Genomic DNA, 54,656 nt, shown 5'->3' on the forward strand with positions numbered 1-54,656 from the left:
GACAGGAGGCCCGCGACGCGACCGGCCCCGGCCGGCAGCGGCGGCTGCGCATCGGCAGCGTCGGCAGCCGGGCGGTCGCGGCCTGGCTGCGCCGGGTGCACGACCGGCTGCCCGACACCGACACCACCATCCACGTCGACGTCTCGGCCAGCGCGCTGCTGCGGATGGTCGCCGCCGACCAGCTGGACGTGGCCTTCGTGCACGAGAGCGAGGGCTTCCCGCTGCGGGTGCCGCCGGACGCCGAGCAGCGGGTGCTGATGGCCCGCGAGCCGCAGTACGTCGAGCTGGCCGCCGGGCACCCGGCCGCCGCCCGCCCGGTCGTCCGCCTCGCCGAACTCGCCGAGGACACCTGGATGGTCGACCCGACCGCCGACCACGAGTACGCGGCGATGCGCCGGGTGTTCAGCGAAGCCGGGCTCAACCCCCGGGTGCTGCAGGTACGGGACAACGCCACCGCCGCCGAGCTGGTCGCCTCGGGCGAGGCCGTCCGCCCCTGCCAGCCGACCGCCCCGCCCGGGCCCGGCACGGTCGTCCGCCCGGTGCACGGGGACCCGCTGGCCGTCCGGCTGCTGTTCACCTGGCGCCCGCGCGCGCTCAGCCCACCCGCACTGGACGCGTTGTACGGCGAACTGCGCGCCGCCTACCTGGATCTGGCCAAGGTCAACCCGGCCTACCTCGCCTGGCTGGCACGACACGAACCGGTCCTGCTGGGGCGGTCCTAGGCAACGCCCCGGACCTCTGGGGCGGTCCTGGGCAATGCCCCGAATCCCTGGGGCAGCCCTAGGCAGCGCCCCGGACCCGTCCCTCCCGACTGTGGATCAGCACGCCCACCGTCACCATCAGCGCGCAGACCAGGCCCGCCGCCAGCACCCCGGAGCCGCCGAGCGCGGTGCAGGCCAGCACCAGCGCGGCCCCGACCGGCGCCACCGCCTGGGCGACGATGCCGCGCTTGGTGTGCCGGGAGTGCAGGAACCAGACCGTGACCAGGTAGACCGCGGTCGGTACGGTGACCGTCGCAGTGGCGGCGGTCTCGGAGATCTCCGCCTTGTGCACGGCCGACTCCACCGCCACCTCCAGCCCGGCGCCGATCGCCGCCGCCGAACCGAACACCAGGTAGTGCCCGTACCCCCAGGCGAAGGCCTGCCGGTTGGAGCGCAGGTGCTCGTGGACCGGCCGGGCGAAGTAGATCCACCAGGCGGCGAAGCAGATCAGCAGACCGCCGATCGCCACCGGCACCAGCCGGCCCAGCTCCTCGTGCTCGTCCACCGCCGACTGCACCGCGACGGTCGCCGCCGCCACCGTCTCGCCGAGCACGATCAGGGTGAACAGCCCGTACCGCTCGGAGATGTGGTGCGGGTGCCAGGAGGTCTGCATCCGCAGCTCCGCGATCACCGGCACGGCCAACTCGCACAGCACACCGACCGGGATGACGTACGGGCGCGCACCGTGCGGCAGGAACAGCAGCACCGTCCAGCCGACCTGGCAGATCGCGATCCCCACCGCGTACCGCACCGCGACCCGGCGCGCCTCGCCCTGCTCGCCGGCTGCGGCGCGCAGCCACTGGGTCACCATCGCGAGACGCATCACCACGTACCCGGTGATCGCCAGCACCAGGTCCTGGGTGGCGAACAGCCGCGGCACCCCGGCCGCGAGGATCAGGACCCCGGCGATCTGCACCAGCGTGGTGACCCGGTACGGCACGTCGTCGCAGTCGTACGCGGAGGCGAACCAGGTGAAGTTCATCCAGGCCCACCAAATCGCAAAAAAAGCCAGCGCGTAGCCGCGCAGCCCCTCGCCGTAGTGCCCGGCCGCGAGGGAGTGGGCCAGTTCGCGCCCGGCCTGGCCGACCGCGACCACGAAGCAGAGGTCGAAGAAGAGTTCCAGCGGGGTGGCGACCCGGTGCGGCTCGTCGCGGTCGCGCGGGATCATCCGGCGCACCGGCGGCGGGTCGACGTGGTGCGCGCGGGGCACCGCGGCGGCGGGTTCGCTGGCCATCGAAGCTGCTCCGGGGGCGGGAGGGGCGGGTCGTCCCGCGCATCCTGGCAGCGCCCCGGGCCCGGCGCACGCACCGGCGCGGACCGTACGCCAGGCAGGGCGCCGGGCGGTGCGAAGGGCACGGCGCAGGGCGGCGCGAAGGGCAGGGCCCAGGGCAGGGCGCCGGTACGGCAGCCTGGGGCGCCCCCCGGGCGCGGTGACCCCGAATGTCCCTTTTTTCCTTTCCGTCAGCCCCAGTTGACGCTCCGGTGCGCGAACCGGGTGACAGCGCGGCGGGTTTCCGGGCGCGCCCCGCGCGCTGCGCCGTGCGGGACCGGAGCGCCGCTAGATTCATCCCCGGTCGGAAAAGCGCGGGCCCTGCGGGGCTCCATGACACGGGCGGTCTGCGGGCAACGCGGAAGGTCAAGGCCGGTGGCGGGACAGCGGGGGCGGCAGAACCGACCTTCCCGTGTCCGCACCACCGGCCTCGTGATCACCGCGCTGCTCGCCAGCGCCTGCCGTGCGGCCCGCCTCGCCGTGTCCGCGACGGCTACTTCTCCCAGCCGACCTTGCTGTAGTCCTCCCCCGCCAGCCCGAAGGCACCGTAGTTGGCGAGGCCCTTGCGCACCGCCAACACGACCGGCCGCTGGTAGAGCTCGACGGTGTGGCCGAGCTCCCAGATCTTCGCGTCCGCCTGGTTGTAGAGCTTCGCGGCCTCCGCCGGGTCGACCGTCCCGGCCGCCTTCTTCAGTAGGTCGTCGATCTCCGGGGTGCCCAGGCGTGAGGGGTTCTCGAAGCTGTTGTCGCCCACCGGCAGGCGGAAGTTCGACAGACTCTTGGACAGCGGGAACGAGTCGGTGTTGCGCCAGCTCGCGATCTCGAACTTGCCCGGGTTCACGTACTTGGTGAAGAAGTCGTTGGACGGCACCTTGTCCAGGGCGACCTTGACCCCGGCCGCCTGCCACATCGCGGCCGCCGCGGTGGCCAGGTCGAGCTGGGCCTGCGGGGTGGCGTCGTTGATCACCCAGTGCAGCTCCAGCGGCTGCCCGTCCTTGGTGCGCGGCTGGCCGCTGCCGGCCTCCTTCCAACCGGCGTCGTCCAGCAGCTTCTTGGCGGCGGCCTGGTCGAACTTGGCCCACTCGCCTGAGTTGTCCTGGTAGCCGCTCTGGTTGGGCATGAAGACGTGGTTGCCGAGCGGCTTGAACTCGACCGGCACCCCGTTGTTGGCGATCTTGATCAGCGCCGAACGGTCGAGCGCCTTGCCGAGCGCCTGGCGGACCCGCTGGTCCGCCAGCGCGCCGCCCCCGCCGAAGGAGATGTGCACCTCGTCCCACGGGCTGGCCGCGCGGATCACGGTGTCCTTGGCGTCCTTGAGCTGCCCGTACGCGGTGGCGGTGCCGGCGGTGGCCAGGTCTATCTCGTTGTTGAGGTAGGCCTGGGTGGTCGCGGACTGGGACATCACCCGGAAGGTCAGCCGGTCCAGCTTGGGCTTGGTGCCCCACCAGGCCGGGTCCGGGACGAGGGTGAGGGTCTGCGCGGTCTTGTCCGCGACGCCGACCTTGAGGGAGCCCGCGGTGATCGGGATCTTCTCCACCCAGCCCTTGTTGAAGTCGTCCGGGGTGGAGATCCCGGCGGCCGGGATCAGCGGGCGGAACAGGTTCTGCCAGTCCGCGTACGGCTCGGAGAAGGTCACCTTCACCTCGCTCGGGTCGGCGCCCTGCTCGACGGCCGAGATCCGCTCGTACCCGGACGAGTCGGAGATGTTGTACGCGGCGTCCTTGCCGTTGCTGGCCTGCCAGTCCGCCTTGAAGTCCTGGTAACCGAGCGGCTTGCCGTCGGACCACTTGGCCTTGGGGTTGAGCTTGTAGGTGATCACCTGCGGCGAGGTCGAGGTGACCTTCGCCTCCACCAGGTAGTCGAGGTTGGGCTGGAAGGTGCCCGAGGCGTCCGTGTTGAAGAGCGACGGCTCCAGCGTGCGCATGATCGAGATCGCGTCGCCGTAGGTGCCGTCCACCTGGAACGGGTTCCACTGGGTGATCCACTGGTAGAGCGGGAGCCGCACCTCGCCGCCGTCCTTGACCTGGTCCAGCGGCTTGGCGTTGATGTCCTGGGAGTCCTGTCTCGGCGGCTCGCTCTTGGCCACGCCGTCGCCCGAACCGCTCCCGCCCGAGGTGCACGCGGTGACCGCCAGCGCGACGGCGACGGCGAGCGCGGCCGTCCTGCCGAGACGGCGGGCCGTAGTGGAAGCGTCCATGAGGTCCCCCTGGGTGAGTTCTGCGATGCGGGAGTTGTGCCGCGCGAGGTGTGACAAGGCTTGAGCATGGGCACTCAAACCGGCACCGAGCCAGAGGAACGTAACAGCGGATCAGATCCGCCACCAGGGGGAGGAGCGAACGCCTGATCCAAACGTCACAGGCGGCAATACCACCGCAACACCACCGCCGTCCCCGGGTGTTTCACTCTGACCTGCACGTTCCCAACTCACCTGCCACTCCTGCCACCTGACGCCCGGACCGGGCCCCGACCGAAGGCCACCATCCGATGCCCACCAGACGCGTCGGCCCCGCCCCCACCCCGGGCGGCCGTTGATGCTCAGCTACCTGGCGAAGCGGCTGAGCTACTACGCGGTGCTGCTGATCGCCGCCGTCTTCCTGGCCTACGCGATCTCCGCGACAGCCCTGCAGCCGCGCACCTACTTCGAGGCCAAGCTGCCTCGCCCGTCCGCCGAATCGGTCGAACGCCAGCTCACCGCGCTCAACCTGAACGACCACACCCCGGTGGTCGAGCGCTTCGGCCACTGGGCCGGCGGGCTGCTCCACGGCGATCTCGGCCGGACCATCCACGACACCCCGGTCACCGACGACTTCGGCCGGCGGGTCTGGGTCTCCCTGCGGCTGCTGCTGATCGGCAGCCTGCTCGGCATCGTCCTCGGCATCGCCGTCGGGGCGTGGAGCGCCGTCCGCCAGTACCGGATCTCCGACCGGCTGCTGACCGTGCTGTCCTTCGTGCTGCTCTCCACGCCGGTCTTCCTGGTCGCGCTGTTCCTCAAGAACGGCGCCATCGCCGCCAAGGACGCGGCCGGCCACGAGGTGATCCCGTTCACCGGCTACGAGACCCCCGGACTGGCCGGCGGCCTCGGCACCCACCTCGCCGACTGGGCGCTGCACCTGCTGCTGCCGACCATCTCGCTGGCCCTCGGCGGCCTCGCCACCTACAGCCGCTACCAGCGCGGCACCATGCTCGACGTGCTCGGCTCCGACTACCTGCGCACCGCCGAGGCCAAGGGCCTCACCCGCGGCCGGGCGCTGCTGAAGCACGGGCTGCGCACCGCCGTGATCCCGATGTCGACCATGTTCGCCTACAGCTTCCTGGGCATCTTCACCGGCGCGATCTTCACCGAGACGATCTTCGGTTGGCACGGCATGGGCGAGTGGCTGATCCAGTCGATCAACGAACAGGACGTCAACTCGGTGGTGGCGATCAACCTGTTCACCGCGGTCGTCGTCCTCGCCTCCGGCTTCCTCGCCGACACCCTGCACGCCGCCCTCGATCCGCGCGTGCGGTCCTGACCGGAGGAGACCCGAGATGACCACCCTCTCCGTCGAACCGGCCGAGCCCACCGAACCCACAGGGCCCACGGCCCTCACGGCACCCGCGGCTTCGGTCGGCGCGCCCCGGGCGAGCGGCCGCGGACGGCTCGTCCTGGCCCGGCTGCTCGCCGCCCGCGGGGCCCTCGCCGGGGCCGTCATCGTGCTGCTGCTGTTCGCGCTCGCCTTCGGCGGGCCGTACCTCACGCCCTGGCACTACGCCACCCCCGACTTCTCCGCGCTGCACCAACCCCCCTCCGCCGACCACTGGTTCGGCACCAACGGGGTCGGTCAGGACGTGTTCGCGCAGACCGTCCGCGGGTTGCAGAAGTCGCTGATCATCGGCCTGCTGGTGGCGCTCTTCTCCACCGTGCTGGCGTCCGTGGTCGGCGCCTGCGCCGGCTACTTCGGCGGCTGGGCGGACCGGGCGCTGATGTTCGTGGTGGACCTGCTGCTGGTCTTCCCCGCCTTCCTGGTCATCACCGTCGTCTCGTCCCGGCTGAACAGTGCCGGCTGGATCGCCTTCGTCCTGCTGCTCGCGCTGTTCAACTGGATGATCACCGCCCGGGTGGTCCGCTCGATGACCATCTCCCTGCGCGAGCGCGAATTCGTCCGCGCCGCACGGTTCATGGGCGTGCGACCGCTGCGGATCATCAGCCGGCACATCCTGCCGAACGTCGCCTCCTTCCTCATCATCGACGCCACCATCGCGGTCGGCGGCGCCGTGATGAGCGAGACCGCGCTCTCCTACTTCGGCTTCGGGGTCAAGGCGCCGGACGTCTCGCTCGGCACCCTGCTCGCCGCCGGGACCAGCGAGGCCCCGGTGTTCCCCTGGCTGTTCTACTTCGCCGCCGGGCTGCTGGTGCTGTTCGTTCTCGCCGTCAACCTGATCGGGGACGGGCTGCGCGACGCCCTCGACCCCACCTCCGGCACCGCGCCCCGCCGCTCTCCCCTTTCCCGCCGTTCCGGCCGTTCCGGCCGTTCCGCCGACAGCCGTCGTTCCGTCAGCAGCCTTCGTTCCCGTAGGAAGCACCCGTGACCACCACCGTCGAAACCCCGCTGCTCGCCGTCCGGGACCTGCGGGTCGACTTCGCCGGGCCGCACGGCCCGGTCCCCGCCGTCCGCGGGGTGGACCTCACCCTGCGGCGCGGCGAGACCCTCGGCATCGTCGGCGAGTCCGGCTCGGGCAAGTCCGTCACCGCCCTCTCCGTGCTCGGGCTGCTGCCCGGGACGGCCCAGGTCAGCGGATCGGTGCGGCTGGACGGACGGGAGCTGGTCGGGCTGCCGGGCAGGGAGCTCGCGGCGATCCGCGGCCGCCGGGTCGCCATGGTCTTCCAGGACCCGCTCTCCGCCTTCACCCCGGTCTACCGGATCGGCGACCAGATCGCCGAGGCGGTCCGCATCCACCAGCGGGTGGACAAGGCCACCGCGCGGCGCCGGGCCGCCGAACTCCTCGACCTGGTCGGCATCCCGGCGCCCGACCGGGCCCTGGACAGCTTCCCGCACGAGTTCTCCGGCGGCATGCGCCAGCGCGCGATGATCGCCATGGCCGTCGCCAACGAGCCCGACATCCTGCTCGCCGACGAGCCCACCACCGCACTCGACGTCACCATCCAGGCCCAGGTGCTGGACGTGCTGCGCACCGCCCGCCGGGAGACCGGCGCCGCGCTCGTCCTGGTCAGCCACGACCTCGGGGTGATCGCCGGAACGGCCGACCGGGTCGCGGTGATGTACGCGGGGCGGGTGGTCGAGACGGCCGCCGTGGACGAGCTGTTCGCGGCCCCGCACCACCCGTACTCGCTCGGGCTGATCGGCGCGCTGCCCCGGCTCGACGGGCGCGGCGGTCCGCTGGTGCCGATCCCCGGCGCCCCGGCGCCGATGGCCGAGCTGCCGCCGGGCTGCCCGTTCACGGCGCGCTGCCCGCTGGCGGAGGAGGAGTGCTCGACAGCGGAACCCGTCCTGGAGGCCGTCCCCGGGCCGGCTTCGGAGGGTGCGGACGAACACCTGTCGGCGTGCGTGCGGTCGGCGGAGCTCGCCGAGCGGCGGCCCGCGCCGTCCGAGGTCTACCCCGTGCCGGAGCTGCCCGCCGCCTCCGCTCCCGGTGACCGCGCCGACCTGGCGCCGGTACTGGCGGTGAGCGGCCTCGGCAAAACGTTTCCGCTACGCAAGGGCACGGTGTTCAAGCGCAAGGTCGGCGAGGTGTACGCGGTGGACGGCGTCGACCTCGACCTGCGCGAGGGCGAGACCCTCGGCCTGGTCGGGGAGTCCGGCTCCGGCAAGTCCACCACCCTGTTCGAACTGCTGCGGCTCGGCGCCCCGGAGACCGGCCGGATCGAACTGCTCGGCCATGACACCGCGAAGCTGACCCGGGCCGAAGTCCACCGGCTCCGCGCCGAACTGCAGATCGTCTTCCAGGACCCGATGGCCAGCCTCGACCCCCGGATGCCGATCGGCGACATCGTCGCGGAACCCCTGCTCGCCCAGCACACCCCCCGCGCGGAGATCGCCCGCCGGGTGCCCGAACTGCTCCGCCAGGTCGGCCTCGACCCCGACCACGCCGTCCGCTACCCGCACCAGTTCTCCGGCGGGCAGCGCCAGCGCGTCTCGATCGCCCGGGCGCTCGCCGTCCGCCCCAAACTGCTGGTGCTGGACGAACCGGTCTCCGCACTGGACGTCTCCATCCAGGCCGGGGTGCTCAACCTGCTGCAGGCGCTCAAGGCGGAGCTCGGGCTCTCCTACCTGTTCGTCTCGCACGACCTCTCGGTGATCCGGCACCTCGCCGACCGGGTCAGCGTGATGTACCTCGGCCGGACGGTCGAGCAGGGCGAGGTCTCCGCCGTCTTCGACCGCCCCCGTCACCCGTACACCCGCGCCCTGCTCTCCGCCGTCCCGCTCCCCGACCCCGCCGCCGAGCGCGCCCGCGACCGCATCCTGCTCGCCGGCGACCCGCCCTCCCCCACCGAGCGCCGCACCGGCTGCCCCTTCCGCACCCGCTGCCCGCGCTACGCCGGGCTCACGGCCCCGGCGGACCGGGCCCGCTGCGAGCAGGAACGGCCGGCGCTGACCGGCAGCGCGCCGGGGGCGGACCACCAGGCGGCCTGCCACCACCCGGAGCCGCCACCTGCGGATCATCACAAAGAGTGATCACTCGAATACGATTCGGCGGATCGGCCCGGCGCCGTGTAATGTCTTCGACGTCAGCACGCGCCGCTAGCTCAGTTGGTTAGAGCAGCTGACTCTTAATCAGCGGGTCCGGGGTTCGAGTCCCTGGCGGCGCACATGGCAAGGTCTCAGGCCGTCCACTCCGGTGGGCGGCCTGAGGCGTTTCCGGAGCGGGTGGACCTTCCCACCATGACCGGGACGGCCCGGTTGGAACGCCGACTGCACCGGGGCCCGAGGGCGAGCCGATCCGCCCGGGGCCTCAGCTCGTGTCGAGTACGGCCGAGGCCACCGCGTCCGGGCGGTCGAACATCACCAGGTGCCCGGCCGGAGCCGTAGTGCGGAAGTCGGCGCCGAGCAGCGCCGCGAGTTCCCGCTGCTCGGCCAGCCAGGCCTCGGTGCGGCGGGTCCGGCAGCCGTCGTCGGCGGCCAGCACGGTGACAGGCAGCTCCTCGGGCAGCGGCCGGGTGCGCCGCAGCCCGTCCAGCTCGGCCGCCACGTCGAGGTAGCGCGCGTTCTCCCGCAGCAGCGCGCGCAGGGCCCGGCCGGTGCCGTAGCAGTGCCGGACCAGCGGTGCCGGGGCGAGGTCCTCGCGGCGGACGGTGGACAGCCGGGCCGCCATCCGGCGGGCGGTCGGGCCCAGCAGGTACGGCACGGCGAGGGCGGTGGCGGCGCCGGCCGCCGCCCGGGCCGCCAGGTCGCGCGCGCCGGGCGCCGGGTACGGCCGGGCCGCCGGTTCAACGCTGCCGTCGACCAGGACCAGCCCGGCGGTCCGCTCCGGGTGCAGCCGGGCGAAGGCCTCGACGTGGAAACCGGCGAGCGAGTGGCCGACGACGGTGCAGGGCTCGCGCAGCCCGAGGCCATCCAGCACCGCCCGGATCCGCCCGGCCTCGCCGGCCGCCGTCGGGGCGGGCCGCCCGGTGGCGGGCTCGGCGGCGCTCAGCCCGTAACCGGGCCGGTCGAAGCGGACCACGGTGCGGTACGTGGTGAGGAAGGGGACGACGAGGTCCCAGTCGAACCAGCTGCTGCCGAGGCCGCCGCTGAGCAGGCAGACCGGGCCGCTGCCCTCAATGCGGACGTGCAGCGGGACACCGTCGATCCGCAGGAAGCACGCCCGGGTGCCGGGGTCGTCGGGCCGGCGGGGGTCGCCGGGGGTGTGCGGGCCTCCGGGGGTGTGGGGGCCTCCGGGGGTGCCGGGCTCGCCGGGTGCGGTCATGTCGGCCTCCGTTCCGGGAGCGGCCCGGCCTGGTGACGCTGCTCCCCTGGCCCGTCCCGCCGGGTGGACCGGGCGGACGTGGTGAACCGGGCGACGCCCACCGCCAGAACGGCCAGCCAGAGCGCGACCAGCAACACCTGTAGCCGCTGGCCGGCCCCGAGCGCCCAGGTGCCGCGCCCGGCCTGGAAGGCGGCGATCGCGGCGAGGCTCCAGCCGGTGGCGAGCAGTTCGGCGCCCAGCAGCCAGGGTCCGAGCCGGCGCACCGGCGGCCACCAGCCGTAACGGCGGGCGGCGACGGTGAGCGCGACCAGCGCGGTGAGCGCCCCGAGCATCGCGAGGCTGCTGGTGACGGCGTGCGCGGTGTGGGTCGCGGGGACGAGCCCGGCGGTCTCGCGGGCCGCGCACATCTCGTCGCTGGTGGGGGTGCAGCTGAGCGGCAGCCGGGAGTCGGCGGCGGTCGCGGCGCCGAACAGGGCCAGGGCGGACCAGCCGACGAGCGCCCAGCGGCCGCGCCGGGAATCCCCGGCCCGCCCGGTGGCAGGGCCGCCGGTGAGGCCGCTCACGAGGGCGGTGCCGGCGGCGGCGAGCAGGCAGAGCCCGGCGGCCAGGTCGGTGGCCCGGAACAGGCCGCCCAGCGGCTGGTCCTCGGCGGCGAGTTCGCTGACGTACGCCTGCACCGGGTCGAGGCCGGTACTCGGCATGACCTCCAGCACCCAGGCGGTGTACGCCACGGCGCTGAGCAGCAGGGCGGCGACCGTGGTCCGCGCGGTGCGCTGTCCTGGCTGGGGGCTGGGCACGGTTCCACCCTAACCAGCGGCGAACTCCAGCCCAACCGGACGGAAAGGGACGGATCGGTCGCCGGTCGACCGGGGCGGTTCGAGGCACCCCTCGAGACCGTGTATTGTTTTCCAGGTCAGCAGGCGCCGCTAGCTCAGTTGGTTAGAGCAGCTGACTCTTAATCAGCGGGTCCGGGGTTCGAGTCCCTGGCGGCGCACAGACATTGGGGAGCCTCTCGCACTGCGAGGGGCTCCCCGATTTTTTGGCCTTCGACGTCCGATTTGTGTGTGATGTCGGTCTCGATCGCCGATCCGACGGAGCCATCGGGCCCGTCCCGCTCGTCCAGGGCAGTAGAACCGGAATCGGGACAAAGGTCCCCACCGCCGATGCCCCCACCCGCCGATGCCCCACGCCCGTGCAGGCTGCTTCGGTCCGCCCGCAGGAAAGGCCGCGCTTTGTCCCGAAACGCCCAGAGCGGCCGTCGCACGCCGTCGATCAGTCTCCGGCCGGTCAAGCGGTTCAAGCGCCCCACCGGCGCGGCCGGTCTCGCCGGCGTGTCCGGTGTCGCCGGCGGGTCCGGCGGGTCCGGCGGGTCCGGCGGCAGGAAGCCGCGCCGTCCGAAGCGCACCGGCTGGCGTCGGCTGGTACCCACCTGGCGGATGACCCTGCTCGGCTTCGCCTCGGCGCTGCTGCTCGGCATCGGCCTGTTCGTGCTGGGGATCACGCTGGTGAAGGTCCCGGACGCGCACGCCGCCGCGACCGCGCAGAGCAACACCTGGCTCTACTCGGACGGTTCGGTGATCACCCGCACCGGCCAGACCAACCGGCAGAACGTCACCCTGGACAAGGTCTCCCCCGCCGCCCAGCACGCCGCGCTGGCCGCCGAGGACCGCAACTTCTACAACGAGGGCGCGGTCAACATCCAGGGCCTGGTCCGGGCCGCGGTCAACACCGCCCAGGGCCAGGGCACCCAGGGCGGTTCCACCATCACCCAGCAGTACGTGAAGAACACGTACCTGAGCCAGAAGCAGTCGGTCACCCGCAAGGTGAAGGAACTCTTCATCGCCATCAAGGTGGACGCCACCGAGAGCAAGGACGACATCCTCTCCGGTTACCTGAACACCTCGTACTACGGCCGCGGCGCCTACGGCATCCAGGCCGCCGCCCAGGCCTACTTCGGCGTCGACGCCTCCGCGCTCTCCCCTGCGCAGGGCGCCTACCTGGCCACCCTGCTGAACGCGCCGAGCGCCTACGACGTGGCCACCGCCACCGAGGCGGGCAAGCAGAACGCCGTCAACCGCTGGAACTACGTGCTCGACGGCATGGTCAAGGAGGGCTGGCTCCCCGGCGAGGAGCGGGCCAAGACCACCTTCCCGGACGTCCGGGACCCGCAGCCGAACCCGGGCCTGTCCGGCCAGGCCGGCTACCTGGTGAACGCGGCCACCCAGTACCTGACCTCGAACGGGGCCATCAGCGAGACCGAGCTGGCCAAGGGCGGCTACACGATCAAGCTGAGCATCGACCCCGGCCGCCAGCAGGCCATGCAGGACTCCGTCCAGGCGCAGCTGCGCGACACCCTGAACCCGGACAAGCGGAAGAAGGACGCGGCCGCCCAGGCCGGCGCCGTCTCGGTGGACCCGAAGACCGGTGCCATCGTCGCCCTGTACGGCGGCGTCGACTACGTGAAGCACTACGTGGACAACGCGACCCGGCGCGACTACCAGGCCGGTTCGACCTTCAAGGCGATCGCCTTGGCCGCCGCCTTCGAGAACGGCGCCAAGACCCAGGACGGCCGCACCGTCACCCCGCACACGGTCTACGACGGCACCAGCGGCCGGAAGGTCCGCGGCGGCAAGGGCACCCCGTACGCGCCGCCGAACGAGGGTGACAAGAGCTACGGCCAGATCACCCTGCAGCAGGCCACCGACTGGTCGGTCAACTCGGCGTTCGCGCAGCTCGCGCAGGACACCGGGCTGCAGAAGGTCCGGGACACCGGCATCGCGCTGGGCCTGCCCGGCACCACCCCGGGCCTCGACCCGGTCCCCTCCATCCCGCTGGGCGCGGCCACCCCGAGCGTGCTCGACATGGCCGGCGTGTACGCCACGCTGGACAACGGCGGCAAGCAGATCACCCCGTGGCTGGTGCAGTCGGTGGACCGCGACGGCGAGGCCGTGTCGCTGCCCGCGCACAAGACCACCCAGGCGGTCAGCGCGGACACCGCCAACCAGGTCACCTCGATGCTCCAGGGCGTGGTGAACGACCCGGGCGGCACCGGCTGGCGGGCCAAGTCGCTCGGCCGCCCGGTGGCGGGCAAGACCGGCACCACCGACGACCAGAAGTCCGTCTGGTTCGTCGGCTACACCCCCGAGCTGGTCACCTCGGTCGCACTGTTCGGCCAGGACCCGGTCACCGGCGCCCAGGTCAGCCTGAGCGGCGTCGGCGGGATCGACGGCGCGGCGGGCGGCCAGTACCCGGCGCAGATCTGGACCGGCTACATGAAGGCCGCGCTCAAGGGCCAGCCGGTCAGCGACTTCCCGACCCCCGCCGACGGCGGCGACTCCTCGGGCGCCACCGACCTGCCGACCAGCCCGAGCACGCCGAGCGGCACCCCGTCGACGGGCGCCCCCACCGGCGGTCCGAGCAGCGGCGCCACCACCCCGCCCGGCGACGGGTCGGGCTCCGGCCCGACGTCGCCGTCGGACGGCACCGGCGGCGGGGCCACCACGGCACCGACGGCTCCCGCGACCACCCAGCCGACCACCCAACCCACCTCCCGGCCGACCGGGCGACCCACCACGCGGCCGACTCCGACCACCCAGCCGACCACGGACCCGACCTCGCAGCCGACCACCCAGCCCACGGGCGCGGCGGGCGCTCTCACGGGGGCCGGGGCGGGGACCTTGTCGCAGTCCGGGGGCTGACCTGCGGGGAGGCCGTTGACCAGCCGATCGGCGCGGTTGGTCGGCTGGGTTGGTCGGCCCGGTGATTGCGCCACTGCGCACAGTTCAGTGCAGGACCAAATGCCGAAATGGCGCCTTACCGAAGTATCGGTATGACTGTCACAATGCGGCGGTGCACAGATCAACGGCCCCGTCCACCCTCCCTTCGGGCAGAACCCTCGGCCTCAGCCTCGCGCTGATCTCCGCCTTCGCCTTCGGCGGCTCCGGTACGGCGGCCAAGCCGCTGATCGAGGCCGGTCTCTCCCCGCTGCACGTGGTGTGGCTGCGGGTCACCGGCGCCGCCGTGGCCCTCCTCCCGATCGCCTACCGGCACCGCGACGCCGTACTGCGCCGCCCCGGCCTGCTGCTCGGCTTCGGCCTGCTCGCCGTGGCGGGCGTCCAGGCCTGCTACTTCGCGGCGATCTCCCGCATCCCGGTCGGCGTCGCCCTGCTCATCGAGTACCTCGGGCCGCCGCTGCTGATCGGCTACGTCAAGTTCGTCCAGCGCAAGCCGATCAGCCGGGGCGCGGCCATCGGCGCCGGCGTCGCAGTGGCCGGCCTGGCCTGCGTGGTCGAGGTCTGGAACGGCCTGAGCTTCGACGCCCTGGGCGTGCTGTTCGCCCTCGGCGCGGCCTGCTGCCAGGTCGGCTACTTCGTGCTCGCCGACGCCGGCCGCCACGGCGAGCGCCCGGTCGACCCGCTGGCCGTCAGCGCGTACGGGCTGCTCATCGGCGCCGTCCTGCTCACCGCCGTCACCCGGCCCTGGCAGGCCGACTGGAGCCCGCTCGGCGGCGACGTGGTGATGAACGGGCACACCCTGCCCGCGTTCGTCCCCGCCGTGTGGATGGTCCTGATCGCGACCGTGCTCGCCTACCTGACCGGCGTGATCTCCGTCGGGTACCTCTCGCCGCCGGTCGCCGGAGTGGTGGCCAACCTGGAGGCCGTGGTCGCCACCGTGCTGGCCTGGGTACTGCTCGGCGAACACCTGGGGCTGCCGCAGATCGCGGGCGGTCTGCTGGTGCTGGCCGGGGCCTTCGCGGCTCAGGCGAGCACGTCGGGAGCGGAGGAGAAGGTCGGGGTCGCGGTGGACGCGGATCCCGTCCGCGACGGCTCCGACGGGCTTCGCGACGGGTCCGACGGGGCCCGCGACGGCCACGGCGCCCGGGAGCGGGTGGCCGCCGAGCGCGCGGTCAGCGGCCGGTCCAGCCGAACCAGTCGAGGTGATTGATCGGCCACACGACGCCCGCCACCGGGCCGACCACGTTGCTCACCGGCACGGCGCCGCCACCGGGGCCGCGCTGGTGGTAGCGGGAGTCGGCCGAGTCGCTGCGGTGGTCGCCCTCGACCCAGACGTAGCCCGCGGGCACCTTCACCGGACCGAAGTCCAGGCCCGCGCAGGAGTCGTCGCCGGCGTGCAGGTACGGCTCGTCCACCTTCCGCCCGTCGACGCTCAGGGTGGTGCCCTCGCACTGCACGGTCTGGCCGCCGGTCGCGATGACCCGCTTGACCAGGTAGTTGTCGTCCTTCGGCGGCACGAGCCCGACGAAGCTGAGCGCCGAGCTCACCGTCTTGGTGAACGGGTTCGGGTCGGTGGGCTGCGGCGGCAGCCAGCCACCCGGGTCCTTGAAGACCACCGGCTGCCCCGGCTCCGGCTCCCAGCCGGTCAACGGCGCCAGCTTGTTCACGCCGACCCGGTCACCGATCCGCAGGGTGTTCTCCATCGAGCCTGACGGGATGGAGAACACCTGGAACAGGCAGGTCTTGATCAGCAGCGCGACCGCCAGGCCGACCACGACCATCGCCGGCAGCTCGATCCACCACGGCCGGGGACGGCGACCCGACCGGCCTGTACGGCCTGTACGGCCCGTCCCGTTCGGGCGGGTGGCTCGGCGCCCACCCGAACCGCGGGCCCGACGGCGGGCCTCGGCGCGACCGCCGGGTGCCTGGTGAGCGTGCGGGGCGTACGGGGCGTCCTGGGCGTGCGGGGCGTGCGGGGCGTGCTGGGTGGCGGAATCGTCGGGAGCTCCGCTGGGCGTTGCGGGCAGGTTCACCGCCATCGTCGCTGCTCCACCTCTCCGGCTGGGGAAACCTGCACGCTACGCCAACCATGGAGCCTGGCGAAATCGGGCATTTAGCCGTCACCGACATCGCCGGGTGCCCGTGCCGCGTTCCGAAAGTGCCCCAGGAGTGCGACCGGGAAGGCTCCGAGATCGCTCCGGAACCGTATCCAGGGGCCCTCCGGACTGGGCTCCCCTTCCCTCCGGCTCCCCCTCAGGCGCGCGGCTCCCCCTTCAGGCGCGGGCGATGGCCTCGTGGTGCCGGATGACCTCGGCGATGATGAAATTCAGGAACTTCTCAGCGAAGACCGGGTCGAGCTTCGCCCCGGCGGCCAGTTCGCGGAGCCGCTTGATCTGGTCCCGCTCGCGCGCCGGGTCGGCCGGCGGCAGCTTGTGCTCGGCCTTGAGCCGGCCGACCCGCTGGGTCGCCTTGAACCGCTCGGCCAGCATGTGGACCACCGCGGCGTCGATGTTGTCGATGCTCTCGCGCAGGCTGGTCAGCTCAGCCCGTACGGCGTCGTCGATCCCCTCGGACAGGCCGGCGTCGGGGGTCGTGGAGTGGTCCGTCATCGGGGCGGCTCCCGGTGTCTGCTGGGTGGGCGCCCGACCGTACGCCGGCCGGGCTCGGGCCCGGGCAAATCTAACAGGGCCCCGCTCGGGCCCCGCACCGTTGAGCTGATCCGTCCACGATCCGGACAGCCGGCGGTGCCCACGGGACCCCGTCGGCACCCGGCGCCACCAGGGCCGTCGGGCGTCGTCCGGCGCGGCGTGACACGCCGGGCCGGGCAGCGGGTTGCCCGTAGGCTGGTGCGTGCATGACCGGAAGCGACCGTTGAGCAGTCCCCCAGTAATGGAGGTACCGATCGTGGCAACCACCCGCACCGCTCGTACGGCCTGGGAGGGCAACCTCCTCCAGGGAAAGGGCCAGACGACCTTCGTCTCGTCCGGGATCGGCACGTATCCGGTGTCCTGGCCGGCCCGCGCCGAGCAGGCCAACGGGAAGACCAGCCCTGAGGAGCTCATCGCCGCCGCCCACTCGGCCTGCTTCTCGATGGCCCTCTCGAACGGCCTGTCCGGCGCCGGCACCCCGCCCACCACGCTGGACACCCAGGCCGATGTCACCTTCCAGCCGGGCGAGGGCATCACCGGCATCCACCTGACCGTCACCGGCGACGTGCCCGGCCTGGACGAGGCGGGCTTCGTCAAGGCCGCCGAGGACGCCAAGGCCAACTGCCCGGTCAGCCAGGCCCTGACCGGCACCACCATCACCCTCACGGCGAAGCTGGCCTGACGCCCCGACATCTCTCCACCGCCTCCTCCGCTTCGTCTGCGCCTGCCCCACCCCGGCGCGCAACCGGCGCCCAGGGGCGCGGCTTCGGCGCACGCGCCCCTGGCGCACATCATGAGATGTGCACCGGGGGCGTCCGCACGTACCGACACCCATAATCACAAAGCGGGCGAATCACCCTGGCGGCGGTCACGGCGCGTTGCCGTCGCGGCCTATGATCGGCCGAAGCGCCCTGTCCTTCACGCGGGTCCCCACGCGACAGCGCCCCACGGCGGGCGCACCGCAGCGGACCGACTCCGAGGACCACGACAGGGCGCGGAGCCGGCCGCCGGAGTCCCGACTGACCGGCCGAACCATCGTCAAGCGTCAGCAGCGGACGGGAGCATGCCGTGCCGGGCCAGAACGAGGGGGCCGACGCGCACCACCCGGGCGTGCGGCACGAGGGATCACCACACCACCACCTCGCCGCGCCGGTCCTCGACCCGGCCGCCGGACCGGTCTCCGGTTCCGCCGCTGGGCTGGTCGCCGGTTCCACTACCGCCCTCGGCGCCTGCGGGACGCTGGAGGAGCCCGAGGTGCTGCTCTGCCCCACCTGCTCGGCACCGCTCACCGACGGCACACACCGGGGCGCCACCGGCGGGACCGACCGGTTGCTGGCCGCGCTACGGGCCAGCGAGTCCCGGTTCCGGGCCGCCTTCTGCGACGCGGTCATCGGGATGGCCCTGATCGATCCCGAGGACCGGATCATCGAGGTCAACCCCGCCTTCGCCGCCCTGATCGGACGGAGCGTCGGCGAACTGGTCCGCACCCACCTGCACGAGATCATCGACCCGGAGGGCATGCCGGCCCGGCTGTTCCCCGAGCTCGTCGACGGTGAGCGGGAACGGTTCCGCGTGGAGAAGCAGCTCAAGCACCGTGAGGGCCACGAGGTCTGGAGCAAGGTCACCGTCTCGCTGATCCGGGACGGCGCCGGGCAGCCGCTCTACACCCTCGCACTGGTGGAGGACATCACCGAGCAGCGCCGGCTCGGCGACCGTCTGGAGTACCAGGCCCAGCACGACCCGCTGACCCGGCTGCCCAACCGGGCCTACTTCTTCGAACGGCTCGACGCCGCCTGCCTCACGGTGACCGAGGAGCCCACGCGTGGCGCAGCCGCCGACGGGAGCCGCCGGGTCGGTGTCTGCTACCTGGACCTAGACGGCTTCGCGGCGATCAACGAGGCCCTCGGCCACCACATCGGAGACCAGCTGCTGATCGCCGTCGCCGCCCGGCTGCGGCGCGGGCTCGACGGGCACGACACCCACCTGGTGGCCCGGATGGGCGGCGACGAGTTCGCCGTCCTGGTCACCGACAGCCTGGGCAGCGAGCAGCTGACCGAGCTGGCCGCCCGGATCCTGGAGGTGCTGGAACGTCCCTTCGACATCGCCGGGCACCGGCTGGTGATCACCGCCAGCGTCGGCGTGGTCGAGCGCTCCGTGCACGAGACCACCCCGACCGACCTGGTCAAGGACGCCGACGCCACCCTCTACTGGTCCAAGGCCGACGGCCGCGCCCGCTGGACCCTCTACGACCCGGACCGCGGCGCCCACCAGCTCACCCGCCAGCTGCTCGCGACCGCGCTGCGGCCGGCCCTGGAGCGCGGCGAGTTCACCATCGAGTACCAGCCGCTGGTCGGCCTGGCCGACGGCGCCGTGCACGGGGCCGAGGCCCTGGTCCGCTGGCGCCACCCCCGCTACGGGACGCTCTCGCCCGACCGGTTCATCCCGCTCGCCGAGGAGTCCGGCGCGATCGTGCCGCTCGGGAAGTGGGTGCTGGAGGAGTCCTGCCGCCAGGCCCGGCAGTGGCTCACCGAATTCCCGGACACCGAGACCTTCGTGAGCGTCAACCTGGCCGCCCGCCAGATCTGGGACTCCGACGTCGTCGCCGACGTCGCCCGAGCCCTCGAACACACCGGCCTGCCGGCCCGGCTGCTCCAGCTGGAGATCACCGAGAGTGCCCTGCTCGGCCCCGGCGGGCGCCCGCTGCAGGCCCTGCAGGCGCTCGCGGACATGGGGGTGCGGATCGCGATCGACGACTTCGGCACGGGCTACTCCAACCTGGCCTACCTCTCCCGGCTGCCGGTCCACGTGCTGAAACTGGACGGCACCTTCATCGAGGGCTTCCGCGACCCCGCCCCCGCGGACCGCCCCGGCCTCCCCGAGCTCGGTACCCGCCGCAGCGACGCCGACGAGCAGATCGTCGGCGCGATGGTGCAACTGGCCCACGCCCTCGGCCTGACCGTCACCGCCGAGGGCATCGAGAGCGCCGCCCAGGCCGAGCGGCTGCGGCTGACCGGCTGCGACACCGCCCAGGGCTGGTACTTCGCCCGACCGGGCGAGGCCGCGCTGGTCGCGGCCATACTCCGCGAGGGCCGCCCCGCCCTGGACGGGCGGTAGCGGCCGCCGCCGGACGCCTGGCCTCGGTCGGGCCGTACGCCTCCGCGATCAGGCCGTGGCCGTGGCAGTGGCCGTCAGGCCGTACGCCTCGGCGATCAGGCCGTAGGAGCGGAGGCGGGCCTCGTGGCCGTGGATGTGCGAGGTGACCATCAGCTCGTCCACCCCGGTCCGCTTGCGCAGGGCCTCCAGTCCGTCGGCGACCCGGCCCGGGTCGCCGAGCACGACGTTGTCGAGCCAGCTGTCGATGAAGTCCGCCTCAGCCGGGCTGTACGGGTACTGCTCGGCCTCCTCCGGGGTGGGGATCGGGCCCGGATTGCCGCGCCGCAGCCGGAGCATGCCGAGCGCGGCGGAGCGGGCGAGGCGGCGGGCCGAGGGCTCCTCGTCGGCGGCGACGGCGCTCACACCGATCAGCGAGTACGGCTCGGCGAGGACGGCGGAGGGGCGGAAGGACGAGCGGTAGAGGTCCAGGGCCGGGAGGGTGTTGGCGCTGCTGAAGTGGTGGGCGAAGGCGAACGGGAGGCCGAGGCGGCCCGCGAGTTGGGCGCTGAAGCCGGAGGAGCCGAGCAGCCAGACCGGCGGGCGGCCCTCGCCCTTGGGCACCGCGGTCAGCCGGGCGTACGGGTGCCCGGCGGGGAAGTCGCCGTCGAGGAAGTGGGTCAGCTCGGCGAGCTGCTGCGGGAAGTCGTCCGCGCCTTCGGCGTTGCCGCGGCGCAGCGCGCGGGCGGTGGCCGGGTCGGTGCCGGGGGCGCGGCCGAGCCCGAGGTCGATGCGTCCGGGGTGCAGGGCTTCCAGCAGGCCGAACTGCTCGGCGATGGCCAGCGGGGCGTGGTTGGGGAGCATCACGCCGCCCGAACCGAGCCGGAGCGTCGTGGTGTTGGCCCCGAGGTGGGCGATCAGGACGGCCGGGGTCGAGCTGGCCACCCCGGGCATGCCGTGGTGCTCGGCCACCCAGAACCGGTGGTAGCCCCACTGCTCGGCCTTGCGGGCCAGGGCGGTGGTGGCCGTCAGGGCCTCGGCCGGCGTGTAGCCGACGCCGACGGTGGCCAGGTCGAGGATCGAGAGCGGAGCGGGCGCCGCGCCGCGGGCGGTGCCCCGGATCGCCGCGCCGGCCGCCGGCTCGGTCCCGTGCTCCTGCTGGTCCTCGGTGGTCATGCCGTCCGCCCTCCTGGCTGTCCTTGAGCCGGCCTTCGTGTGGCGATCGCACGGGTCCGGGTGGGCCCGGCGGTCGCTGCTGCCGACCCGGGTCAACCACGACCGGGGGCTCGCTGTTCCCGGGTGCCGGGTGTCGTTCGGTTCCGGTCCGGACGCGTTTCGGCCATTCCGCTCAGGGCTACCGACCGACCGTTCGACTGACGGAAAGCCATCGGACGGACACGGCTGGCGACTTCACGCCAGCGCCGGAAGTCGCCAGCGCCGGGGCTCGCGACGGCGGCCGGCGTCCGGCAGTCTGGTGATCAGGAGCGGATCGCCGAGCGGGGTCCGCACTCCACCAGCAAGATCGTCGGGCTGGACCAGCTCCGAACGATCACTGCGAGCCCCCGGCGCGGCACCCCGCCCCGGGGGCTCGTTCGATGTGCGGCAGCCTTCCTCCACAGGGGACGCCCCCCTGTGCCACCGGCCCGCGCGTGCGGCCCGGCAGCGCGACCGGCGGCCGGAACCCGCGGTCGTGATCTGCGGCATACCGGGGTGCTTCATGGCATGAAAAATCGAGGCGCTAGCGTTGACCCCTACAGCCACCTGCTCGCTCGGGCGGCGTGGAGGGAGTAAGGGCCTTGAACTTCGTGGCGGCGATCGGATCCTCGTGGATCTGCGCCCTGGCTCTGTTCGCCGTGCTCGGCGACGCCCTCCTCCCCTTCATTCCCAGCGGGACGCTGGTCATCCTGGCCGTGCTCAAGACGGCGCAGATCAACGGGGCCCCGCTGCTGCTCGGCCTGGGCGTGGCAGTGGCCTCCTTCCTGGGCGACGTCCTCCTGCTTCACCTGGCGCGGCGCGGCGCCCCGATGCTGCACCGCCGGCTGGCCCGGCGCCCCAAACTCGCGGCCAGCGTGACCCGGGTCCAGGAGGCCCTGATCGAACGCCCGCACGGCGCCGCCGCCGCCGCGATGGTGGTGATCGCGCGGTTCGTCCCGGCCGGACGGACCGTCCTCGACGTGGCCATCGGCCACTCCCCCGCCCATCCGCACCGCTTCCTGCACTGGTCGGCGCTGGCGGCGCTGATCTGGGCGGCCTACATCGTGACGCTGGGCTGGCTGAACAGCCACTGGTTCAACACCGCCTGGCTGAGCCTCGTGGTCTCCTGCGCGGCGGCCACTGCGATCAGCACCGCGATCGCGCGGATGGTGCGCCGCAACCGGCGGCTTGCCGCGCTCTGACCGGCGCACCCCCGGACGGCCGCCTTCGCCGGACCCCTGCCTTCGGGCCGCTCCGCCCATCAAGGGGCAAAAGTTTTCCCAAAAGGGCGATCAACCGGGCCGAACGCTGACGAACCCCCACTGAACCCGGGCAGACCGGCGGTAGCGTAATGCGCGGGCCGCGAGGAGTGCGAAGCGTCACAGGACGGCAACAGACGCCGAATCCGTGCAGCCCAGCCGCACGCGCCCGACGTGTTGAGAGTCGTCGGAGCTCGGCGACCTTGGAGGCCGTCGCAGCAACATGGCATGCTAACGGCGGAATACTCATCAAATTGCCCGATTTGACCGGTGTGGCCGCGGACCGCCCTCACCACCGGCATCGGCACCCAGGGGAGACCATGACCAGCATCTCGCGCAGGACGGTGCTCAGTGCAACCGCTGCGACCGCAGCCCTCGGCGCGGTCTCGGCCTGCTCCAGCAGCGGATCCGGTTCGGGCCAAGGCTCCACCTCTCCCGGCTCCGGCGGCACGGGTGCCACCCAGGGCGGCAGCACCGGCGGCCCGGCCCCCGTGGTGCCCAAGGGCACCCCGATCGGCGACGGCTCCAACGCCGACACCGGCCCCCAGCCGAACCAGCCCAAGCCCGAGAAGCTCAAGCCGGGCGAGCGGCCGCCGCAGTTCGTGGTGTTCTCCTGGGACGGCGCGGGCGGCACCGACGACGGCCAGTTCCCCCGCTTCCTGAAGCTGGCGGAGCAGTACAAGGCCACGATGACCTTCTTCCTCTCCGGGATCTACGCCCTGCCCAAGGGCAAGGCCGAGCTGTACCACCCGCCGAAGCACTCGGTCGGAGCCTCCGACATCCCGTACCTGTCGGACGGCGCGGTCAAGAGCACACTCAAGCTCATCAGCCAGGCCTGGCTCGCCGGACACGAGATCGGCACCCACTTCAACGGGCACTTCTGCTCCAGCCGCCCGGACAAGAACGGGGTCAACATGTGGACCCCGGAGGACTGGCAGAGCGAGATCGACCAGGCCATCGGCTTCGTCACCCAGTGGCGGACCAACACCGGGTTCACCGACGTCGACCCGCTCCCCTTCGACTACAAGAAGGAGCTCATCGGCGGCCGCACCCCGTGCCTGGAGGGGCAGAAGGCGCTGCTGCCGACCATCGCCAAGCTCGGCTGGAAGTACGACGCCAGCTCCTCGGGCGGTCTTCAGATATGGCCGCAGAAGGTTCAGGACGGCAAGGTGTGGGACTTCCCGCTGCAGTCCATCCCGTTCCCCGGGCACACCTTCCAGGTCCTGTCGATGGACTACAACATCCTGGCCAACCAGTCCAGCGGCAGCACCAAGGGCGACCCGGCCAAGTACAACGACTGGCGCACCCAGGCCGCAAACTCCTACCTCGCGGGCTTCGAGCGCGCGTACAACAGCAACCGCGCGCCGTTCTTCGTCGGCAACCACTTCGAGCAGTGGAACGGCGGCATCTACATGGACGCCGTCGAGCAGGCGCTCAAGGAGATCGCGGGCAAGCCGGACGTCCGGCTGGTCTCCTTCAAGCAGCTCGTCGAGTGGCTGGAGGTGCAGGACCAGTCCACGCTGCGCAAGCTGCGCTCGCTCAACGTCGGGCAGGCGCCGGCGGGCGGCTGGGAGAGCTTCCTCGGCACGGCCGGCTGACGCACCGAGGGGCGGAGGCCCGCTCCCGGCCGGGAAGGGTAGGGCCGGGAGCGGTAGGGCCGGGGGCGGTAGAGCCAGAGGCGGTACGGCCGGCGGGTGTTCGAACCCCGCCGGCCTTCGCCGTTCCCGGGCCGGGCCGGACGGGCCGGGCCGGCCGGCTACCCCGCGGCGGGGGCGTCCGCGAGCAGGCTGCGGACGATGCGGTCGGCACCGGCCTCGCCCCGGAGGATCGCGTAGTGGTTGGTGCCAGAACCCTCGCGCCCGAGCCAACGACCCGATCGCTCTTCGGGGTTGGTCCGGTCGTTCTCATGCCGAATTCGCTGCAATAGCATCAATGCCCGCCACATTGGCCGGGAACCGTGGCATCTTCATGCTTGTGCGGTGAGCATCGCTCGGATTGGTTGCGATCACCGTGACGCTCGGGGAGAGTTGAGGAAGTCAAGGTCCCACGCGCCCGGAGGGGAAACCGGATAGCGCATCGGGATCCGGCATTCGAGACCGCCGTACGGGCGCGCGACCGAACCGGGCGCACAGGTCGCACACACTGGATGCGTAGGACGACAGCCCCGGAAACTGCCTGGAAACCGCAGTTCAACAGGGGTTTTCCACCCGGACGGCGCCCAGGTCGGGACAACGCAAAGCCGAGCAATGCCCAGCAGAGCCGAGCAGCGAAGCAAGGCGCGGAACTCCGGGGGGAGCAGCCATGACCACGCCGTTCACACGGCGAAAGAACGCCGGAACGGCCCGCGGGCGAGGTACCGGGAGGCTCGACGAGGCCGCCGCCCTGAGCGAGTTACCGATACCCGAAGCCCCGTACGACTACGGCCACTTCAGCCGTCTCGCCGGCCCGGCGCACGACCCGGACGAGGACGACGACGACCTCGGCGGCGGGGTCTACTGCCCCGAGCCTTCCGGCCACCACCACGGACCCGGGGCCCAGCCCGAGCCCCTCACCGAACCCGAACCCCCCGCCGCCCCCTACCGCGTCCGGTACCGCAGCCTGCTGCGCCGCGAGCCGCACCGGATCCGGGCCGTCCTGCTGCTGACGGCCGCCCCCGTGGTGGAGGCGGTGCTGCTGATCTGGCTGCTGCTGCCGGAGCACTGGCCGGAGCGGCTGGACGAGACGAACCCCCTGGTGCTGCTCGGCGACAAGCTGATGATCGGGATCATTGCCGTGGTCGAGGTGTTCCGGCTGGTCAACGTGGGCTCCAACACCCACGCGACCCTGGTCGCCCGCGATCCGATCCCCGTGACGCCGGAGCCGGGCACCCGGGTCGCGTTCCTCACCACCTGTGTGCCGGGCAAGGAGCCGCCGGAGATGGTCCGGACCACGCTGGCCGCGGCCCGCGCCGTGCGGCACGACGGGCCGTACGAGATCTGGCTGTTGGACGAGGGAAACGATCCTGCAATGCGGGCGCTCTGCGCCGAGCTGGGCGTCCGCCACTTCACCCGCGCCGGGCGGCCGCACTGGAACCGTTCCAAGGGCCGGTTCCGGGCCAGGAGCAAGCACGGCAACTACAACGCCTGGCTCCAGGCGCACGGCGACGACTATGACTTCTGGGTGTCCGTCGACACCGACCACGTTCCGCTGCCGGACTTCTGCGAGCGCATGCTCGGCTACTTCCGCGACCCCGACGTGGCATTCGTGGTCGGGCCCCAGGTGTACGGGAACTACCGCAGCTCCGGCTCGGCCGTCACCACATTCTCCGAGAGCCAGCAGTACCTCTTCCACGCGCTCATCCAGCGCGCCGGAAACCGTTACGGCGCGCCCATGTTCGTCGGCACCAACAACGCCGTCAGAATCCGCGCGCTCCAGTCGATCGGCGGGTTGTACGACTCCATCACGGAGGACATGGCGACCGGCCTGGAGTTCCACCGGAGCCGGAACCCGGAGAGCGGAGAACGCTGGAAGTCCGTGTACACCCCGGACGTGCTCGCGGTCGGCGAAGGCCCGTCCTCCTGGACCGACTTCTTCTCCCAGCAACTGCGCTGGAGCCGGGGCACCTACGAGACCCTGCTCACCCAGTACTGGCGGGTGTTCTGGCAGCTCTCGCCGGGCCGGCTGCTCAACTACTCGCTGATGGTGGGCTTCTACCCGATGGCCGCGCTCACCTGGCTGCTCGGCGGTCTGTCCGGCGTGCTCTACCTGGGCTTCGGCGCCTCGGGCGTCCACGTCTCCTCCGAGATCTGGATGATGCTCTACAGCGACGCCGCCGCGCTCCAACTCCTGCTCTACACCTGGAACCGCAAGCACAACGTGAGCCCGCACGAGCCGGCCGGCTCCTCCGGGGTCGCCGGAATGGTGATGTCGGCACTCTGCGGCCCGATCTACGCGGCCTCGCTGCTGCAGGCGCTGGTGCGCCGCCGCAGCCGCTTCGAGGTGACACCGAAGGGCCGCTCGGCCAGCACCGACCGTCTCGGCACCTTCCGCTTCCACCTGTTCTGGACGCTGGTGTTCGGCGGCGCGCTCACCGCCTCCCACTTCACCGGCTACGACCACGTCGCGATGCGCACCTGGGCCTGGATCGCCCTGGCGCTGACCCTCCTGCCGATCCTGATCCTGGCCGGTGACGCCGTACGCCGCCGCAGCCGGCCGACCGCCACCCTCACCGTCACCGGCGGCCCCGCGGCGACCCCGAAGGTCCTCCTGGAGAAGCGCCGTCCGCGCCACGCCCGCGACCCCCGGGCGGTGCCGACCGCCGGAACCGGACCGCACGCACGGACGGCACCGGAGCAGCCGCCGTTCACCCTCCCCGCACCCGACCGGGCCGGGAGCGGCACCCCCATCCACTGAGGGAGCAACCACCGTGAGGATCCACCAGACCGGCCGCACCAAGCGCCTCGCCCTCGGCAGCACCGTCGCGCTGGCGGTGGCCGGGATGAACGCGCCGGCCGTCCTCGGCTTCGCGAACCAGCAGTACCACCACTACGTGATCAACCGCCCCGAGTACAAGGCGCAGTACGGCCACTGGCAGACCCTGACGCTGCCCGCCGAGTTCCGGGTCAACGCCGTCCACGCCACCCTGCTGCGCACCGGCAAGGTCCTGATCGTGGCCGGCTCCGGCAACGACGAGAAGCAGTTCAACGCGGGCACCTTCAAGAGCCTGCTCTGGGACCCGGCCAAGAACACCTACAAGCTGATACCCACCCCGGCCGACATGTTCTGCGGCGGGCACACCTCGCTGCCGGACGGCCGGGTCCTGGTGGCCGGCGGCACCCAGCGGTACGAGAAGCTGACGGGCGTGGTGAAGAAGGCGGCCGGCGTCATGCGGGTGCGCAACGAGAGCCCGGAGCGCGACCGGGCCCTCCCGAAGGGCACCGTGTTCGTCGCCCCGAACGGCCGCGAGTACGCCAGCACCGTCCCGGTGACCGTCCCGGCCGCGACCAAGAGCGGCTCCGGCCCGCAGACCGTCGTCACCGCCGGCGAGCAGCACGTGTTCGTGGAAGCGGTCGGCACCGGACCCGACTACGTCGCCGGCTCCCCCGCCCAGTACCGGGTCAAGGGCCTGAGCGGCGCCGACGCCCACAACGTCTACGGGCAGAGCGACAAGCTGACCCTGGACAAGCAGGAGTACCAGGGCATCCGCTCCGCCTTCGAGTTCAACCCGGACACCGAGCTGTACGAGCCGGTCACCGACATGGCCTACGCCCGCTGGTACCCGACGCTGACCGGGCTCGGCGACGGCCGGGTGGTCACCGTCTCCGGGCTGGACGACACCGGCGAGATCCTCAACGGCAACACCAACGAGGTCTACGACCCGAAGAACAAGACCTGGGCCAAGGCACCCGACCACTACTTCCCGACCTACCCGGCGATCTTCCTCACCGCCTCCGGCAAGCTCTTCTACTCCGGCTCCAACGGCGGCTACGGCCCAGCCGAGAAGGGCCGCGAGCCCGGCGTGTGGGACCTGTCGGACAACAGCTTCCAGCCCGTCCCCGGCCTGCGCGACCCGGGCCTGACCGAGACCTCCTCCTCGGTGCTGCTGCCGCCCGCGCAGGCCCAGAAGGTGATGCTCCTCGGCGGCGGCGGCGTCGGCGAGTCACCGCTGTCCACGGCGCGCACCGACATCGCCGACCTCTCCGCCGCCAGGCCCTCGTTCACCCCGGGCCCGGACCTGCCGGCCGGCGGCACCCGCTACCTCAACAGCGTGATCCTCCCGGACGACACCGTCCTCACCACCGGCGGCTCCAGCGGCTACCGCGGCCGGGGCGACAGCGACCTGCTCAAGGCGCAGGTGTACCACCCGGATTCCGGCAGCTTCACCACCGCCGCCGAGCCGGCCGTCGGCCGCGACTACCACTCGGAGGCACTGCTGCTGCCCGACGGTCGGGTCGCCGTGCTCGGCTCCAACCCGCTCTTCGCCGACAAGGCCGAGACCCAGCCCGGCGGCTTCGAGCAGCGCATCGAGATCTACACCCCGCCCTACCTGTACCGCGGCGACCGCCCGCAGGTGGGCACCGCGCCGCAGGCGGCGAAACTCGGCGGCACCGTCAGCGTCGGCACCTCCCGGCCGGACGCCGTCGCCACGGCCAAGCTGATCCGGCCGAGTTCGGTCACCCACGTGACGGACGTCGAGCAGCGCTCGGTCGCCCTGGACATCACCGGACGGACGGCGGACGGCGTCTCGCTCACCCTCCCCGGCAACCCCAACCTGCTGCCGCCGGGCTGGTACATGCTGTTCCTGACGGACACCGCCGGCACCCCGTCGGTCGCCCGCTGGATCCAGGTCACCGCGTGAGTCGGCGAGCCGGCGTGTCGGTGAGCCGACTGCGTCGCCGAGCCGGTGACCATGCCCGGTGCGTCGCCGAGCCGGTGAGCCGGTGACCGTGTCCCGGCGCGCCGGGATCCCCGGCCTCAGCGCGTCGCCTGCGCCAGCCCGAGCGCGTACGGCAGCCAGAACTCGCCCGCCCGGGGCTCGCCGCGGCCGCAGTCGCCGTCCGACTCCCCCGGGTTCTTGATCCACAGGTAGGCGTCCACCCCGGTCCGGCCGGTGTCGGCGGTCGGCCGCTCGCCGAGGGCGCGCCCCGGCGGGTTGCACCAGGAATCGCCGCCCAGCGCGCCGTTGCCGCTGCGGCTGGTGTCGATGACGAAGTGCTTGCCGCCCAGCGCGGCCGAGAGCCGGGCGCCGTACGCCGCGTTCCGGTCGGTGTCGTAGAAGTTGGCGACGTTCACGGCGAAGCCGTCCGCGGCGGCGATGCCCGCCTTGCGCAGGGCGGCGGCCAGCTCGTCCGGGTCCTGCGCCCAGCCGGGGTTGCCCGCGTCCAGGTAGACCCGGACGTTCGGGCGCTTCTTCAACTCCTGCACGGCGAAGGCCAGCAGGCCGTACCGTTCGGCGGCCAGGTCGCCCTTGATGCCGCAGTTGTCCAGGGTGTGCGCGACGGCGTCCGGCTCCAGCACCACCCAGGCCCCGCGGTCGCCGAGGGCCTGCCCGACATCGGTGATCCAGGCCCGGTAGGCGGCGGCGTCGGGGGCGCCGCCGGCCGAGTACTGGCCGCAGTCCCGGTGCGGGATGTCGTACGCGACGAAGACCGCCGTCCGGCCTGCCTCGGCGGCCCGGCGACTCACCTGCTCGGCGATCTCCTTGGCGCCCTGCTCACCGAGCCACTGCGAGGAGGGCTGGGAGGCGATCCGCAGCAGCGTGTCCGCCTCCGCCGTCCGACCCTGACCGCGCAGCACGGCCACCTGCCGGGCGGCGTTGGTCCGGTCGGAGACGTAGAAGGCCTGTCCGGGCAGCTGGGCGAGGCCACCGGGCCCGCCGACAGAGCCGGCTCCGCCGGAGGCTGAAACGCTGGACGAGGAGGGCCCGGCGCCCGTCCCGCTGCCGCCGCCCGTACCGCTACAGCCGGACACGGCCACCAGCACCCCGGCCAGCGCCGCCCCCACGGCCCACCGCGAGGCCCCCGCCCTCGCCCACCGAAACGTCGTCGCCCGCCTCAGCCCGTGCACGTACCGCCCCTCCCAGGACCGGTCCGACGACCGGACGGCACCAGCTAAGCACACCGGGGACCGGCCGACGGCCACCAGCGGTGAACGCCAAGTGGCCGTGGGTGAACGGGAGATCGAACCCGCCCGGCCCACGGCCACCCGACATCGGGACCCGCCCCCGACGGGCCCCGGCCCCGAACTCAGGCCTGCTTCAGGTTGGGCACCTGCCAGTCGATCGGCTCGCCGCCGAAGCTGTCCAGCGCGGCATTGATCTGCGAGAACGGACGGCTGCCGAAGAACAGCTTGGCGGACAGCGGCGACGGGTGCGCGCCCTGCACCACCACGTGCCGCTCGGTGTCGATCAGCGGGAGCTTCTTCTTCGCGTAGTTGCCCCACAGCACGAAGACCACCGGCTCCTCGCGCTCGCTCACCGCCTTGATCACCGCGTCGGTGAACTTCTCCCAGCCCTTCGCCTTGTGCGAGTTCGCCTCGTGCGCGCGGACCGTGAGCACCGCGTTGAGCAGCAGCACACCCTGCTCGGCCCAGTGCATCAGGTAGCCGTTGTCCGGGGCCGGGACGCCCAGGTCTGCGTCCAGCTCCTTGAAGATGTTGCGCAGCGACGGCGGCGTCTTGGTGCCGGGCAGCACGGAGAAGCTCATGCCGTGGGCCTGGCCGTTGTCGTGGTACGGGTCCTGGCCGAGCACCAGCACCCGGACCTTGTCGTACGGAGTGGCCTCCAGCGCGGCGAACTCCTGGCCGCTCGGCGGGAACACCTCGTGCTCCGCGCGCTGGGCGGCCACGAAGGCCGCCAGCTCGGCGAAGTACGGCTTCTCCGCCTCGGCACCCAGCACCCCGCGCCAGGACTCGGGCAGCTCCAGCCCGCCGCCCCCGCCGGCCTCGACCACGCCCGCCTCGACCGTGTCCGTCACGACATCTACCTCCCACACCGCGGCTGCTGCGCCGCACGCCCTCTTTCACCCCGAACGCTACACAGGCCCACCGACAACTCACTCCACAGGAGCGGACGCGGGCGCCGGAACAGCGGCGGGAGTGGGAGTGGGTACGGGAGCAGGGGCGGCAGTGGCCGCAGGAGCAGGGGCGGCTGCGGGAACCCGGGCGGCGGAACGCGAGGCGCGCTCCACCCGGAGGTGCTCCAGCACGTTGAGCGTCACCAGCAGCACCGCCAGCGTCGCCAGGACCACCAGGGCCGGCAGCCGCACCATCGCGGGCAGCAGCACCAGCACCACCACCGCCGCGATGATCCGGGTCGTCGCGACCTGACGGAACATCATCCAGCGCGTGTACCCGAAGGTCAGCAGGTACAGTCCGCATCCGCCGTACAGCAGCGTCACCGACCCCGGGCCGAGCGCCCGCCACGGGTCCGCGACCGTCTCCCCGAAGCCGACCGCCACCCCGATCACCCCGGCGACCAGCGCCAGGTGCCCGTACTGGAAGATCCGCCGGACCACGTCCCGGCGCGAGTCGGCGATCACCACCGCGTGCCGCATGGCGTCGGCCGCGTACACGAAGTACTGCCACCACAGGCCCGCCGAGATGGTGAACGCGACCGCGACGGCAGCGAGTTCGGCCCCGTCCAGCCGGGCGGAGGCCGCCGTGCCACCGATCCCGACGATCGACTCGCCGAGTGCCACCAGCAGGAACAGGGCGAACCGCTCCGGCATGTGCGCCGGGTGGTAGGCGACCCTCGCGAGCCGCCGCCGGAACAGCACCGGCGCGCCCAGGTCACAGAGCGCGGCCGTCGCCCACAGCACCAGGCGCGGCCCGTCCGGCAGCAGTCCGCCCGCCACCAGCAGCGGCCCGCTGACCAGCACACCCACCCCGTACGGGCCGCGCCAGACGCCCGGGATGCGGGCCAGCAGGAGCAGCAGCACCACCCGGGCCAGCCAGTACGCGGCGCCGAGCAGCGCGCCCCGCCGGCCGTACGCGCCCGGGATCGCGAGCGCCATGAACAGGCCTGCCAGACCGACCAGCAGGATGCCCAGGCGGTCCCGCACGTTGTCCACGTCCCGGATGTTGGCCTGCACGGTGGTGCCCACCCAGCACCAGTACACCGGCACGAACACCACCAGCGCCCGGACCAGGCCGGCCGCGTCGTGGTGGTGGTGCAGCAGGCCGGAGACCTGGGTGATCGCGAAGACGAAGACCAGGTCGAAGTAGAGCTCCGCCCAGGTGACCCGCTTCTCCTCCGGCCCCGCCGGCTCCGGGCCCACCGCTTCCGGGCCCCCTAGCTCCGGGTCCTGCAGCTCCAGGTCCCGTAGCTCCAGGTCCCGTAGCTCCGGGTCCCGTAGCTCCGGGTCCGGTGATTCCCCCGTCGCACTCATCCGCGCCCTGCCTCCCGCGAGCCGAAACGTACGAAGCGGGCCCCGCCCCGGCGAACGGCCGGGACGGGGCCCACGACAGCACCGCAGAGGCTAGACCAGCTCGACCAGGTCCGCGATCGAGTTGACCACGCGGGTCGGCCGGTACGGGAAGCGCTCCACGTCGGTGGCGGAGGTCAGGCCGGTGAGCACCAGGATGGTCTCCATGCCGGCCTCCATGCCCGCGACGATGTCGGTGTCCATCCGGTCGCCGATCATCACGGCGGTCTCGGAGTGGGCGCCGGCGGTGTTCAGGGCCTCCCGCATCATCAGCGGGTTGGGCTTGCCGACGAAGTACGGGTCGACGCCGGTCGCCTTGGTGATCAGCGCGGCGACCGAGCCGGTGGCCGGCAGCACGCCCTCGGGGGAGGGGCCGGTCTCGTCCGGGTTGGTGCAGATGAACCGGGCGCCCTGGTTGATCAGGCGGATCGCCTTGGTGAGCGCCTCGAAGGAGTAGGTGCGGGTCTCGCCGAGGACCACGTAGTCGGGGTTGTTGTCCGTCAGGACGTAGCCGGCCTGGTACAGCGCGGTGGTGAGCCCGGCCTCGCCGATCACGTAGGCAGTGCCGTTCGGGCGCTGGCTCTTGAGGAACTTCGCGGTGGCCAGGGCCGAGGTCCAGATGCACTCCTCCGGCACCTCGAGGCCCATCCCGGCCAGGCGGGCGCTGAGGTCGCGCGGGGTGTAGATCGAGTTGTTGGTGAGGACCAGGAAGGGCTTGCCGGACTCCCGCAGCCGGCGCAGGAACTCCTCCGCCCCGGGGATCGGTGTGCCCTCGTGGATGAGGACCCCGTCCATGTCGGTCAGCCAGGACTCAATGGGCTTGCGGTCTGCCACGTGCGTGTCTCCCGAAGTGTTGCAACGTCTTGGGTCGTGCGAGGGCCCTGACGCGGCACAGCCTAATCCGCACACCTGGCCGACGGCACCACGTCCTGCCCACCGGACCGTGCCGGCCGGGAGTCGGTCGGGAGTCGGGAGCACTCCCCCGTGGCCGTGCACCAAACCGGGAGCAACCGGGCGCCTCGTGATTGAGTGGGTCGCATGAGCCCGCAGACCTCCCGCCCCCTGTCCGACCGGCCGTCGCCCGACCGGCCCCTGCCCGACCGGCCGTTGCGCGTCGGCCTGATCGGCTACGGCCTGGCCGGCTCCGCCTTCCACGCGCCGCTGATCGCCACCACGCCGGGGCTGCGGCTGGACGCCGTGGTCACCGCCAACCCCGAGCGCCGCGAGCAGTTGGCGCGCGAACACCCCGACGCCCGTGCCGTGGACACCCCCGAGCAGCTGCTCGCCGACCCGGAGGCGCTCGACCTGGTGGTCATCGCCTCGCCCAACCGCACCCACGCCCCGCTCGCCCGCGCCGCCCTGCGGGCCGGGCTGGCCACCGTGGTGGACAAGCCGCTGGCCGGCACCGCCGCCGAGGCGCAGGAGCTGTGCCTGCTCGCCGAGGAGCGTGGCGTCCTGCTGTCCGTCTTCCAGAACCGGCGCTGGGACGGCGACTTCCTCACCGTCGACCGCCTGGTGCGCGGCGGCGCGCTCGGCCGGGTGCACCGCTTCGAGTCCCGCTTCGAGCGCTTCCGCCCGAAGCCCAAGCCGGGCTGGCGCGAGCTGGCCGACCCGGCCGAGGTCGGCGGCACGCTGTACGACCTGGGCAGCCACCTGGTCGACCAGGCGCTGACGCTGTTCGGGCCGGTCGAGACGGTGTACGCGGAGATCGACGTGCGGCGCGACGGCGCGGTCGTGGACGACGACGCCTTCCTCGCCCTCACCCACGCCTCCGGCACCCGCTCGCACCTGTGGACCAGCGCCATCACCCCGCTTATCGGCCCCCGGCTGCGGGTGCTCGGCGACACCGCCGGGTACGTCAAGTCCGGCATGGACCCGCAGGAGGCCGACCTGCGGGCGGGCCTGCGCCCCGACGGCGCGCACCCGTGGGGAGCGGACGAGCCCTCGCACTACGGCACCCTCGGCACCGACGAGTCCACGATCTCCCTCCCGACCGACCCGGGCGACTACCCCGCCTACTACGCGGGCATCGCCGCCGCCCTGGCCGACCCGGGCACCCCGCCCCCGGTCGACCCGCGCGACGCGGTGGCCACCCTCACCGTCCTGGAGGCTGCCCGCGCCTCCGCCGTGACCGGGACGACGGTCCGGCTGGACTGACGAACGCTCCCGTCTGCCCCGGCGAACGCTTCCGCCGGGGCTGGCGAATGCTCCCGCCTGGGCCGGCGAACGCCTCGCCGGAACCTTCCGCCGCCCCGAACGCGACTCCTACGATGAGCGGATGAGCAGTCAGCGGGGGCGGCAGATCAGCGTCGAGGAACGCCACGAGCGCGAACAGGCCTGGCTCGTCGAACAGAAGAAGCGCGAGAAGGCCTGGACCGCGGAGTTCGAGAAGCGCCAGAAGGTCCTCGAAGCCGAGGACCGGGAACGCCGGCACGTCACGTCCATCGCCGCCGAACGCGCGGCCTGGGCGGAGGGCAAGCGCGCCGGATCGGTCGGCTTCATCGACGTCACCGGGCCCGACGAGGTGCCCGTACGGATCGCGGTGATGTGGCTCGGACGGTTCCGGGCCACCCGCAAACCGCTGAACGACTACGACCCGTTCCGACACGTCGACGGCACCGGCGGCGGCGGTGACGGGCTCATCCTGCTCGTCCTCTACACCGTCCTCATCGGCCTGAACTCCGGCCTGCGCTGGCTGGTCCTCCGACTGGCCGACCGCCCGCGCTGGGCCGTCGCCGCCGCCATGGGCCCCGACCGGGGCAAGGGCGGCCCGAACAACATCGTCCTGCTGCGCAGCCGCAGCCGGCGCAGGGCCCTGCGGTCCGCGGCCGCCCTCGCCGACCGGGTCGAACAGGACGGAACCGCCGCCCTCACACCCGCCGCCCTCACACCCCGATGACCTCCACCGCCGAACCCAGCCCCCGGAAGTCCGCCACATTGCGGGTGTACAGCGGCAGCCCGTGGGCGGAGGCCACGGCGGCGATCATCAGGTCGATCCGCCGCGGCCGCGGCTGCCGCCCGGCGGCGATGGTCAGGGTGACCAGCGTCCCGTAGCGGGCGGCGGCGGCCGCGTCGAAGGGCAGCGGGTCGAAATCGGCCATCGCCGCGCCCAGCACCTCCAGCCGGGCCGCCCGGCTGGCCGGATCCCGGGCCATCGACACGCCCTGCTGCAACTCCGCGAACGTGATCGCGGTCAGCTCCGGCACAACCGGAAGGTCCGCCGGGCTGAGCAGCGCCAAGTCGATGTAGACACAGGTGTCCAGCACCCCGGCGGGCCGCCGCCGGGACGCCCTCCGGCGCTCAGCCACGCCGCCGCTCGAACGGATCGTCGCCCTCGTCCCCCACCAGCTCCTCGGGCCCGAAGTCCTCCTCGGCCTCCTTGCGCATCTGCTGGTAGTCCACCCGCGGCAGCTTCACGTGCCGCGCCACCAGCTCCTCCGCCGTGAGCCGCCGCCGCCCGGACACCGGCCGCAACTCCGCGACCTCGACCCCGTTCCTGGTGATGTGGAAGATCTCCCCCGCCTCCACCGCATCCATCACCGCGGCGGAGTTGTTCCGGAACTCCCGCTGGGTAATCGTCTTCATGCCTTCCAAGGTAGCCCCGCGTAGCACCGATGGCTACACCTCGCGCATCCCTGCGAAAACCCCTCCTCCCCGCGCCCCGTCCGCTAGGTTCGACCACTGATCGTTCACACAGAGGGGGCTCGACCCCGCGGTGCGGGCCGGGCTGCTCACGGCTGATGCGGACAAGCTGATCAAAGCCGGGGTCCAGGGCAAGTCGACCAACATCGCGGGTACGAACATCACGGATGCAGACATGGCGAAGCTGCACCAGGCCGGTCTGGCGCAGGAGTACGACATCAGCGGGCGAAGCACACCGATGACCTGGAGCGGAAGTGGTGGCGCCCCGATGCAGCCGGCCGGTTCCGGTGAGCGGAACGCCGACCGCGAGGGCACCGTCACGGCCCCTGGGAGAGAAACGCGATGAAGTATCGACGGGTACTACTGGCGGTTTTGCTGCCGCTGGTGCTGATCGCCTGTGTCGTGGGAGCCAGGCACTGGGTGCTGGAGCTGGAGCGGAACCCGCCTGCGGACAGCGGGCGACCCGGGTCGTGGACGACGGTCACGTCGGAGTACGTCGTGGAGTTCTCTCGGGTACGGCCGCCCGCGTCGGCGAGCGAGGTGCGGTGGGCGTACCTGAGGGGCTTCCAGGACGATCTGGCGTTCCTCTCGTTCCGGCTGCCGCCAGGTGAGGCGCAGGGGTTCCTGGCTGGCCTGGGGATGGCGACGGAACCGGACACCGGCCACGCCTTCGGCACCTATTCGCTGGAGGGATTCCGTCAGGCCGGGGCGCCGGATCCGTTGACCGCAGGACCCCTGCGGCACGGCTCGTTCATCGCCGAGCCGCTGCCCGGGCACAGCAAGCGGCTCGCGGCTACCGTCTGGTTGGCGGCGGAGGGGGACGGGGGGACGCGGGTGTGGGTGGACGCGGGGGATTCGCCGTGACGGAATCCGGAGGCGGGCGGGAACCCGATTGGCCGTAGGATCGTCCTGCTTGTACGTCCGGAGCCGTCGAGACACCGAGGGAGGAGCGGGGCCATGGCTGTTGTCGCGATGTTGCTCGGGCTGCTCCGGGTGTTGACCGGGGACCTGGTGAGCAGCAACGGGACATTGGCGTCCGTTGCCGCCGTCGCGGCCGTGGTGTTGGTGGCCGGGGCGGTTGCCGGGGCGTTGGCCGGGGCTCGGCTCCTGGGGGCGCGGGCGCCGGCGGTGGTGCGCAGCGGGGTGCTGCGGCGTCGGGCGTTCCGTACGGCGTTCCTTCCGCAGCGTGATCCGGATGCCCGGGGCCGGCGACGCCCCAGGGCGCCGGGGGCGGCCCTGGCGGCCGCGTAAGCCCTTGTAGTTCCGTACTTCTTCGCGGCCGTCCTCCGCCGACCACTCATGTTCTGAGACCCCGGAGGGCTCGCTTCACCATGTCCGTTCTCACCGTTCTCGATCCGGCCGTCGCCGTTGCGCACGCCGTCGTCGCCGCTTTCGCCCACGTCCTGCCGACCGCGTTGGCGATCGTGCTGTTCACCGTCGCCGTGCGGCTCGCGCTGCATCCGCTGGCGCGGGCGGCGGCGCGTGGGGAGAAGGCGCGGTCCGTGCTCGCGCCGAAGGTCGCCGCGTTGAACAAGAAGTTCAAGGACCGGCCGGAGAAGCTGCGGGAGGCGCTGGCCGAGATGTACCGGAAGGAGCAGGTGTCGCCGTTCGCGGGGTGTCTGCCGCTGTTGGTGCAGATCCCGTTCTTCTCGGTGATGTACCGGCTGTTCACCACGCCGAACGACCTGCTCGACCACACGCTGTTCGGTGTGCCGCTGGGCCTGCACGTGACGGGGGCGCACGGGGCCGGGCAGGTCGTGGTGTTCGGGGTGCTGTACGCGGGGATGGCGGCGGTGGGGTACGTCAACTTCCGCCGGGCGCGGCGGGCGGCGGCGGCGCAGCCCACCCCTCAGCCGGGGGCGGGGCTGCTGCCGTTCCTGTCGTTCGGGTCGGTGCTGTTCGCGCTGTTGGTGCCGGTGGCCGCCGCGCTGTACCTGCTGACGACGAGCGCGTGGTCGGCGGCCGAGCGGGCCTGGCTGTACCGGGGCGGGTCACCGGTGTCGGCGGCCGCGCTCGTCGGCTGAGCCCCTGCTCAGAAGTGGCGCAGCAGTTCGGGGAAGGCCCCGAGCTGCAGCGTCGCCTCGTCCGGGCCGAGGTCCTCGTGCTCCAGCACCCAGGTGTGCTGGTGCGGGATGTAGACGGTGCGCAGGCCGGCCCGGTAGGCGGGGGCGATGTCGGACTTGGGCGAGTTGCCGATCATCCAGGTCCGGTCCGGGTCGAGGCCGAGGGCGGCGGTCAGCTGCCGGTAGGTGTCGACCGACTTCTCGGCCACGATGTGGATGCCCCGGAAGTGGTGGTCGACGGTGGACGCCGTCACCTTGCGCTGCTGCTCGTCCTGGTCGCCCTTGGTGAGCAGCAGCAGGTGGTGGCGGTCGGCGAGGGCGCTGAGGGTGTCGGCGACGCCGGGGATCAGTTCGACCTGCCGGTTGCCCAGCGGGGCGAGGAGTGCGTCGATCCGGGCCTGGTCGGCCGGGGTGGCGGTGCGGCCGTTGTTGAGCTGCTGGAGGCAGTCGACGAGGCTCTGCCGGAAGACGGCGGCGCCGTAGCCGAGGGCGGCGGAGTTGGCGGCTTCGATGTCGTCCAGGAGGGAGCGGGTGCGGTCCCGCTCGGCCGGGGTGGCGACCCAGTCCAGGAAGCCGTCGATGGCCCGCTCGAAGAGGACGTTGTTCTCCCAGAGGGTGTCGTCGGCGTCGAATATGAGGATCTGGTCGGTGTGCATCCGGTGGTCTCCAGGGGGAAGGTGCGTCAGGCGGGCGGGAGCAGGCGGGCGGCGCGGGTGAGGGTCTCGCGGAGGTTGTCCTCGGTGGTGCGCTGCTGGGCCTCCTCGACGGTGAGCCACTCCAGTGGGGAGGCCGGGTTCTCCGGCCGGGCCAGGTCCGGGCTGTCGGTGGCCAGGAGGAAGCGCAGGTCGGCGTGCTCGTGAGCGGGTTCGACGGGCGAGGCGGGGACGGGGACGACGGCGAGGTGGACCAGCGCGGCGTCGGGCCACGGGGTGAGGTCGGCGAGGCCGGTCTCCTCCAGGCCCTCGCGCAGGGCGATGTCCAGCGGCCGGGTCTCGCCCGGGTCGCCGTGGCCGCCGACCTGCAGCCAGGCCTGCTGGCGGACGTGCCAGCGCAGCAGGACGCGGCGGGTCGGCGGGTGGACGATCAGCGCGGAGGCGGTGAAGTGGAGCGGGAAGGTGCCGCGGTTCCAGGGGTCGGCGGCTCCGAGGAGGTGGCGGGCCCGCTCGTGGTCGGCGGTCTCCACCGGACCCTGCGGGCGGTGGTCGTCCAGCAGTCGGGCCAGGTCGGGGCTGTGCGACGGGCCGTCTGTGGTCACCATGGATCTGTACTCCTCGTTCCGCTCCGGGACCGATCCGGGACGTTCCCCCGGGCTGCCGCGGACCGCTTCGGCGGTGTCAACGGGCTTGTGGGGAAAGGGCGGTCGGGCCCGGGGCTTCCGGTTCCGGCGAACCCGCGCAGCCTAGCCCGGGGGCCGTCGGGCGGCCCACCGGTTTTCGCCCGGCCGCACCGGCGGTACGGCCGCGCCGGGGCGGGAGTGCCGGCCGGGAGTTGGACGGCGTGCCGGCCGCGCCGTGGTGGCCGGTCCGGCCGGGCCGCCGGGGCCGTACCGGCTGGTCGGGGCGTTCCCCGGAGGTCGTAGCCTGTGGTGATCGTTTCGGGACAGGTGGAGGGATGTCGTCATGGTGGCTGCTCCGGCGCTCGCCGAGCTGCGCGAGGTGTGCCAGCCGCAGGCCAAGCTGCAGAGCCGCAACGGTGAGCACTGGGCGGGCCGGCTGTACATGCGGCGGATCTCGTTGCGGACCACCCGGCAGCTGGTCCGCACCTCGGTGTCGCCGAACACCCTCACCTGGGTGATGGTGGTGTGCGGGGTCGGCGGCGGCGCGGCCCTGCTGATCCCGGGCCTGACCGGCGCGGTGCTGGCGGCCGTGCTGTTCCAGCTGTTCCTGCTGTTCGACTGCGTGGACGGCGAAGTGGCGCGCTGGAAGCGCCAGTTCAGCATGGCCGGTGTGTATGTGGACCGGCTGGGCGCGTACCTGGCGGACGCCGCGCTGATGATCGGCGCGGGCGTCCGGGCGGCGCGCGGCGGCTCGGAGCTGTGGGTGTCGGCGGGCCTGGCGGCCGCGCTGGGCGTGGTGCTGCTCAAGGCCTCGACGGACCTGGTGGACGTGGCCCGCGCCCGCAGCGGGCAGGCCCCGGCGGACGAGGAGTCGACGCAGCCGCGCTCCCAGGGCATCGCGACGGCTCGTCGGCTGGCCTCGCTGTTCAAGATCCACCGGGTGACCAACGGCATCGAGGCCTCGCTGGTGCTGCTGGCGGCGGCCGCGGTGGACGCCGGGCTCGGCAACCTGGACGCGACGCGGGCGACGCTCGCGGGGATCACGGTGATCACCTGGGGCATGGTGGTCGCGCACCTGGCGTCGATCCTGTCGTCCTCGCGCCTGCGCTGAGCGCGCCAAGCCCCGAGTAGAGCCGGCCTCCCGGGCGGGACAGGTGAGGAGTTCCTCCCCCGCCCGGGGGAGGAATGCCGGCGAAGCCCGTCCCCGGGTGGACGCGGGGGGCCGGTGCCGGGCGGGACGGTAGGGGCATGACGATGACCCAGCCCGCCGCCACCACCCACGTCACCCCCGGTACCGGCACCCCCGCTACCGGCACCGCCGCCGTGCCGGCTCCGCCCCGGTGGGCCGTGCGCGCCGCCCACGTCGCGGCCGTCACCGCGCTGCCGGCCGGGCTGTGGCGGCTCGGCCTGGTCGCGGGCTGGCACGGCGGGTACACCGACGCGGGCTACCAGGCGATGGGCTTCACCGGGTGGGGCGCGGTGTGGCCGGTCTTCCTGAGCCTGTTCACCGAGGCCCTGGCCCTGCTCACCCTCGGGCTGGTCCGCCCCTGGGGCACGGTGCCGCCGCGCTGGGTCCCGTTCGTCGGCGGGCGCCCGGTCAGTCCCCGCGCGGTGGTCCGCGCGGCCCTGCTCGGAGCCGCCGGGCTGGCCGTGCTCTGGACGCCCTTCGCCGGGTGGTGGGCCGTGCCGGGCACGGGCATGACCCCGCTGGGCCACTTCCTGGTGGGCTTCCTCTACCTGCCCACCGTCGCCTGGGCGCCGCTGCTGGTCGCCGTGGCCGTGTCGTACCACCGCCGCCACCGGACGGCGACGACAGCGGCGGCCCCGTGATCCGGGCCTGATCCCGAAACGCCGCACCCCTTCTCCGGAACCAATCGGACTACATATTCTGTCCAACGACATATACAGTTGTCCGACAGAAGGGGTGTGGCCCATGCCGCCACTCACCACCACCCGACCCACCAGCGCCCAGCCCGCGACCGCCCAGTCCACAACCGCCGGGCCCACCACCACCCGACCCACGACCACCCGGCTCACCGCCGCCGCGACCGCCGCCCTGCTCGCCACCGTCCGGTGGACCGCCGCCCGGCCCGGCGTCGCCCTGCTCGTCGGGTACGCCGCCGAGCTGCTGTTCCGGCTCGTCCTCGTCCGGCACATGAGCTTCCCGTCCGTCCACCCCGACGAGGACTCCTACCTCGTCCTGGCGCGCGTCCTCGCCGGCCGCCCGCCGACCGAGATCCCGGTCGGCGTGGTCATACCCGGCGGCTACCCCCTGCTGATCTCCCCCGTGCTGCGCTTGGCCGACGACCCGGTGACCGCCTACCAGGCGATCATGGTCATCAACGCCGTGGTCAACGCGCTGGTCCTGCCGCTCGCCTACGTCGCCCTGCGCCGGCTCGGCCTGGGCCGCCGACTCGCGTTCGCCTTCGGCGGCGTGACCGGCCTGCTGCCGCCGGTGGTCTTCTACTCGCAGTTCGTGCTGACCGACGCCGTGCTGCCCGTCCTGGTGCTCGCCTGGCTGCTCTGCCTGCACGGCTGGCTCGCCGACGGCTCGCTGCGGCGCCGCACCTGGCACGCCGTCGGTGCGGGCGCGTCCGCCGGTTACGCGATGGCCGTGCACGATCGCGGCGGCGTGGTGGTGGCGTTGACCGCCGCCGTGTTCCTCGGTGTCCTGCTGCTGCGCCGCGCGCCGTGGCGCGCCACCGCCGCCGGGTTCGCGACGCTCGGCCTCGGGGTGCTCGGCGCGCAGCTGTTGTCGGCCTGGCTGCACGCGCAGTTCGCCGTCCAGAACAGCGATGTCGGTGGGTTCCTCTGGCGGGGCCTGACCGACCCGGAGGCCGCCCAGCGCACGCTCACCCGGACCGCCGGGCAGATCTGGTGCTTCACCGTCTCCACCTGGGGTGTCGGCGGACTGGCCGTCGTCGCCTGCCTGTGCGCGGTGGTCGACCGCCGCCGCCCCCAGGCGCTCCGGATCACCGGCGGCCTTCTGGTGGCGCTGTTGTTCGGGACCGCCCTGGCCTCCGCCGCCGCACTACCGGCCGACGGCCGGATCGACGACTGGGTGTACGCCCGCTACACCTCCTACCTCGTTCCGGCGGCCTTCGTCGTGGGCGCCGCGGTGCTCGCGAGGTGCGGACGCCGCACCCTGGTCCGGACGGCGACGGCGACGGCGGGGCTCACGCTGCTGCTCGCCGAGACGGTGATCCAGTCGGCCGGTCCGAAGCTGCGCCACGAGGTCTTCGTGCTCTGGGGCATGCCGGACGTCTCGTTCCTGGCCTCCGACTGGGGTCGGCTCAACATGCTCCGGGCCACCGCCGCCGCACTGGTCGTCCTCGTCGCGGTGGTCCTGGTGCGCACCTCCGGGGGCAGGCGGGTGCTCCCCGCGATAGGCCTCTCCCTGGCACTGTTCGCCGCCTTCGCGACCGCGACGATCACCGCGCAGGTCTCCGAGCCGCACGCGAAGTGGCGCAAGGGCCTGGCCACCGGCTTCACCCGCGACTCCGGGATCCGGGCGGACGACAACGTGGTCTTCGCCTGGGACATCGACGGGTCGCTGCGCGGCGCCCAGGCCTTCGAGGTCTACCGCGGCCGGGTCTGGTACCGGGACCCGCGCTGGCAGCCCGTCCCGGCGGAGGCGAACGTCCTGGTCACCCCGCTGCCAGCGGCGGGGCAGCAGCCGGAGGCCTACTGGCCCGGCCACCCCACCGACTGGTACGTCGAGCGGGCCGACGCGCGGCAGAACTGGGCGGTCTGGCGGCGGCGTTGAGTCCGGCTAGGCTCCCCCGGCCGCCTCGCCGCCCCCGGGTCCGCCCGCGAGTCCGCCCGCGAGCTTGGGCACCGTACGGAGGTAGGCGGCGAGGACGGTGTCGAGGAGGCCGGGGAATCGTTGCTCCAGGTCGACCGTGCGCAGCGCGGAGAAGCGGCGGTTGGCCTCCTCGCGCTGGCTGATCAGCCCGGACTCGCGCAGCACCTTGAAGTGGTGGCTGAGGGTGGAGGGCGCGACATCCACCGGGAAGGTGCCGCAGGCCCGTTCGGGTTCGGCGCGCAGAACCCGGACGATGGTCATCCGGGTGGGGTCGGAGAGGGCGTGCAGGACGTCGAGGAGGTCGATCTCCTCGGTCGCGGGGTGCGCGAGCGCCGGTCGGCGGCGGGTGCTGCGGGGCACGGTCAGACCTCCCTGATCTGCGATGTTCGACATCCATGGAAATGACGTGGTACCACTGTTCCGCGTCAATTTCGTAGTTCGTCGAACATCGTAGTCGAGGGGGAACCGACATGCGCGCACTGGTGATGACCGCACCCGGTGGAGCCGAGAACTCGCAGATCCGGGAGGTCGAGGCACCGCGCCCCGGGCCCGGCCAGGTGGCGATCGACGTCGCCTACGCCGGACTGAACTTCGTGGACGTGATGACCCGCCGCGGCGACGCCGCGTACGCCGCCGAGTGGCCGTACCGCCCCGGCAAGGAGGTCGCCGGAACGGTCCGGGAGATCGGCGAGGGAGTCACCGGCCTGACCGTGGGCGACCGGGTCGTGGCCGCACCGGTCGGCGCGGGCCTCGCGGAGGTGGTGGTCGCGGAGGCCGCGCTCACCGTGCCCCTCCCGGACGGCGTGGCGCTGGGCGAGGCCGCCGCCGTGCCGCTGGGCCTGGCCACCTCGATGCTGCTGCTGACCGACGCCGGCCGCTTCGACGCCGGCGACACCGTCCTGGTGCACTCGGCGGGCGGCGGCATCGGCCAGGCCATCGCCCAGCTCGTCCCGCTGCTCGGCGGCGGCCGGCTGATCGGCACCGTCGGCCGCCCGGAGAAGGCCGCCGCCGCCATCGCCTCCGGCTACGACCACGCCTTCGCCCGCGACGAGGCACTGCCCGAGGCGATCCGGGCCGCCACCGACGGCCGGGGCGTCGACCTCGTCCTCGACGCCCTGGGCACCGAGGCCCTGGAACTCGACCTCACCGTCGCGGCACCCGGCGCCCGGATCGTCCTGTTCGGCAACGCGGGCGGCGGCACCGTCGCCGACCTGCCCCCGCTCGGCCGCCTGATGGCGGGCAACCTGACCATCACCGGCTTCAGCCACCGCGGCCTGGCCGCCACCGCCCCCGACCGCCTGGCCCGCGCCATCCGCCGGGTCGTCGAGCTCCTCGCCGACGGTGATCTGAAGCTGCCCGTCACCGAACTGCCCGACCTCGCCGCCGTCCCGGCCGCCCACGACGCGATGGAGGAGCGGCGGGCGACGGGGAAGTACGTGGTGCGCGTGGGCGGTTGAGCCCGACCGACCGAAAGAGGGACGCCCGGGCAGGCGGAGGGCCTTCCCGGGCAGCCGATCACGTACGCGACGCAGCCTGGTGGTTGGGCACCGGCCGCCCGTCAGGCCGTGAAGGTCGCGCCCGGGTCCGCGTGGGCAACCGGGCCGGTGAAGTGGGCGGCCGCGCGGCTGACGGCCTCGGCCGGCGTCATGGCGCGGCCGACGTGGGTGACGAGCAGGCGGGCGGCGCGGGCCGCCGTGGCGGTGGCGCCGGCCTGCTCGGGGGTGTGGTGCACCGGGGCGTCGGTGGGGTGCACCGGGGCGTCGGTATCGGGAGCCGCCCCGGGGCTCTCCGCCTCGCAGAGCAACAGGTCGCAGCCCGTGGCGAGTTCGGTGAGGGCCGGGCACGGGGCGGTGTCACCGGAGTACACGAGTGAGCGACCGTCGGCCTCCGCCCGCAGGGCGAAGGCCGGCATGCCGTGGTCCACCGCCCGGCTGGTCAGTGTCAGGCGGCCGACCCGTACCCGGTGACTGTCGGACAACTCGGTGACCGCGAAGGCGGATTCGACCGGGCTGCGCCGCGCCGTGTTGGTCAGGAAGTCCGCCAGCCGGTCGGCGGTGCCGGGCGGGCCGTAGAGCGGGATCGGCGCGGTGAGCCGGATGTCCGCGTAGAGGGCGCCGTAGTACGCGGTGAGCAGGTCGGCGCAGTGGTCGGCGTGCAGGTGCGAGATCCAGATCGCGTCCAGCTGGTCGAGCCGGGCGTGGCGCTGCAGCGGGCCCAGGGTGCCGGTCCCGGCGTCCACCCACACCCGGGCTCCCCCGCCGGACACCAGGTAGCCGGAGCAGGGGTTGTCGGCGCTCGGGTAGGGCGTCGCGCTACCCAGGACGGCGAGGTGCAGGCGTTCGTCGGACATCCGGTGAGGCTAGCGCCCTTCGCCCTTGGAGCCCGTCGGCCCGCAGGAGTGGTGCGGCTGGTCGTCGCCCGGGCATAGCCCCCGCCGTGGCGGCATTGGGCCGGGCATGACCAAGATTCTGGTGATCGGCGCAAACGGCAGTGTGGGCCGGCACGTTGTGGCCGCGCTGGCCGAAGGCGGCCACGAGGTGCGGGCGTTGGTGCGGGATACGGCGAAGGCCGTGCTGCCCAGGGGGGTTGAGGCCGTGCAGGGCGATCTGGCCGTGCCGGAGAGCCTGGAGCCCGCGCTGGCGGGCGGGGTGGAGGCGGTCTACCTGATGTGGCCCGGGCTGCCCGTGGAGCCCCGGGTCGTGGAGCTGATCGCCTGGCACGCCAAGCGCGTCGTCTACCTGTCGGCGGACGTGGCCGACCTCGCGGACGACGAGCCGGCCATGATCTTCCATCAGGAGATCGAGCGGTTGATCCGACGGTCCGGCCTCGACTGGACCTTCGTGCGGGCGATCGACTTCGCGGGCAACGTGCTCGCCTGGGCCGACCAGGTACGGGAGGGCGTGGTCCGCTGGCCGTACGGGCAGGCGCGGCGTTCGCTGGTGCACGAGCAGGACATCGCGGACGTCGCGGTGCGGGCTCTCACCGAGGACGGGCACGACGGCGGCAGGTACGTGGTCACCGGGCCGGAGTCGCTCTCGCACGCCGAGCTGGCGGCGATCATCGGCGAGGAGCTGGGCATCGTGGCGCGGTGGGAGGAATTGCCGCCGGAGACGGCCTGCGAGCGGCTGACGGCGGCCTGGGGGAACGCGGCGTTCGTGGAGTCCCGGCTGCGGGCGTGGGAGTCGTTCACGCGCGAGCCGGAGCGGGTGACGGACACCGTGGAGCGGGTGCTGGGGCGGCCGCCGCGCGACTTCCGTTCGTGGGTGCGGGACCACGCGGCGGACTTCCGGTAGGCACCCAACCCTGCGGCCGGGGGCCACGGCACGCTCCCCGGCCGCTCCGCCGCGCGCCGGGTCAGCGCGCCCCCTCCGGCACCTCCAGCGAGTCGAGCCAGCGCAGCAGGCGGGCGCCCTCACGGGTCATGACGTCCGGGTCGCGCAGGGCGTTGGCCATCAGTGACATGCCCTGGTAGCCGGAGACCAGGGTGAGCGCCAGGTCGTCCGGGTCGGGCAGGCCCAGCTCGCGGAACTGGCCTGCGGCCCAGTCCAGCAGGCGCCGGATCACGGCGCCGGCCTCTGTGTCGAGGACTCCGTCGGCCCGCTTGTCGAGTTCGGCGGCCAGGGTGCCGGTCGGGCAACCGAACCGGGCGGCGACGTCGCGCCGGTCGACCCAGCCTTGGACGAGCGCCTTGAGGCGGTCGCGCGGGTCTCCCACGTTGTCGAGCGCGGCGGCGAGTTCGTCGAGGTGTGCGCTGTGTTCGGACAGTGCGGCGCGGACCAGCTCGTCCTTGGTCTTGAAGTAGTAGTAGACGTTTCCGACGGGGACGTCCGCTTCGCGCGCGATGTCGGCGAGGGTGGTGCGTTCGACCCCCTGCTCATGGAGGACCCGGGCCGCGGCCGCCGCGAGCCGCCGACGCTTCTGTGACGCCTGTACGCGCCGATTCACTGAGTCAGTCACCCAACTCACTATAGACAGCCACCGGTGGGCGCATGCTACGTTCGTTCTCAGTCAGCCAACTAACTCACAACTGGCGACAAGCAACTCATGACACGCAACACGCAACGCGCAACGGGAGGGGATCGCGATGATCACAGTGACGGGTGCCACCGGCAACATCGGGCGGACGCTGGTGGAGCTGCTGGCCGGGGCGGGCGAGGAGGTGGTGGCCGTGTCGCGGCAGCCGCAGCCCGGCCACCCTGCGGCCGGCGTCCGCTGGGCGCAGGGCGACGTCGGCGACGCCGCGAGCCTGCGGCCCGCCCTTGAAGGGTCCCGGGCGCTGTTCCTCCTACTGGGCGGCGAGCTCAACAGCCGGGGCGAGAGCCCGAACGCCCTGCTGGACGCGGTCGCGGACGCCGGGGTCGAGCGGATCGTCCTGGTGTCCTCGCAGGTCAGCGCCACCCGGCCGGACGCGCCGTCGCACACCCGCCTGCGGGAGTTCGAGGCCGCCGTGGGCGCCTCCGGACGGGACTTCACCATCCTGCGCCCCAGCGGCTTCGCCTCCAACGCCTTCGCCTGGGCCGAGACGGTCCGCACCAAGCGCACGGTCTTCGCCCCGTTCGGCGACGTGGCGCTGCCCGTCGTCGACCCGGCGGACATCGCGGCGGTGGCGGCGACCGTACTGCGCGAGGACGGGCACGCCGGCCGCACATACGAGCTGACCGGCCCCGAGCCCATCAGCCCGCGCCGGCAGGCCGCGGCCCTCGCCGAGGCCCTGGGCGAGGAGGTGGCCTTCGTCGAACTGTCCCGCGAGGAGGCCCACGCCCACCTGGCGCGGTTCATGCCGGAGCAGGTCATCCCCGGCACCCTGGACATCCTCGGGGTCCCGCTCCCGGCCGAACTGGCGATCAGCCCCGACGTGGCGGCGGTGCTGCGACGCCCGGCCGCGCCGTTCCGCGACTGGGTCACGCGCAATCTGCCCGCCTTCCGGTAGTCCCGGCCCCGGGGCCGGGGGGCTGACGGACGGGCGACACGGTGGTGCGCAGGAAGTCGGCCAAGCCGACTTCCTGCCCTCGCGACTGGCCGGCGAGAACGGCGAGGAAGGTGAAGGCCAGGGGCCCAGAGCCTCAGGGGTGGGCATCACGGCTGCGCCTGTACTCGCGGAGGAGCGCGAGGAGGTTGATGAGGGTGCTGGCCGGGATGTTGCCGACGGAGATCAGACGGCGGCCATGGAGGTTGATCTCACCCGGGGTGGCGGAGGGCCAGAGGAGGCCGAACTCGCGGCCCTCGGTGCGGAGTTCGATGATCAACTCGGTGAGCTGGCGGGACGTGAGGTGGAGGAGAGCCGGATCGGCGGGGTGGATGGGGTGGTGGGCGCTCACGCGGCACCGTCCAACTGCAGCTCGAACCAGACGCTTTTGCCGAGCTTCTGGGGGTCGACGCCCCAACGGTGAGTGAGGCCGGCGACGAGCTGCAGACCCCGGCCGGACTCGGCGAGGACAGAGAGGGGCTGCTGCTGCGGGAGGCTCGGGCTGCGGTCCGAGACGGTGACCCGGAGGGTGTTGGCGAGGAAGAAGATGAGGACGACCGGGGAGGTCGTCCCGCCGTGGCGCCAGGCGTTGACGATGAGTTCGACCATGGCGAGCTCGGCGTCGGCGATGGAGGAGGGCGGCCACCCGGCGAGGGTCATCCCGTCCCGGAGGGCATCGCGGGAGAGGGTGAGGGAGGGGGAGTTGAGGTTGCGCACAGGGATCTCCCGAAGGGAAGGAAGGGATGAGCCGAGCGAGCTGTCGCCGTGAGCAAGTCCGGGCATGGATGCTCTGCGGTGCGAGGCAGCGTTACTGACGCCCGCATCGGTGATCGGTGCATCACCGACTGTAGGGCATAAGGGGTACATGTCGGGGTACTTCTACCCCACCCCTTCACTCGATCGAAGGATTGCTGGACCCTTCGAGGGATCGCGATGGATGCTTGGGGGCATGCCACCACGAACTACCCCGTCAGCAAGGCAGGAACGAGTCGGTACTGAGCTGCGCAAGATGCGCGACTGCGCAGGGCGCACGACCGCCGAAGCTGCCGCACTGTTCGGGTTCGCGCGAACGAAGATCACTCAGATCGAGAAGGGGCAGTACCCGATCAGCGCCGAGCGGGTACGCATGCTCGCTTCCGACTTCGAAGAGAGCGATCACGCCTTCGTAGAGGCACTCGCAGCCATGGCCGAGGAACGCCACAGGGGTTGGTGGGAGGACTACCGGGGTTCAGTGCCGGTCGGCTTCCTGGACATCGCGGAGATGGAGTACTTCTCCAAGGGAACGCGCACTTATCAGATCTCGCACGTCCCAGGCGCCATGCAAACGGAGGAGTACGGGCGGGCGATCTTCAACGATCTCTACCCGCCGCTCGCACCTCGCCATGTAGAAGCTCGCGTCGAACACCGAGTTCAGCGCTCGACACATCTGATGAGAGAGGGCGGCGAACCCTACTCGGCATTGGTTCACGAAGCTTCCCTACGCATGCTCTTCGGCGGGCGCGACTCCGCAAAGCGCCAGATGGACAAGCTGCTTGAGTACTCGGAACTTACCCATGTGTCGTTGCGGGTCATCGCCTTCAGTACCGATGGGTTCATGGGTTCAGGTCAAGGCATCGTCTACGCGAGCGGCCCAGTGCCCCGCCTTGACACTGTTCAACTCGACACAACCACCGGCCCAGTGTTCCTTCACGAGCAGAAAATGATGGAGAAGTACCGCCACATCATCGACGCGATGACCGAGCGGGCACTTACTGAGAGCCAGTCTCGTGATGCCATCAGGCTTATCAAGAAAGAGATCTAGCGCCATGGAAATACTCAACTGGAGGCGTCCCGACGCTTGCGGCGAGGGAGCGAGCTGCCCCGAGGTGGCCATAGGCCCCGACGCCGTCTACGTCCGCAGCAGTCTCCTGCCCGACGCCATCGCCCAACTCACCCCCACCGAATGGCGCGACCTCGTCTCCGCCATCCGCAACGGCGAGTACGACGCCTGATCCCCCTACTGCACCGGCCGGCTTGTCCGGCCGGTGCTTTTGTCTGCCCCCAGACGCTGCGCTACCTTGCTTCGCCTGCTACCTTGTGATGCATGGTACCTGGCATCACAAACCCGGACGGGCCGGTGGCGACCCAGCTGCGCAAGGGCGTGCTGGAGTACTGCGTCCTCGCCCTCCTGAAGGACGGCCCGCGCTACGGGGTCGAGCTGCTGCAGGAACTCGGCCGCTTCCCCATGCTGGCCACCAGCCAGGGCACGATCTACCCCCTGCTGTCCCGGCTGCGCCGCGCCGGGCTCGCCGACACCTTCCTGCGGGACTCGGCCAGCGGGCCGTCCCGCCGCTACTACACCCTCACCGACACCGGCCGGGAAGCGCTGCGGGAGTTCACCACGCTGTGGCCCGCCTTCCGCGAAACCGTCGACCACGTCCTCGACCCGGGAGAGAACCCGTGAACAGCCCCATCGAGCACCCCCTGGTCCGCGCCCACCTCGACGCGGTCACCCGCTACACCGCCCCGCTGCCCGAGGACCGCCGCCGCGAACTCCTCGCCGACCTGCGCGAACACATCGAGATCTCCCTGGCCGACCACGATGTGGCCGACGAGGCCGCCGTCCGCCAGGTGCTGGACCAGCTGGGCAGCCCCCGGCAGATCGCCGATGCCGCACTCGCCGAGGACGGCCTGGCCCGCCCCGAGCCGGAGAGCAGCCGCCGGACGAACGTGACGCTGCTCCTCGCGGTACTCCCGTTCCCGCTGCTCCTGGTCCCGGTCGTCGGGCCCGTGCTCGCGCTGGCCGCCGCCGTCACCGCCGCCGTCCGCGTCACCAAGTCGCAGGTGTGGACCCGCCGGCAGAAGAAGCAGGCGACCCTGCTCCTCCTCGCCCCCGTCCTGACCACCCCCCTGGCCCTCGCCGCGTTCGCCGCCTCCCCCGCCGGGCTGACCCCGGTCAACGTGCTCGTCGCGTGTGCCGTGGGCTTCAGCCCGGTCCTGTCTGCGGCGATGCTGCTGTCCCGCTCCGCCACCCGCCTGCGCGTCGCCGCCGCCACGGCCTGAACCCGTCGCTCATCGGCCCCGGCGGCGCCTCAACTCCGCCGGCCACTCCCGCACCTGCGTCTCGTCGTGCAGGTACGGGCCGTCTGGCGCGGCCCGCAGGTCGATGCCGTGCAGCAGGTCCAGTGCCCACAGGGACACGTCGCCCCACCGCACTTCGTCGTCGAGGAGCCGGAGTCCGGCCCAGCGGTCGGCCGCGTCCCGGCTCACCCGGCCGTCCGCTCCAGGACGGCGCCCAGGCTCCCGGCGGCGGCGAGGTCGGGGTAGAAGCTCAGAATCCATCGCGCCAGTATGGCGATACGACCATCGTGGATCGAGAAACGGCTGGATCGCAGCGCTTCCGAACCGCCCCGACCGGAAGGCGGTTTTCCGCTGCGGAAGGCCGGGGTAGTGGCCAAGGCGTTCGCACCCGCACCGACCACACGTCCGATGCGATGACGAATCTTTGACATTTCCTTAGCGAAGGGATTCACCATGGACAGGATCCTCCGGAACGTCCTCGTCGCCGCCGCTGCCGCCGGCGCCCTGGGTATCGCCGCCGCCCCCGCCGCCATGGCCGCCGAGCAGGCGCAGCCGGTGGCCGGGGTGCAGGCGCAGGTCCGCAACCCGAAGACGGTCAAGGCCGACGCCTACAACCAGGCCCGCAGCATCCTCGCCAATGCGGGCAGCCAGACCGCCGCCAAATCGCACCCGATCCACGGCAAGAACGACGTCCCGGTCTCCTACGGCACCAGCCTGCTCGCCTCCGCCCGGGACGAATTCCGAACGGCGGACAAGAACCTGCCGGCAGGCCAGAAGAAGTCCGACATGTCGATCCCCCACTACAACGCCATCCACAACGCGGCGAAGGTCATGGGCATCGACCGCTGGTGACCACCTGACGCGCACCGTCCCCCGCGTGGCGGCTGCGCCGCGCGGGGGCCCACCCCGCAGTCCGGCGCCTACCGGGGCGTGACCTCCGGCTCGCCCGGCTTGCCGTCCCGTTCCACGGTGTACTCCCGGACCTCGCGCTCCGTGATCACCGTGATCCGGTTCACCCCGGACCACTCCGCCCTCAGGAATCCGTCGCCCTCGTCCCAGGTGCCCAGGTACCAGTGGCGGGCCGTCCAGCCGCTGCCGGTCAGCAGCTCCACGCGGCAGATCGGGTCGATCGACCAGGCGAGGTCGGTGACGGTCAGGACGTGCTCGGGGTTGCCCGGGTCGGGCCTGCGCTCCATCAGCCGACCCTCGCTGCCGAGGAAGTACGTGACGGCTCCGATCGCCACCGCGACCACGATCAGCGGCGACGCGATGGCGGCGCAGCCGAGCTGCGCCCACCGCTCACGGAACTCGAACTGCACCAGCATCGAGACCATGAGCATCACCGCTGCGGCCCCGAGCAGCAGCACCGGGTGGTTCAGCCAGCGTTCGACCTCCACCAGACCGCCCGAGCCCGCCGCCTGATGGCCGATCAGATACACCAGGATGGCCACCAGCGCCGCGCCCCTGAACCACCATTCGATTCGTCTGTGCCGCGCGGCCGCTGCCATGCACTCCCCCTGGGTGAACCTTTGCCCGGACTTTACTACGGGCGCGCTCATGGGCCGTGCGGCCCGGACGACGGTGGCTCCGTCGCCCGGGCCGCATCCACCGGCCGTACCCCCGTCACCGCCGGTGGAAGACGCTCCGCGACCAGAGGTAGCCGAGCAGCGTCAGGCCGGTGCACCAGGCGAGGGCGCTCCAGGCGCTGGTGCCGATCTCGGTGCCCATCAGCAGACCGCGCAGCGTCTCGATGACGGGCGTGAAGGGCTGGTACTCCGCGAACCAGCGCAGGACCGTCGGCATGGAGTCGGGCGGGACGATCGCGCTGCCGATGAAGGGCAGGAAGGTCAGCGGCAGCGGCGTGTTGCTGGCGCTCTCCGGTGTCTTGGACACCAGCCCGATGCCTGCCGATATCCAGGTCAGGGCGAGGGTGACGAACATCAGCAGCCCGGCGGCGGCCAGCCACTCCAGCGGCCCGGCGTTCGTCCGGAACCCCATGGCGAAGGCCGCGCCGGTCACCAGCGCCAGCGCGATCACCGTCTGGATCACGCTTCCGACCACGTGCCCGGCGAGGAAGGCGGACCGCGATATCGCCATCGTGCGGAACCGGTTGACGATCCCCTCCGTCATGTCGACGCAGACGCCGACCGCCGTGGCGACCGAGCCCGCCGTCGCCGTCATCAGCAGGATCCCCGGCGTCACGTAGTCGATGTAGCTGCCGCCGCCGATGCCGGCGCCCAGCGCGGTCCCGTAGGCGTAGTTGAAGAGCAGCAGCATCATCACCGGCATCAGCACGACCGAGAAGGTCATCGCCGGATAGCGCTGCGCGCGCTTCAGGTTCCGCCGCAGCATGGTCAGCGAGTCGCTGACCACGTAGCCCGTCCTCGTACTCGTCGTCATGCTCGTCTTCGTGCTCATCGCACGCCCTCCCCGGTCAGCGTGAGGAACACATCGTCCAGGTCGGCCGTCTCGACGACCAGCGACTCCGCTTGGACGCCCGCGCTGTCGAGGGTGTCCAGCACGGCCTTCACCGTGAGGACGGAGTTGTCCCCCGGGATGTCCAGCGACAGGGACTCCCGGTCGGCGGCGGCGTAGTCGAACAGCTCGGCGGCGACGCCCAGTCGGCCGGCGTCGGCGAACCGGAGCCGGATCCGCCCGCCGGGGACGAATCGCTTCAGCTCCTCGGCCGTGCCCTCGGCGACGATCCGGCCGCCGTCCAGGACGGCTATCCGGTCGGCGAGTTGGTCCGCCTCGTCCAGGTACTGGGTGGTGAGGAAGATCGTCACCCCGTGGTCGGCGACCAGCCCCCGGATGATCTCCCACATCGTGCGCCGGCTACGCGGGTCGAGTCCGGTGGTCGGCTCGTCGAGGAAGATCACCTTCGGGTCGCCGACCAGCGTCATCGCCAGGTCGAGCTTGCGCCGCATACCACCGGAGAAGGTGGCGACGGGCTTGCGGGCGGCCTCGGTGAGTTCGAAACGCCGCAGCAGATCCTCGGCCCGCCTCCGCCCCTCCCGACGGCGGAGGTGGTTGAGGTCGGCCATCAGCATCAGGTTCTCCTCGGCGGTGAGCAGGTTGTCCACCGCCGAGAACTGGCCGGTCACCCCGATCGCCTTCCGCACCCCGTCGGCCTCGTCGACCACGTCGTGCCCGGCCACCCGGGCCACCCCGCCGTCGGCCGGGATGAGGGTGGAGAGGATCTGCACGGTGGTCGTCTTGCCGGCCCCGTTCGGCCCGAGCAGGGCGAACACGGTGCCCGCCTGGATCTCCAGGTCGATGCCCTTGAGCACCGCCTTGTCCTCGTAGGACTTGGTGAGTCCGATCGCCGAGATCGCGGCCATCATGCCCGCCGGATGACGACGTTGCCGACCTGGGTGCGGCCGACGACCTCGACCGTCTCCCGGGCGTCGCCCGGGCCCTGCGCCTCGCCGAGGGAGTTGCGGACGCCGCCGAACTTGCTGTGCACGTCGAGCCAGGCCGCCGTGCCCTCCGCGATGCCGACCTCCACGTCCCCGACGCCGGTCTGCAGGCTGACCTTGCCCCGGACCACCCGGCCGACCCGGAGGTGGCCGTTGGCCGACTTGGCGTCCACGCCCGCTCCGGCACGGCCGACGTGGATCCGGCCGTTGGAGGCGTTGGCGGTGAGCTCGCCGGCCACCTCGTCGATCTCGGTGTCACCGTTGCTGTTCTTGACCGTCAGCACGCCGCCGACGGTGCCGATCTCGATGCGGCCGGAGCCGGACACCTCGGCGTCCCCGGCGACCGCGCCGAGCCGGATGTCCCCCATGTCGGTCTTGAGCCGCACGCTGTCGGCCCGGTCGACCTGGATCCGGCCCAGGGAGGTCTTCAGTCGGCAGTCGCCGAGCGGACCCTCGGCGACGAAGTCCGCCATCGGGGAGTCGGCGTGCACCTGGGAACCGGCCGGCAGCTCGACCAGGACCTCGATCGAGCCCTTCTTGCTGGAGAAGACGGTGCGCTGCTTGGGGCCCTTGAGGGTGAGCCGACCCCCGGTGAAGTCGACCTGGGTCAGCTCGGCGGCCTTGACGTCCGCCTCCCTGGCCGCGTTGGCGGGCCGGACTTC

The 54,656-nt window shown here is 72.4% G+C and carries 55 protein-coding genes and 2 tRNA genes (2 of these 57 cut by a window edge); 31 read left to right on the forward strand and 26 right to left on the reverse strand.

All coding sequences use genetic code 11. From position 1 onward, the window contains the following. A protein-coding gene (locus ACIBEC_RS24040) for a LysR family transcriptional regulator (RefSeq protein ID WP_360497099.1) crosses the window boundary here: on the forward strand, positions 1 to 722 show its 3' portion. The gene continues 253 nt to the left of window position 1, outside the view; the window shows 722 of its 975 coding nt (coding positions 254-975); its start codon lies off the left edge, out of view; its stop codon occupies positions 720 to 722. A 58-nt stretch (positions 723 to 780) separates the two neighbouring features. Here the strand turns inward: ACIBEC_RS24040 and ACIBEC_RS24045 are convergent, their stop codons facing one another. After that, entirely contained in the window at positions 781 to 1,995 is a 1,215-nt protein-coding gene (locus ACIBEC_RS24045) for a low temperature requirement protein A (protein ID WP_360497096.1), read from the reverse strand. 529 nt (positions 1,996 to 2,524) lie between these two features. Further along, positions 2,525 to 4,228 (reverse strand): ABC transporter family substrate-binding protein, encoded by a 1,704-nt coding sequence (locus tag ACIBEC_RS24050; RefSeq protein WP_360497093.1) that lies wholly within the window; start codon positions 4,226 to 4,228, stop codon positions 2,525 to 2,527. 334 nt (positions 4,229 to 4,562) lie between these two features. Between ACIBEC_RS24050 and ACIBEC_RS24055 the strand changes: the two genes are divergently transcribed. The 4 genes from ACIBEC_RS24055 (at position 4,563) to ACIBEC_RS24070 (ending at position 8,839) form a co-directional block, all read left to right on the forward strand. Then, entirely contained in the window at positions 4,563 to 5,543 is a 981-nt protein-coding gene (locus ACIBEC_RS24055; protein WP_360497090.1) for an ABC transporter permease, read from the forward strand. Positions 5,544 to 5,559: 16 nt separating this feature from the next. Then, positions 5,560 to 6,600, forward strand: coding sequence for an ABC transporter permease (locus ACIBEC_RS24060; RefSeq protein ID WP_360497087.1), 1,041 nt, complete (start codon positions 5,560 to 5,562; stop codon positions 6,598 to 6,600). Continuing rightward, on the forward strand, positions 6,597 to 8,705 hold the full coding sequence (locus tag ACIBEC_RS24065) for an ABC transporter ATP-binding protein (RefSeq protein ID WP_360497084.1): 2,109 nt from the start codon (positions 6,597 to 6,599) through the stop codon (positions 8,703 to 8,705). Before ACIBEC_RS24060 ends, ACIBEC_RS24065 begins: the two co-directional genes overlap by 4 nt. 60 nt (positions 8,706 to 8,765) lie before the next feature. Further along, positions 8,766 to 8,839: transfer RNA gene (locus tag ACIBEC_RS24070), tRNA-Lys, on the forward strand. Between the two features lie 143 nt (positions 8,840 to 8,982). Here the strand turns inward: ACIBEC_RS24070 and ACIBEC_RS24075 are convergent. After that, on the reverse strand, positions 8,983 to 9,936 hold the full coding sequence (locus ACIBEC_RS24075) for an alpha/beta hydrolase (protein WP_360497081.1): 954 nt from the start codon (positions 9,934 to 9,936) through the stop codon (positions 8,983 to 8,985). After that, the gene (locus ACIBEC_RS24080; RefSeq protein WP_360497078.1) at positions 9,933 to 10,733 is read right to left on the reverse strand and encodes a DUF998 domain-containing protein; all 801 of its coding nucleotides are present in this window, start codon (positions 10,731 to 10,733) and stop codon (positions 9,933 to 9,935) included. The genes ACIBEC_RS24075 and ACIBEC_RS24080 overlap by 4 nt, the downstream gene beginning before the upstream one ends. Before the next feature lie 123 nt (positions 10,734 to 10,856). Between ACIBEC_RS24080 and ACIBEC_RS24085 the strand changes: the two genes are divergently transcribed. The 3 genes from ACIBEC_RS24085 (at position 10,857) to ACIBEC_RS24095 (ending at position 14,880) form a co-directional block, all read left to right on the forward strand. Beyond that, a tRNA-Lys gene (locus ACIBEC_RS24085) sits at positions 10,857 to 10,930 on the forward strand. 238 nt (positions 10,931 to 11,168) lie between these two features. After that, a complete protein-coding gene (locus ACIBEC_RS24090; protein WP_360497076.1) occupies positions 11,169 to 13,634 on the forward strand; it encodes a transglycosylase domain-containing protein in 2,466 nt (821 codons plus the stop codon). A 151-nt stretch (positions 13,635 to 13,785) separates the two neighbouring features. After that, positions 13,786 to 14,880: a DMT family transporter gene (locus ACIBEC_RS24095; protein WP_360497073.1), complete on the forward strand. Its 1,095-nt coding sequence runs from the start codon at positions 13,786 to 13,788 to the stop codon at positions 14,878 to 14,880. On the opposite strand, the gene lepB is transcribed toward ACIBEC_RS24095, so the two are convergent. Together lepB and ACIBEC_RS24105 are read right to left on the reverse strand one after the other, a co-directional pair. Next, the gene (gene lepB, locus ACIBEC_RS24100) at positions 14,843 to 15,709 is read right to left on the reverse strand and encodes a signal peptidase I (RefSeq protein ID WP_360497071.1); all 867 of its coding nucleotides are present in this window, start codon (positions 15,707 to 15,709) and stop codon (positions 14,843 to 14,845) included. The genes ACIBEC_RS24095 and lepB overlap by 38 nt on opposite strands. Before the next feature lie 234 nt (positions 15,710 to 15,943). After that, positions 15,944 to 16,279 carry a chorismate mutase gene (locus ACIBEC_RS24105; protein ID WP_030060240.1) on the reverse strand — a complete coding sequence of 112 codons (336 nt, stop codon included), beginning with the start codon at positions 16,277 to 16,279 and terminating at the stop codon, positions 15,944 to 15,946. A 295-nt stretch (positions 16,280 to 16,574) separates the two neighbouring features. Here ACIBEC_RS24105 and ACIBEC_RS24110 point away from each other — a divergent pair, with 295 nt between their 5' ends. Both ACIBEC_RS24110 and ACIBEC_RS24115 read left to right on the forward strand, forming a co-directional pair. Beyond that, entirely contained in the window at positions 16,575 to 17,000 is a 426-nt protein-coding gene (locus tag ACIBEC_RS24110; RefSeq protein WP_360497067.1) for an OsmC family protein, read from the forward strand. A gap of 386 nt (positions 17,001 to 17,386) precedes the next feature. Further along, a complete protein-coding gene (locus ACIBEC_RS24115) occupies positions 17,387 to 19,432 on the forward strand; it encodes an EAL domain-containing protein (RefSeq protein ID WP_360497064.1) in 2,046 nt (681 codons plus the stop codon). A gap of 48 nt (positions 19,433 to 19,480) precedes the next feature. Here ACIBEC_RS24115 and ACIBEC_RS24120 read toward each other — a convergent pair whose 3' ends face one another. Then, entirely contained in the window at positions 19,481 to 20,584 is a 1,104-nt protein-coding gene (locus tag ACIBEC_RS24120) for an LLM class flavin-dependent oxidoreductase (RefSeq protein WP_360497061.1), read from the reverse strand. A gap of 629 nt (positions 20,585 to 21,213) precedes the next feature. Between ACIBEC_RS24120 and ACIBEC_RS24125 the strand changes: the two genes are divergently transcribed. The 4 genes from ACIBEC_RS24125 to ACIBEC_RS24140 all read left to right on the forward strand — a co-directional run bounded on the left by ACIBEC_RS24125 (position 21,214) and on the right by ACIBEC_RS24140 (position 28,198). Beyond that, the gene (locus ACIBEC_RS24125; RefSeq protein WP_360497257.1) at positions 21,214 to 21,804 is read left to right on the forward strand and encodes a VTT domain-containing protein; all 591 of its coding nucleotides are present in this window, start codon (positions 21,214 to 21,216) and stop codon (positions 21,802 to 21,804) included. 377 nt (positions 21,805 to 22,181) lie between these two features. Then, positions 22,182 to 23,459: a hypothetical protein gene (locus ACIBEC_RS24130; RefSeq protein ID WP_360497058.1), complete on the forward strand. Its 1,278-nt coding sequence runs from the start codon at positions 22,182 to 22,184 to the stop codon at positions 23,457 to 23,459. A gap of 703 nt (positions 23,460 to 24,162) precedes the next feature. Further along, a complete protein-coding gene (locus tag ACIBEC_RS24135; protein ID WP_360497055.1) occupies positions 24,163 to 26,253 on the forward strand; it encodes a cellulose synthase catalytic subunit in 2,091 nt (696 codons plus the stop codon). 13 nt (positions 26,254 to 26,266) lie between these two features. Beyond that, positions 26,267 to 28,198 (forward strand): galactose oxidase-like domain-containing protein, encoded by a 1,932-nt coding sequence (locus ACIBEC_RS24140; RefSeq protein WP_396288820.1) that lies wholly within the window; start codon positions 26,267 to 26,269, stop codon positions 28,196 to 28,198. Between the two features lie 116 nt (positions 28,199 to 28,314). Here the strand turns inward: ACIBEC_RS24140 and ACIBEC_RS24145 are convergent, their stop codons facing one another. The 4 genes from ACIBEC_RS24145 to ACIBEC_RS24160 form a co-directional block, all read right to left on the reverse strand. Next, positions 28,315 to 29,343 carry a glycoside hydrolase family 6 protein gene (locus ACIBEC_RS24145; protein WP_360497052.1) on the reverse strand — a complete coding sequence of 343 codons (1,029 nt, stop codon included), beginning with the start codon at positions 29,341 to 29,343 and terminating at the stop codon, positions 28,315 to 28,317. 242 nt (positions 29,344 to 29,585) lie between these two features. Further along, the gene (locus tag ACIBEC_RS24150) at positions 29,586 to 30,314 is read right to left on the reverse strand and encodes a uracil-DNA glycosylase (RefSeq protein ID WP_360497050.1); all 729 of its coding nucleotides are present in this window, start codon (positions 30,312 to 30,314) and stop codon (positions 29,586 to 29,588) included. Positions 30,315 to 30,392: 78 nt separating this feature from the next. Next, a complete protein-coding gene (locus tag ACIBEC_RS24155) occupies positions 30,393 to 31,727 on the reverse strand; it encodes a low temperature requirement protein A (protein WP_360497047.1) in 1,335 nt (444 codons plus the stop codon). Between the two features lie 90 nt (positions 31,728 to 31,817). Continuing rightward, entirely contained in the window at positions 31,818 to 32,597 is a 780-nt protein-coding gene (locus ACIBEC_RS24160; protein WP_360497044.1) for an HAD-IIA family hydrolase, read from the reverse strand. A gap of 204 nt (positions 32,598 to 32,801) precedes the next feature. Here ACIBEC_RS24160 and ACIBEC_RS24165 point away from each other — a divergent pair, with 204 nt between their 5' ends. Next, positions 32,802 to 33,920, forward strand: a complete 1,119-nt coding sequence (locus ACIBEC_RS24165; RefSeq protein WP_360497042.1) for a Gfo/Idh/MocA family oxidoreductase — start codon at positions 32,802 to 32,804, stop codon at positions 33,918 to 33,920. 121 nt (positions 33,921 to 34,041) lie between these two features. Further along, positions 34,042 to 34,662 carry a hypothetical protein gene (locus tag ACIBEC_RS24170; RefSeq protein WP_360497039.1) on the forward strand — a complete coding sequence of 207 codons (621 nt, stop codon included), beginning with the start codon at positions 34,042 to 34,044 and terminating at the stop codon, positions 34,660 to 34,662. On the opposite strand, the gene ACIBEC_RS24175 is transcribed toward ACIBEC_RS24170, so the two are convergent. Next, positions 34,649 to 35,071 (reverse strand): type II toxin-antitoxin system VapC family toxin, encoded by a 423-nt coding sequence (locus ACIBEC_RS24175; RefSeq protein ID WP_360497036.1) that lies wholly within the window; start codon positions 35,069 to 35,071, stop codon positions 34,649 to 34,651. The two genes, ACIBEC_RS24170 and ACIBEC_RS24175, sit on opposite strands and share 14 nt — an antisense overlap. Then, positions 35,064 to 35,348, reverse strand: coding sequence for a type II toxin-antitoxin system prevent-host-death family antitoxin (locus tag ACIBEC_RS24180; RefSeq protein ID WP_360497034.1), 285 nt, complete (start codon positions 35,346 to 35,348; stop codon positions 35,064 to 35,066). The genes ACIBEC_RS24175 and ACIBEC_RS24180 overlap by 8 nt, the downstream gene beginning before the upstream one ends. 130 nt (positions 35,349 to 35,478) lie before the next feature. Here ACIBEC_RS24180 and ACIBEC_RS24185 point away from each other — a divergent pair, with 130 nt between their 5' ends. The 4 genes from ACIBEC_RS24185 to ACIBEC_RS24200 all read left to right on the forward strand — a co-directional run bounded on the left by ACIBEC_RS24185 (position 35,479) and on the right by ACIBEC_RS24200 (position 37,429). Next, positions 35,479 to 35,751, forward strand: a complete 273-nt coding sequence (locus ACIBEC_RS24185; protein ID WP_360497031.1) for a hypothetical protein — start codon at positions 35,479 to 35,481, stop codon at positions 35,749 to 35,751. Further along, a complete protein-coding gene (locus ACIBEC_RS24190) occupies positions 35,748 to 36,269 on the forward strand; it encodes a hypothetical protein (protein WP_360497028.1) in 522 nt (173 codons plus the stop codon). Before ACIBEC_RS24185 ends, ACIBEC_RS24190 begins: the two co-directional genes overlap by 4 nt. A gap of 93 nt (positions 36,270 to 36,362) precedes the next feature. After that, the gene (locus ACIBEC_RS24195; RefSeq protein ID WP_360497025.1) at positions 36,363 to 36,656 is read left to right on the forward strand and encodes a DUF6412 domain-containing protein; all 294 of its coding nucleotides are present in this window, start codon (positions 36,363 to 36,365) and stop codon (positions 36,654 to 36,656) included. 80 nt (positions 36,657 to 36,736) lie between these two features. Next, complete coding sequence (locus ACIBEC_RS24200) at positions 36,737 to 37,429, forward strand: YidC/Oxa1 family membrane protein insertase (RefSeq protein ID WP_360497022.1); 693 nt, start codon at positions 36,737 to 36,739, stop codon at positions 37,427 to 37,429. Positions 37,430 to 37,437: 8 nt separating this feature from the next. Here ACIBEC_RS24200 and ACIBEC_RS24205 read toward each other — a convergent pair whose 3' ends face one another. Both ACIBEC_RS24205 and ACIBEC_RS24210 read right to left on the reverse strand, forming a co-directional pair. Further along, entirely contained in the window at positions 37,438 to 38,124 is a 687-nt protein-coding gene (locus ACIBEC_RS24205; RefSeq protein WP_360497019.1) for an HAD family hydrolase, read from the reverse strand. 26 nt (positions 38,125 to 38,150) lie between these two features. Further along, positions 38,151 to 38,726 carry an NUDIX domain-containing protein gene (locus tag ACIBEC_RS24210; protein ID WP_360497016.1) on the reverse strand — a complete coding sequence of 192 codons (576 nt, stop codon included), beginning with the start codon at positions 38,724 to 38,726 and terminating at the stop codon, positions 38,151 to 38,153. A gap of 361 nt (positions 38,727 to 39,087) precedes the next feature. On the opposite strand from ACIBEC_RS24210, the gene ACIBEC_RS24215 reads away from it, so the two are divergent. The 3 genes from ACIBEC_RS24215 to ACIBEC_RS24225 all read left to right on the forward strand — a co-directional run bounded on the left by ACIBEC_RS24215 (position 39,088) and on the right by ACIBEC_RS24225 (position 42,510). Then, positions 39,088 to 39,855, forward strand: coding sequence for a CDP-alcohol phosphatidyltransferase family protein (locus tag ACIBEC_RS24215; RefSeq protein ID WP_360497014.1), 768 nt, complete (start codon positions 39,088 to 39,090; stop codon positions 39,853 to 39,855). A gap of 137 nt (positions 39,856 to 39,992) precedes the next feature. Continuing rightward, positions 39,993 to 40,574, forward strand: coding sequence for a hypothetical protein (locus ACIBEC_RS24220; RefSeq protein ID WP_360497011.1), 582 nt, complete (start codon positions 39,993 to 39,995; stop codon positions 40,572 to 40,574). A gap of 103 nt (positions 40,575 to 40,677) precedes the next feature. Then, positions 40,678 to 42,510 carry a hypothetical protein gene (locus tag ACIBEC_RS24225; protein WP_360497009.1) on the forward strand — a complete coding sequence of 611 codons (1,833 nt, stop codon included), beginning with the start codon at positions 40,678 to 40,680 and terminating at the stop codon, positions 42,508 to 42,510. A gap of 6 nt (positions 42,511 to 42,516) precedes the next feature. On the opposite strand, the gene ACIBEC_RS24230 is transcribed toward ACIBEC_RS24225, so the two are convergent. After that, positions 42,517 to 42,909 (reverse strand): metalloregulator ArsR/SmtB family transcription factor, encoded by a 393-nt coding sequence (locus tag ACIBEC_RS24230; protein ID WP_360497006.1) that lies wholly within the window; start codon positions 42,907 to 42,909, stop codon positions 42,517 to 42,519. A gap of 110 nt (positions 42,910 to 43,019) precedes the next feature. Here ACIBEC_RS24230 and ACIBEC_RS24235 point away from each other — a divergent pair, with 110 nt between their 5' ends. Beyond that, a complete protein-coding gene (locus tag ACIBEC_RS24235; RefSeq protein ID WP_360497003.1) occupies positions 43,020 to 44,006 on the forward strand; it encodes a zinc-binding dehydrogenase in 987 nt (328 codons plus the stop codon). Positions 44,007 to 44,107: 101 nt separating this feature from the next. Here ACIBEC_RS24235 and ACIBEC_RS24240 read toward each other — a convergent pair whose 3' ends face one another. Beyond that, the gene (locus tag ACIBEC_RS24240) at positions 44,108 to 44,899 is read right to left on the reverse strand and encodes an MBL fold metallo-hydrolase (protein ID WP_360497000.1); all 792 of its coding nucleotides are present in this window, start codon (positions 44,897 to 44,899) and stop codon (positions 44,108 to 44,110) included. Positions 44,900 to 45,005: 106 nt separating this feature from the next. Between ACIBEC_RS24240 and ACIBEC_RS24245 the strand changes: the two genes are divergently transcribed. Next, positions 45,006 to 45,842, forward strand: coding sequence for an NmrA family NAD(P)-binding protein (locus ACIBEC_RS24245; protein ID WP_360496997.1), 837 nt, complete (start codon positions 45,006 to 45,008; stop codon positions 45,840 to 45,842). Between the two features lie 61 nt (positions 45,843 to 45,903). On the opposite strand, the gene ACIBEC_RS24250 is transcribed toward ACIBEC_RS24245, so the two are convergent. Further along, positions 45,904 to 46,506 carry a TetR/AcrR family transcriptional regulator gene (locus ACIBEC_RS24250; RefSeq protein WP_360496994.1) on the reverse strand — a complete coding sequence of 201 codons (603 nt, stop codon included), beginning with the start codon at positions 46,504 to 46,506 and terminating at the stop codon, positions 45,904 to 45,906. Between the two features lie 127 nt (positions 46,507 to 46,633). Here ACIBEC_RS24250 and ACIBEC_RS24255 point away from each other — a divergent pair, with 127 nt between their 5' ends. Then, positions 46,634 to 47,479 carry an NAD(P)H-binding protein gene (locus tag ACIBEC_RS24255; RefSeq protein WP_360496991.1) on the forward strand — a complete coding sequence of 282 codons (846 nt, stop codon included), beginning with the start codon at positions 46,634 to 46,636 and terminating at the stop codon, positions 47,477 to 47,479. Positions 47,480 to 47,612: 133 nt separating this feature from the next. Here ACIBEC_RS24255 and ACIBEC_RS24260 read toward each other — a convergent pair whose 3' ends face one another. After that, on the reverse strand, positions 47,613 to 47,867 hold the full coding sequence (locus tag ACIBEC_RS24260; RefSeq protein ID WP_360496988.1) for a hypothetical protein: 255 nt from the start codon (positions 47,865 to 47,867) through the stop codon (positions 47,613 to 47,615). Beyond that, a complete protein-coding gene (locus ACIBEC_RS24265; RefSeq protein ID WP_360496985.1) occupies positions 47,864 to 48,232 on the reverse strand; it encodes an ATP-binding protein in 369 nt (122 codons plus the stop codon). The genes ACIBEC_RS24260 and ACIBEC_RS24265 overlap by 4 nt, the downstream gene beginning before the upstream one ends. 232 nt (positions 48,233 to 48,464) lie before the next feature. Here ACIBEC_RS24265 and ACIBEC_RS24270 point away from each other — a divergent pair, with 232 nt between their 5' ends. The 4 genes from ACIBEC_RS24270 (at position 48,465) to ACIBEC_RS24285 (ending at position 50,557) form a co-directional block, all read left to right on the forward strand. Next, positions 48,465 to 49,316 carry a helix-turn-helix domain-containing protein gene (locus ACIBEC_RS24270; RefSeq protein ID WP_396288829.1) on the forward strand — a complete coding sequence of 284 codons (852 nt, stop codon included), beginning with the start codon at positions 48,465 to 48,467 and terminating at the stop codon, positions 49,314 to 49,316. A gap of 4 nt (positions 49,317 to 49,320) precedes the next feature. Beyond that, a complete protein-coding gene (locus ACIBEC_RS24275; RefSeq protein WP_396288831.1) occupies positions 49,321 to 49,506 on the forward strand; it encodes a DUF397 domain-containing protein in 186 nt (61 codons plus the stop codon). A gap of 92 nt (positions 49,507 to 49,598) precedes the next feature. Next, a complete protein-coding gene (locus ACIBEC_RS24280) occupies positions 49,599 to 49,958 on the forward strand; it encodes a PadR family transcriptional regulator (RefSeq protein ID WP_360496979.1) in 360 nt (119 codons plus the stop codon). Further along, complete coding sequence (locus ACIBEC_RS24285; protein WP_360496976.1) at positions 49,955 to 50,557, forward strand: HAAS signaling domain-containing protein; 603 nt, start codon at positions 49,955 to 49,957, stop codon at positions 50,555 to 50,557. The genes ACIBEC_RS24280 and ACIBEC_RS24285 overlap by 4 nt, the downstream gene beginning before the upstream one ends. 9 nt (positions 50,558 to 50,566) lie before the next feature. On the opposite strand, the gene ACIBEC_RS24290 is transcribed toward ACIBEC_RS24285, so the two are convergent. Both ACIBEC_RS24290 and ACIBEC_RS24295 read right to left on the reverse strand, forming a co-directional pair. Then, positions 50,567 to 50,764: a hypothetical protein gene (locus ACIBEC_RS24290; RefSeq protein WP_360496973.1), complete on the reverse strand. Its 198-nt coding sequence runs from the start codon at positions 50,762 to 50,764 to the stop codon at positions 50,567 to 50,569. Then, complete coding sequence (locus ACIBEC_RS24295; RefSeq protein WP_360496970.1) at positions 50,761 to 51,030, reverse strand: hypothetical protein; 270 nt, start codon at positions 51,028 to 51,030, stop codon at positions 50,761 to 50,763. Before ACIBEC_RS24295 ends, ACIBEC_RS24290 begins: the two co-directional genes overlap by 4 nt. Between ACIBEC_RS24295 and ACIBEC_RS24300 the strand changes: the two genes are divergently transcribed. Next, positions 51,029 to 51,427 (forward strand): hypothetical protein, encoded by a 399-nt coding sequence (locus ACIBEC_RS24300; RefSeq protein WP_360496967.1) that lies wholly within the window; start codon positions 51,029 to 51,031, stop codon positions 51,425 to 51,427. The two genes, ACIBEC_RS24295 and ACIBEC_RS24300, sit on opposite strands and share 2 nt — an antisense overlap. A gap of 68 nt (positions 51,428 to 51,495) precedes the next feature. Here the strand turns inward: ACIBEC_RS24300 and ACIBEC_RS24305 are convergent, their stop codons facing one another. The 4 genes from ACIBEC_RS24305 to ACIBEC_RS24320 form a co-directional block, all read right to left on the reverse strand. Beyond that, entirely contained in the window at positions 51,496 to 52,083 is a 588-nt protein-coding gene (locus tag ACIBEC_RS24305; RefSeq protein WP_360496964.1) for a hypothetical protein, read from the reverse strand. Positions 52,084 to 52,198: 115 nt separating this feature from the next. Then, the gene (locus ACIBEC_RS24310; protein WP_396288835.1) at positions 52,199 to 52,993 is read right to left on the reverse strand and encodes an ABC transporter permease; all 795 of its coding nucleotides are present in this window, start codon (positions 52,991 to 52,993) and stop codon (positions 52,199 to 52,201) included. Then, positions 52,990 to 53,919: an ATP-binding cassette domain-containing protein gene (locus tag ACIBEC_RS24315; protein WP_360496961.1), complete on the reverse strand. Its 930-nt coding sequence runs from the start codon at positions 53,917 to 53,919 to the stop codon at positions 52,990 to 52,992. Before ACIBEC_RS24315 ends, ACIBEC_RS24310 begins: the two co-directional genes overlap by 4 nt. Then, on the reverse strand, positions 53,916 to 54,656 hold the 3' portion of the coding sequence (locus tag ACIBEC_RS24320; RefSeq protein ID WP_360496958.1) for a DUF4097 family beta strand repeat-containing protein. Its footprint extends 99 nt past the window's final position; only the last 741 of its 840 coding nucleotides appear in the window; its start codon lies beyond the right edge, outside the window — the gene reads right to left on this strand; it ends in the stop codon at positions 53,916 to 53,918. The genes ACIBEC_RS24315 and ACIBEC_RS24320 overlap by 4 nt, the downstream gene beginning before the upstream one ends.

Origin of the sequence: Kitasatospora sp. NPDC051164 (genome assembly GCF_044455625.1) — a bacterium.
Lineage (GTDB): Bacteria > Actinomycetota > Actinomycetes > Streptomycetales > Streptomycetaceae > Kitasatospora.

What these genes read in the sequence shown, in the direction of transcription:
- ACIBEC_RS24045 (WP_360497096.1), bottom strand. Translation starts at nt 1,995, where the DNA reads ATGGCCAGCGAACCCGCCGCCGCGGTGCCCCGCGCGCACCACGTCGAC.
- ACIBEC_RS24050 (WP_360497093.1), bottom strand. Translation starts at nt 4,228, where the DNA reads ATGGACGCTTCCACTACGGCCCGCCGTCTCGGCAGGACGGCCGCGCTC.
- ACIBEC_RS24055 (WP_360497090.1), top strand. Translation starts at nt 4,563, where the DNA reads ATGCTCAGCTACCTGGCGAAGCGGCTGAGCTACTACGCGGTGCTGCTG.
- ACIBEC_RS24060 (WP_360497087.1), top strand. Translation starts at nt 5,560, where the DNA reads ATGACCACCCTCTCCGTCGAACCGGCCGAGCCCACCGAACCCACAGGG.
- ACIBEC_RS24075 (WP_360497081.1), bottom strand. Translation starts at nt 9,936, where the DNA reads ATGACCGCACCCGGCGAGCCCGGCACCCCCGGAGGCCCCCACACCCCC.
- lepB (WP_360497071.1), bottom strand. Translation starts at nt 15,709, where the DNA reads ATGGCGGTGAACCTGCCCGCAACGCCCAGCGGAGCTCCCGACGATTCC.
- ACIBEC_RS24105 (WP_030060240.1), bottom strand. Translation starts at nt 16,279, where the DNA reads ATGACGGACCACTCCACGACCCCCGACGCCGGCCTGTCCGAGGGGATC.
- ACIBEC_RS24120 (WP_360497061.1), bottom strand. Translation starts at nt 20,584, where the DNA reads ATGACCACCGAGGACCAGCAGGAGCACGGGACCGAGCCGGCGGCCGGC.
- ACIBEC_RS24130 (WP_360497058.1), top strand. Translation starts at nt 22,182, where the DNA reads ATGACCAGCATCTCGCGCAGGACGGTGCTCAGTGCAACCGCTGCGACC.
- ACIBEC_RS24135 (WP_360497055.1), top strand. Translation starts at nt 24,163, where the DNA reads ATGACCACGCCGTTCACACGGCGAAAGAACGCCGGAACGGCCCGCGGG.
- ACIBEC_RS24155 (WP_360497047.1), bottom strand. Translation starts at nt 31,727, where the DNA reads ATGAGTGCGACGGGGGAATCACCGGACCCGGAGCTACGGGACCCGGAG.
- ACIBEC_RS24165 (WP_360497042.1), top strand. Translation starts at nt 32,802, where the DNA reads ATGAGCCCGCAGACCTCCCGCCCCCTGTCCGACCGGCCGTCGCCCGAC.
- ACIBEC_RS24170 (WP_360497039.1), top strand. Translation starts at nt 34,042, where the DNA reads ATGAGCAGTCAGCGGGGGCGGCAGATCAGCGTCGAGGAACGCCACGAG.
- ACIBEC_RS24180 (WP_360497034.1), bottom strand. Translation starts at nt 35,348, where the DNA reads ATGAAGACGATTACCCAGCGGGAGTTCCGGAACAACTCCGCCGCGGTG.
- ACIBEC_RS24190 (WP_360497028.1), top strand. Translation starts at nt 35,748, where the DNA reads ATGAAGTATCGACGGGTACTACTGGCGGTTTTGCTGCCGCTGGTGCTG.
- ACIBEC_RS24195 (WP_360497025.1), top strand. Translation starts at nt 36,363, where the DNA reads ATGGCTGTTGTCGCGATGTTGCTCGGGCTGCTCCGGGTGTTGACCGGG.
- ACIBEC_RS24200 (WP_360497022.1), top strand. Translation starts at nt 36,737, where the DNA reads ATGTCCGTTCTCACCGTTCTCGATCCGGCCGTCGCCGTTGCGCACGCC.
- ACIBEC_RS24205 (WP_360497019.1), bottom strand. Translation starts at nt 38,124, where the DNA reads ATGCACACCGACCAGATCCTCATATTCGACGCCGACGACACCCTCTGG.
- ACIBEC_RS24210 (WP_360497016.1), bottom strand. Translation starts at nt 38,726, where the DNA reads ATGGTGACCACAGACGGCCCGTCGCACAGCCCCGACCTGGCCCGACTG.
- ACIBEC_RS24215 (WP_360497014.1), top strand. Translation starts at nt 39,088, where the DNA reads ATGGTGGCTGCTCCGGCGCTCGCCGAGCTGCGCGAGGTGTGCCAGCCG.
- ACIBEC_RS24220 (WP_360497011.1), top strand. Translation starts at nt 39,993, where the DNA reads ATGACGATGACCCAGCCCGCCGCCACCACCCACGTCACCCCCGGTACC.
- ACIBEC_RS24225 (WP_360497009.1), top strand. Translation starts at nt 40,678, where the DNA reads ATGCCGCCACTCACCACCACCCGACCCACCAGCGCCCAGCCCGCGACC.
- ACIBEC_RS24235 (WP_360497003.1), top strand. Translation starts at nt 43,020, where the DNA reads ATGCGCGCACTGGTGATGACCGCACCCGGTGGAGCCGAGAACTCGCAG.
- ACIBEC_RS24240 (WP_360497000.1), bottom strand. Translation starts at nt 44,899, where the DNA reads ATGTCCGACGAACGCCTGCACCTCGCCGTCCTGGGTAGCGCGACGCCC.
- ACIBEC_RS24245 (WP_360496997.1), top strand. Translation starts at nt 45,006, where the DNA reads ATGACCAAGATTCTGGTGATCGGCGCAAACGGCAGTGTGGGCCGGCAC.
- ACIBEC_RS24255 (WP_360496991.1), top strand. Translation starts at nt 46,634, where the DNA reads ATGATCACAGTGACGGGTGCCACCGGCAACATCGGGCGGACGCTGGTG.
- ACIBEC_RS24270 (WP_396288829.1), top strand. Translation starts at nt 48,465, where the DNA reads ATGCCACCACGAACTACCCCGTCAGCAAGGCAGGAACGAGTCGGTACT.
- ACIBEC_RS24275 (WP_396288831.1), top strand. Translation starts at nt 49,321, where the DNA reads ATGGAAATACTCAACTGGAGGCGTCCCGACGCTTGCGGCGAGGGAGCG.
- ACIBEC_RS24280 (WP_360496979.1), top strand. Translation starts at nt 49,599, where the DNA reads ATGGTACCTGGCATCACAAACCCGGACGGGCCGGTGGCGACCCAGCTG.
- ACIBEC_RS24300 (WP_360496967.1), top strand. Translation starts at nt 51,029, where the DNA reads ATGGACAGGATCCTCCGGAACGTCCTCGTCGCCGCCGCTGCCGCCGGC.
- ACIBEC_RS24295 (WP_360496970.1), bottom strand. Translation starts at nt 51,030, where the DNA reads ATGGTGAATCCCTTCGCTAAGGAAATGTCAAAGATTCGTCATCGCATC.
- ACIBEC_RS24305 (WP_360496964.1), bottom strand. Translation starts at nt 52,083, where the DNA reads ATGGCAGCGGCCGCGCGGCACAGACGAATCGAATGGTGGTTCAGGGGC.
- ACIBEC_RS24310 (WP_396288835.1), bottom strand. Translation starts at nt 52,993, where the DNA reads ATGAGCACGAAGACGAGCATGACGACGAGTACGAGGACGGGCTACGTG.
- ACIBEC_RS24315 (WP_360496961.1), bottom strand. Translation starts at nt 53,919, where the DNA reads ATGATGGCCGCGATCTCGGCGATCGGACTCACCAAGTCCTACGAGGAC.